General features: G+C 67.4%; 44 protein-coding genes and 1 pseudogene. 14 read left to right on the forward strand and 31 right to left on the reverse strand.

All coding sequences use genetic code 11. The features are described 5' to 3' along the window. Positions 1-243: 243 nt before the first annotated feature. Together EON91_RS07485 and EON91_RS07490 are read right to left on the reverse strand one after the other, a co-directional pair. Positions 244-1422: a VWA domain-containing protein gene (locus EON91_RS07485; RefSeq protein WP_292093028.1), complete on the reverse strand. Its 1179-nt coding sequence runs from the start codon at positions 1420-1422 to the stop codon at positions 244-246. Between the two features lie 20 nt (positions 1423-1442). Then, on the reverse strand, positions 1443-1970 hold the full coding sequence (locus EON91_RS07490; protein ID WP_292093029.1) for a GNAT family N-acetyltransferase: 528 nt from the start codon (positions 1968-1970) through the stop codon (positions 1443-1445). Between the two features lie 211 nt (positions 1971-2181). Between EON91_RS07490 and EON91_RS07495 the strand changes: the two genes are divergently transcribed. From EON91_RS07495 to EON91_RS07515, 5 genes are all read left to right on the forward strand, one after another. Further along, positions 2182-2838 carry a histidine phosphatase family protein gene (locus EON91_RS07495; protein WP_292093032.1) on the forward strand — a complete coding sequence of 219 codons (657 nt, stop codon included), beginning with the start codon at positions 2182-2184 and terminating at the stop codon, positions 2836-2838. 72 nt (positions 2839-2910) lie between these two features. Then, complete coding sequence (locus EON91_RS07500; RefSeq protein WP_292093035.1) at positions 2911-3162, forward strand: exodeoxyribonuclease VII small subunit; 252 nt, start codon at positions 2911-2913, stop codon at positions 3160-3162. A 62-nt stretch (positions 3163-3224) separates the two neighbouring features. After that, complete coding sequence (locus EON91_RS07505; RefSeq protein WP_292093113.1) at positions 3225-4100, forward strand: polyprenyl synthetase family protein; 876 nt, start codon at positions 3225-3227, stop codon at positions 4098-4100. A 60-nt stretch (positions 4101-4160) separates the two neighbouring features. After that, positions 4161-6071, forward strand: coding sequence for a 1-deoxy-D-xylulose-5-phosphate synthase (gene dxs / locus EON91_RS07510; RefSeq protein WP_292093037.1), 1911 nt, complete (start codon positions 4161-4163; stop codon positions 6069-6071). Between the two features lie 379 nt (positions 6072-6450). Then, positions 6451-7671: a cation:proton antiporter gene (locus EON91_RS07515; RefSeq protein WP_292093038.1), complete on the forward strand. Its 1221-nt coding sequence runs from the start codon at positions 6451-6453 to the stop codon at positions 7669-7671. 67 nt (positions 7672-7738) lie between these two features. Here EON91_RS07515 and EON91_RS07520 read toward each other — a convergent pair whose 3' ends face one another. Further along, positions 7739-8515 carry a PhoH family protein gene (locus tag EON91_RS07520; protein WP_292093115.1) on the reverse strand — a complete coding sequence of 259 codons (777 nt, stop codon included), beginning with the start codon at positions 8513-8515 and terminating at the stop codon, positions 7739-7741. Positions 8516-8818: 303 nt separating this feature from the next. On the opposite strand from EON91_RS07520, the gene EON91_RS07525 reads away from it, so the two are divergent. Then, positions 8819-9349 (forward strand): gamma carbonic anhydrase family protein, encoded by a 531-nt coding sequence (locus tag EON91_RS07525; protein WP_292093041.1) that lies wholly within the window; start codon positions 8819-8821, stop codon positions 9347-9349. A gap of 63 nt (positions 9350-9412) precedes the next feature. Here the strand turns inward: EON91_RS07525 and EON91_RS07530 are convergent, their stop codons facing one another. From EON91_RS07530 to EON91_RS07605, 16 genes are all read right to left on the reverse strand, one after another. After that, positions 9413-9595 (reverse strand): CsbD family protein, encoded by a 183-nt coding sequence (locus tag EON91_RS07530; RefSeq protein WP_292093043.1) that lies wholly within the window; start codon positions 9593-9595, stop codon positions 9413-9415. A gap of 76 nt (positions 9596-9671) precedes the next feature. Beyond that, positions 9672-10112 (reverse strand): NUDIX domain-containing protein, encoded by a 441-nt coding sequence (locus tag EON91_RS07535; protein ID WP_292093045.1) that lies wholly within the window; start codon positions 10110-10112, stop codon positions 9672-9674. Positions 10113-10128: 16 nt separating this feature from the next. After that, positions 10129-11169 (reverse strand): histidine kinase dimerization/phosphoacceptor domain -containing protein, encoded by a 1041-nt coding sequence (locus EON91_RS07540; protein WP_292093046.1) that lies wholly within the window; start codon positions 11167-11169, stop codon positions 10129-10131. Then, complete coding sequence (locus tag EON91_RS07545; RefSeq protein WP_292093048.1) at positions 11166-11591, reverse strand: response regulator; 426 nt, start codon at positions 11589-11591, stop codon at positions 11166-11168. The genes EON91_RS07540 and EON91_RS07545 overlap by 4 nt, the downstream gene beginning before the upstream one ends. Further along, positions 11588-13120 (reverse strand): CHASE3 domain-containing protein, encoded by a 1533-nt coding sequence (locus EON91_RS07550; protein ID WP_292093049.1) that lies wholly within the window; start codon positions 13118-13120, stop codon positions 11588-11590. Before EON91_RS07550 ends, EON91_RS07545 begins: the two co-directional genes overlap by 4 nt. A gap of 59 nt (positions 13121-13179) precedes the next feature. Then, positions 13180-15267 (reverse strand): flagellar biosynthesis protein FlhA, encoded by a 2088-nt coding sequence (flhA, locus tag EON91_RS07555; protein ID WP_292093117.1) that lies wholly within the window; start codon positions 15265-15267, stop codon positions 13180-13182. Between the two features lie 68 nt (positions 15268-15335). Then, the gene (bla, locus tag EON91_RS07560) at positions 15336-16229 is read right to left on the reverse strand and encodes a class A beta-lactamase (RefSeq protein ID WP_292093052.1); all 894 of its coding nucleotides are present in this window, start codon (positions 16227-16229) and stop codon (positions 15336-15338) included. Positions 16230-16237: 8 nt separating this feature from the next. Further along, on the reverse strand, positions 16238-17641 hold the full coding sequence (locus tag EON91_RS07565) for a sigma-54 dependent transcriptional regulator (protein WP_292093054.1): 1404 nt from the start codon (positions 17639-17641) through the stop codon (positions 16238-16240). Positions 17642-17682: 41 nt separating this feature from the next. Then, a complete protein-coding gene (gene fliN, locus EON91_RS07570) occupies positions 17683-18015 on the reverse strand; it encodes a flagellar motor switch protein FliN (RefSeq protein ID WP_292093055.1) in 333 nt (110 codons plus the stop codon). After that, positions 18015-18668 carry a flagellar assembly protein FlbE gene (locus EON91_RS07575; protein WP_292093057.1) on the reverse strand — a complete coding sequence of 218 codons (654 nt, stop codon included), beginning with the start codon at positions 18666-18668 and terminating at the stop codon, positions 18015-18017. Before EON91_RS07575 ends, fliN begins: the two co-directional genes overlap by 1 nt. A gap of 1 nt (position 18669) precedes the next feature. Beyond that, complete coding sequence (fliG, locus tag EON91_RS07580; RefSeq protein WP_292093059.1) at positions 18670-19707, reverse strand: flagellar motor switch protein FliG; 1038 nt, start codon at positions 19705-19707, stop codon at positions 18670-18672. Further along, positions 19707-21350 (reverse strand): flagellar basal-body MS-ring/collar protein FliF, encoded by a 1644-nt coding sequence (gene fliF, locus EON91_RS07585; RefSeq protein WP_292093062.1) that lies wholly within the window; start codon positions 21348-21350, stop codon positions 19707-19709. Before fliF ends, fliG begins: the two co-directional genes overlap by 1 nt. Before the next feature lie 273 nt (positions 21351-21623). Next, a complete protein-coding gene (locus tag EON91_RS07590) occupies positions 21624-22721 on the reverse strand; it encodes a Glu/Leu/Phe/Val dehydrogenase (protein WP_292093065.1) in 1098 nt (365 codons plus the stop codon). Positions 22722-22802: 81 nt separating this feature from the next. After that, complete coding sequence (locus EON91_RS07595; RefSeq protein WP_292093067.1) at positions 22803-23840, reverse strand: alpha/beta fold hydrolase; 1038 nt, start codon at positions 23838-23840, stop codon at positions 22803-22805. Continuing rightward, positions 23837-24433: a uracil-DNA glycosylase family protein gene (locus EON91_RS07600; protein ID WP_292093070.1), complete on the reverse strand. Its 597-nt coding sequence runs from the start codon at positions 24431-24433 to the stop codon at positions 23837-23839. The genes EON91_RS07595 and EON91_RS07600 overlap by 4 nt, the downstream gene beginning before the upstream one ends. Further along, positions 24417-24737 (reverse strand): DUF3253 domain-containing protein, encoded by a 321-nt coding sequence (locus tag EON91_RS07605; RefSeq protein WP_292093072.1) that lies wholly within the window; start codon positions 24735-24737, stop codon positions 24417-24419. Before EON91_RS07605 ends, EON91_RS07600 begins: the two co-directional genes overlap by 17 nt. A gap of 105 nt (positions 24738-24842) precedes the next feature. Between EON91_RS07605 and EON91_RS07610 the strand changes: the two genes are divergently transcribed. Continuing rightward, the gene (locus EON91_RS07610; protein WP_292093073.1) at positions 24843-25277 is read left to right on the forward strand and encodes a PaaI family thioesterase; all 435 of its coding nucleotides are present in this window, start codon (positions 24843-24845) and stop codon (positions 25275-25277) included. On the opposite strand, the gene EON91_RS07615 is transcribed toward EON91_RS07610, so the two are convergent. The 3 genes from EON91_RS07615 to EON91_RS07625 are packed head-to-tail and all read right to left on the reverse strand — an operon-like array spanning position 25261 to position 27831. After that, positions 25261-25902 (reverse strand): YoaK family protein, encoded by a 642-nt coding sequence (locus tag EON91_RS07615; RefSeq protein ID WP_292093074.1) that lies wholly within the window; start codon positions 25900-25902, stop codon positions 25261-25263. The two genes, EON91_RS07610 and EON91_RS07615, sit on opposite strands and share 17 nt — an antisense overlap. Before the next feature lie 7 nt (positions 25903-25909). Further along, on the reverse strand, positions 25910-26527 hold the full coding sequence (locus EON91_RS07620; protein WP_292093075.1) for a glutathione S-transferase: 618 nt from the start codon (positions 26525-26527) through the stop codon (positions 25910-25912). A gap of 29 nt (positions 26528-26556) precedes the next feature. Then, entirely contained in the window at positions 26557-27831 is a 1275-nt protein-coding gene (locus EON91_RS07625) for a nucleoside transporter C-terminal domain-containing protein (RefSeq protein WP_292093077.1), read from the reverse strand. Between the two features lie 174 nt (positions 27832-28005). Here EON91_RS07625 and EON91_RS07630 point away from each other — a divergent pair, with 174 nt between their 5' ends. Beyond that, a complete protein-coding gene (locus EON91_RS07630; protein WP_292093079.1) occupies positions 28006-28932 on the forward strand; it encodes a DUF4349 domain-containing protein in 927 nt (308 codons plus the stop codon). A 4-nt stretch (positions 28933-28936) separates the two neighbouring features. Here EON91_RS07630 and EON91_RS07635 read toward each other — a convergent pair whose 3' ends face one another. Further along, positions 28937-29815, reverse strand: coding sequence for a branched-chain amino acid aminotransferase (locus EON91_RS07635; protein WP_292093080.1), 879 nt, complete (start codon positions 29813-29815; stop codon positions 28937-28939). A 91-nt stretch (positions 29816-29906) separates the two neighbouring features. Between EON91_RS07635 and EON91_RS07640 the strand changes: the two genes are divergently transcribed. The 3 genes from EON91_RS07640 (at position 29907) to EON91_RS07650 (ending at position 32556) form a co-directional block, all read left to right on the forward strand. Then, the gene (locus EON91_RS07640) at positions 29907-30644 is read left to right on the forward strand and encodes a response regulator transcription factor (protein WP_292093082.1); all 738 of its coding nucleotides are present in this window, start codon (positions 29907-29909) and stop codon (positions 30642-30644) included. A 7-nt stretch (positions 30645-30651) separates the two neighbouring features. Continuing rightward, positions 30652-31992 carry an ATP-binding protein gene (locus tag EON91_RS07645; protein ID WP_292093083.1) on the forward strand — a complete coding sequence of 447 codons (1341 nt, stop codon included), beginning with the start codon at positions 30652-30654 and terminating at the stop codon, positions 31990-31992. A gap of 75 nt (positions 31993-32067) precedes the next feature. Further along, a complete protein-coding gene (locus EON91_RS07650) occupies positions 32068-32556 on the forward strand; it encodes a hypothetical protein (RefSeq protein ID WP_292093085.1) in 489 nt (162 codons plus the stop codon). Here the strand turns inward: EON91_RS07650 and EON91_RS07655 are convergent. The 3 genes from EON91_RS07655 to EON91_RS07665 all read right to left on the reverse strand — a co-directional run bounded on the left by EON91_RS07655 (position 32533) and on the right by EON91_RS07665 (position 34194). Then, positions 32533-33336 carry a pyrroline-5-carboxylate reductase dimerization domain-containing protein gene (locus EON91_RS07655; RefSeq protein ID WP_292093086.1) on the reverse strand — a complete coding sequence of 268 codons (804 nt, stop codon included), beginning with the start codon at positions 33334-33336 and terminating at the stop codon, positions 32533-32535. The genes EON91_RS07650 and EON91_RS07655 overlap by 24 nt on opposite strands. Further along, positions 33336-33839: a YbjN domain-containing protein gene (locus EON91_RS07660; RefSeq protein ID WP_292093089.1), complete on the reverse strand. Its 504-nt coding sequence runs from the start codon at positions 33837-33839 to the stop codon at positions 33336-33338. Before EON91_RS07660 ends, EON91_RS07655 begins: the two co-directional genes overlap by 1 nt. A gap of 67 nt (positions 33840-33906) precedes the next feature. Beyond that, complete coding sequence (locus tag EON91_RS07665) at positions 33907-34194, reverse strand: accessory factor UbiK family protein (protein WP_292093092.1); 288 nt, start codon at positions 34192-34194, stop codon at positions 33907-33909. Between the two features lie 318 nt (positions 34195-34512). Here EON91_RS07665 and lgt point away from each other — a divergent pair, with 318 nt between their 5' ends. The 3 genes from lgt to pgeF are packed head-to-tail and all read left to right on the forward strand — an operon-like array spanning position 34513 to position 37234. Then, complete coding sequence (lgt, locus tag EON91_RS07670; protein ID WP_292093096.1) at positions 34513-35382, forward strand: prolipoprotein diacylglyceryl transferase; 870 nt, start codon at positions 34513-34515, stop codon at positions 35380-35382. Positions 35383-35441: 59 nt separating this feature from the next. Next, a complete protein-coding gene (locus EON91_RS07675) occupies positions 35442-36467 on the forward strand; it encodes an SAM-dependent methyltransferase (protein WP_292093118.1) in 1026 nt (341 codons plus the stop codon). Then, positions 36464-37234, forward strand: a complete 771-nt coding sequence (gene pgeF, locus EON91_RS07680; RefSeq protein ID WP_292093101.1) for a peptidoglycan editing factor PgeF — start codon at positions 36464-36466, stop codon at positions 37232-37234. Before EON91_RS07675 ends, pgeF begins: the two co-directional genes overlap by 4 nt. A gap of 155 nt (positions 37235-37389) precedes the next feature. On the opposite strand, the gene lpxC is transcribed toward pgeF, so the two are convergent. The 5 genes and pseudogenes from lpxC to EON91_RS07705 all read right to left on the reverse strand — a co-directional run. After that, positions 37390-38289: a UDP-3-O-acyl-N-acetylglucosamine deacetylase gene (gene lpxC / locus EON91_RS07685; protein WP_292093103.1), complete on the reverse strand. Its 900-nt coding sequence runs from the start codon at positions 38287-38289 to the stop codon at positions 37390-37392. A 153-nt stretch (positions 38290-38442) separates the two neighbouring features. Beyond that, positions 38443-39213 (reverse strand): type I methionyl aminopeptidase, encoded by a 771-nt coding sequence (gene map, locus EON91_RS07690; protein WP_292093104.1) that lies wholly within the window; start codon positions 39211-39213, stop codon positions 38443-38445. Beyond that, positions 39210-39422: a ParD-like family protein gene (locus tag EON91_RS07695; RefSeq protein ID WP_292093107.1), complete on the reverse strand. Its 213-nt coding sequence runs from the start codon at positions 39420-39422 to the stop codon at positions 39210-39212. The genes map and EON91_RS07695 overlap by 4 nt, the downstream gene beginning before the upstream one ends. Before the next feature lie 506 nt (positions 39423-39928). Beyond that, positions 39929-40204 (reverse strand): hypothetical protein, encoded by a 276-nt coding sequence (locus EON91_RS07700; protein ID WP_292093110.1) that lies wholly within the window; start codon positions 40202-40204, stop codon positions 39929-39931. 165 nt (positions 40205-40369) lie between these two features. Beyond that, positions 40370-40675, reverse strand: a pseudogene (locus EON91_RS07705) (hypothetical protein); the annotation flags it as partial.

A 40675-nucleotide genomic window follows, 5' to 3' on the forward strand; every position in this document is an offset into this window, starting at 1 on the left:
GATGTGGCGGCGGCAGGCAGCACGGCGGGGGCGGAGGCTCACAGCATTGCGCCGCCGCCACATCGGCGACCGCCGACAAGGCCAGGAAGCCCATCAGGGCCGGCAGCCATTTCATGATCCGCAACCGCATCGGTCGGGCTCCCCCGCGTTATTTCACGCGCGTCCCAGCAAGAACCGGGCCGCGTCAAATCGGGACAATGACGCCAAAGCCTTGCATTTCCGTTTGCATCGGACGGACGGATTTTACCGCGTCAGCGCCCGCATCGCCTTGTCCAGCCCCTCCAGCGTCAGGGGGAACATCCGCTGGTCCATCACCTCGCGCAGCAAGCCGACCGAGGCAGTGTAGCTCCAGTGCCGTTCCGGGACGGGGTTCAGCCAGACCGACTTGTCCCATTGCTGGCGCGCGCGCTTCATCCAGACGGCGCCCGCCTCTTCGTTCCAGTGCTCGACCGAGCCGCCGGGCATGGTCACTTCATACGGGCTCATCGTCGCGTCGCCGACGAAGATGGCGCGCCAGTCGCCGGGGTATTTGTTCAGCACGTCCCAGGTCGGCGTCTTCTCGCCATGACGCCGCCGGTTGTCCTTCCACACCCCTTCGTACAGGCAGTTGTGGAAGTAGAAGAACTCCATGTTCTTGAACTCGGTCCGCGCGGCCGAGAACAGCTCCTCACACAGCTTCACATGGGCGTCCATCGATCCGCCGATGTCCAGGAACAGCAGCACCTTGATCGTATTGCGCCGCTCGGGCCGCATACGGATGTCCAGCCAGCCCTGACGGGCCGTGCCGTCGATGGTGCCCTCCATGTCCAGCTCGTTCGCCGCACCTTCCCGCGCGAAACGGCGCAGGCGGCGCAGCGCCACCTTGATGTTGCGGGTGCCCAGTTCGACCGTGTCGTCCAGATTGCGGTATTCCCGCTTTTCCCAGACCTTGACCGCCCGGCCCTGCCGTCCCGGCCCGCCGATGCGCACGCCCTCGGGGTTATAGCCGCCGTGGCCGAACGGGCTGGTCCCGCCGGTGCCGACCCACTTGTTCCCGCCCTCGTGCCGGCCCTTCTGCTCCTCCAGACGCTGCTTCAGCGTCTCCATCAGCTTGTCAAAGCCGCCCAGCGCCTCGATCTGCGCCTTCTCCTCGTCCGTCAGGAATTTCTCGGTCAGCAGACGCAGCCAGTCCTCGGGAATGTCGGTCGTCAGGTCCTCGCCCGCCCCGACCGTCTCCAGCCCCTGGAACACCTTGCCGAACACCTGATCGAACCGGTCGTAGTGCTTCTCGTCCTTGACCAGCACCGCCCGCGACAGGTGATAGAAGTCCTCGACCTTCCGTCCGGCCACGTCCTTGTCCATGGCCTCCATCAGATGGAGCCATTCCTTCAGCGACACAGGCACCCGGGCCTCGCGCAGGGCGGTGAAGAAGGGCAGGAGCATGGCTTCAGAGTGGGCCGCGATCAGCCCCGCCGCAAGATGAACTCGTCATCCAGCCAGCGGCCGACCGGGTACTGGTATTCGCCCGCCTTTTCGAAACCATAGGCGGCGTACAGCTTCTGCGCCTTGTCGTTGCCGCTCCAGACGCCGATCCACAGCGGCCCGTCCGTGTGGGCCTCCATCCATTCCAGCGCGATCTTCAGCAGTTGAGTGCCCAGACCCAGTCCCTGCGCCTGCTTGCCGACGTACAGCCGTCGCAGTTCCGCGTGGCTGGCCCGGCCGTCCGGGTGCGGCAGGGTGTTGGGCCCGGCGTTGGAGAAGGCCAGCAGTTCGCCGTCGCGATCCGCCACCCACCAGGCGGCGCCCGGCTCGCTCAGCTTGGTGGCGATGGTCTCAGGGCTGAAGCCGGCGTCCAGAAACGCGCTCAGGTCCCCGGCCGGATAGGGAATACCGAACCCGGCCACGAAGGTGTCGATGAAGGTCTGGCGGCCCAGCACCCCCAGGGCGGCGGCGTCCTCGGGTCGGGCGGGGCGGATCACGGCGTCGGTCATGGCCCGCGCATACACCCCGCCCCGACGCCCGCTCAAGCGCCTCGCTCAGGTCTTCGTCATCACGGCGAGGTTGCGGCCACGCCCCGGCGGGGCTACCACCGGGCGACCGGGGTCGAACGCCCCTTTGAGTCGAAGTCGGATCGGGAGGACCCAGGGACGTTAGGCCGCGCGCGAGCCTCCTTGCTCTCCGGACCGACGCCATTCCCCCGCCATGACCTCGCAATCCCTTCCCCTTCACGCCCATGACGACGCCGCCGGGACTTCGGCCGCGCCGAATCGCGCCGTCGTCGCGCTGCGTCCCGGCGCCATCATCCTGGCCCGTCACGGCGAGCCGGCCCTGTCGCGCAAGGTCATGATCTCCGCCCGCCAGTACGGCGACTGGTGGGGCCAGTATGAGGTCGGCGGCCTGCGCGCCGGACAGACGCCTCCCGCCACCCTTCTGGCCGCGGCCGAGGGCGCCGGCGCCATCTACGCCTCGACCCGCCCCAGGGCCCAGGAAACCGCCGCCGCCGTCGCCGTCGGGCGAGAGGTCATGGCCGACGCCCTGTTCATCGAGGCGCCCCTGCCGCCGCCGTCCCTGCCCGACTGGATCAAGCTGTCGCCGCGCTGGTGGGGCGTGGTGTCGCGCGCCTGGTGGCACCTGTCGGACCGTCACCACCAGCAGGAAACCCGCGCCCAGGCCGAGGTCCGCGCCGGTCAGGCCGCCCGCGTCCTGATCGAGCGCGCCGAGTCCGGTCAGGACGTGCTGGTCCTCGCCCACGGCTATTTCAACCACATGGTCGGCGCCCAGCTGAAGAGCCACGGCTGGCGGCTGGTCCATAACCAGGGCTTCAAATACTGGTCCCAGCGCCGCTACGAGAAGCGCTGACCCCCACAAGGTTGGGGTTTCGCAACCATTCGCCGTTGAAGCGAACGCCCCGCCTCTCTAGGGTTCCGCGCCATGACCGACGCCGCCGCGCCCATCCCCGCCGATCTCAGCTTCGAAGACGCCCTGTCGCGCCTGGAGACCATCGTCCAGCGGCTGGAATCCGGCCAGGCCCCGCTCGAGGAATCCATCGCCCTGTACGAGGAGGGCGCCCGGCTCAAGGGCCACTGCGAATCCCGGCTAAAGGCCGCCCAGCTTCGCGTCGAAAAGATTGTCGTCAGCCCCGACGGCGCCCCGCGCGGCGCCGAACCGGCCGAGTTCGGTTGACGGAGGCCCGGCTGACCGTCCCTCCCGCCCCGCTCCACGCCGCCAACTCGCCCGAACAGGCGGTGATCGACCGCATCGCCGAGATCGCCGATCTGGTCACCGTGGCGCTGGACGAGCTGCTGCCCCGCGCGGACGGTCCAGAGGCCCGCCTGACCGAGGCTATGCGCTACGCCGCACTGGGCCCGGGCAAGCGGCTACGCCCCTTCTTCGCCATCGAGGCCGCGCGCCTGTTCGACATCGACGAGCGCGCGGTGCTGCGCGCCGCCTGCGCGCTGGAATGCGTCCACGCCTATTCGCTGGTCCACGACGACCTGCCCTGCATGGATGACGACGACGTGCGCCGGGGCCGCCCGACCCTGCACCGCGCCTATGACGAGGCGACCGCCGTTCTGGCCGGCGACGCGCTGCAAACCGCCGCCTTCGACATCCTGCTGGACGAGGACACGCACGAGGACGCGGCCGTCCGTTGCGAGCTGGCCCGGCGCCTGTCCTACGCCTCGGGCGCGCGCGGCATGGCCGGCGGCCAGATGATCGACCTGCTGGGCGTCCGCGACGATCTGGGCGGCGTCGCCCGCATGCAGCGGCTCAAGACCGGCGCCCTGTTCACCTACGCTTTCGAGATTCCGCTGATCATCGCCGACGCGGACGAAGCTCAGGGCAACGCCCTGATCAGCTTCGCCCACGACATCGGACTGGCCTATCAGATCGTCGACGACCTGCTGGACGTCGAGGGCGACGCCGGCGAACTGGGCAAGGCGGCGGGCGGCAAGGATGCGGCGCGCGGAAAAACCAATTTCGTCACCCTGCTGGGCGTCGACGCGGCGCGGCACAGGGTCGCGCACCTCGCCGATCAGGCCCGCGCCCACCTGGATCCGTTCGGCCACGACGCTGAAATCCTCAAGGCCAGCGTGGACTTTGTGCTAAGGCGCAGGTCCTAGAAGGAACGCCGGTTCGTCCGGCGGCTTACCAAGACATATTCCGACAAGGCTTCCGCCTCGATGCCCGACACGCCCCTCCTCGACACGGTCAAGTTTCCCGCCGACACGCGCGCCTTCGACGTCGCCCGGCTGAAACAGCTGGCGCAGGAGGTTCGGGCCGAGACCATTGATGCGGTGTCCGTCACCGGTGGCCATCTGGGTTCGGCCCTGGGCGTGGTCGAGCTGACCGTGGCCCTGCACCACGTCTTCGAAACACCGAAAGACATCCTGATCTGGGACGTCGGCCATCAGTGCTATCCGCACAAGATCCTGACCGGCCGCCGCGACCGCATCCGCACCCTGCGCCAGGGCGGCGGCCTGTCCGGTTTCACCAAGCGGACCGAGAGCGAATACGACCCCTTCGGCGCCGCCCACGCCTCGACCTCCATCTCGGCCGCCCTGGGCTATGCCGTCGCGCGGGATCAGAAGGGCGCGGACAACCGCGTCGTGGCCGTCATCGGCGACGGCTCCATGTCGGCGGGCATGGCCTATGAGGCGATGAACAACGCCGCCGAGGCGACCAACGGCCAGATGATGGTCATCCTGAACGACAACGACATGTCGATCGCCCCGCCCGTCGGCGGCATGAGCGCCTATCTGGCCAAGCTGGTGTCGGGCGGCGCCTATCAGAACGTCCGCCGCCTGGGCAAATCTGTCGCCCAGCACCTGCCCCGCCCGTTCCGCGACGCCGCGAAAAAGGCCGAGGAATACGCCCGCGGCATGGTCACCGGCGGCACCTTCTTCGAGGAGCTGGGCTTCTACTACATCGGCCCGATCGACGGCCATGACATGGAGGCCCTGGTCCCGGTGCTGCGCAACGCCGCCGCCATCAAGGACCGCCCCGTCCTGGTCCATGTCGTCACCCAAAAGGGCAAGGGCTACGCCCCGGCCGAGGACAGCGCCGACAAATACCATGGCGTGGTCAAGTTCGACGTCGTCTCGGGCAAGCAGGCCAAGGCCGTCTCCAACGCCCCCAGCTACACCAAGGTGTTCGGGACCGAGCTGATCAAGCACGCGCGGACCGACCCCTCGATCGTCGCCATCACCGCCGCCATGCCGTCGGGCACCGGGCTGGACCTGTTCGGTCAGGCCTTCCCCGACCGCACCTATGACGTCGGCATCGCCGAGCAGCACGCCGTCACCTTCGCCGCCGGTCTGGCCGCCGACGGGATGAAGCCGGTCTGCGCCATCTATTCGACCTTCCTGCAACGTGGTTACGATCAGGTCGTCCACGATGTGGCGATCCAGTCCCTGCCCGTGCGCTTCGCCATGGACCGCGCCGGTCTGGTCGGCGCCGACGGCGCGACCCATGCCGGCAGCTTCGACATCGGGTTCATGGGCGCCCTGCCCGGCATGGTGTTGATGGCCGCTGCGGACGAGGCGGACCTGGCCGCCATGATCTCGACCTCGCTGGCCATCGACGACCGCCCCAGCGCCTTCCGCTATCCGCGCGGCGACGGCGTGGGCGTCGAAATCCCCGAGTTGGCCGCCCCGCTGGAGATCGGCAAGGGCCGCATCGTGCGCGAGGGAACCTCCGTCGCCATCCTGTCGCTGGGCACCCGCTTGCAGGAAAGCCTGCGCGCCGCCGACCTGCTGGCCGCGCGCGGCGTGTCGGCCACCGTGGCCGACGCCCGCTTCGCCAAGCCGCTGGACGCCGACCTTATCCTGCGCCTGGCGCGCGAGCACGAGGCCCTGATCACGGTGGAAGAAGGCGCCATGGGCGGCTTCGGCGCCTTCGTCCTGCAATTGCTGGCCGAGAAGGGCGCGCTGGATTCGGGACTCAAGATCCGCACCCTGTGCCTGCCCGACATCTTCCAGGACCACGATAAGCCCGAGGTCATGTACGCCCAGGCCGGTCTGGACGCCGAACACATCGCCGCCTCGGCCCTGTCCGCCATGGGCGTCACCGACACCCGCGCCGTCCGGGCCTGACCCCGCACAGGACGCAGAAAAAAGCACGCCATTTCAACTATTTGACCGCTTATCGACCGCCCCAACCTGGCGCCTGTTTGAGCCGTGCCATAGTCGGGCCGACATCGACCGGCTGGGCTGATTTCAGACTAATCAGACTATTCAGACACTCTTTTTTCCGACTGGGGTCTGCAGCCCTCTCCCTCCCCGCCCCGGGGAGGGTGGCTGGGGTCGTCAGGCCGAAGCCGGGTAGGGGCGACTCGGCGCGCCGGCATCGTCCGCTCCATGCGGCGCCGCATCCCGGAAAAACCACGGAAAAGCCTTGCCGTATGGGGCCTCGACCCCCATTTTGGCGGCTCATCATCCCCAAGGATTCTCCGCCCGCCGCACAGGAGCGCCGATGCCGCACGCCGACAGCCTGATTCTCACCCTGGTCGGGGGCTTCGTCTTGGCCTTCGTGTTTGGCATGATCGCCAACCGCCTGAAGCTGTCGCCGCTGGTGGGGTATCTGGTGGCGGGGGTCGTCGTGGGCCCTCACACGGCAGGTTTCGTCGCCGACACCGAACTGGCGCCGCAACTGGCCGAGGTCGGCGTGATCCTGCTGATGTTCGGCGTCGGACTACATTTCTCGCTCGCCGACCTGATGAAGGTCCGGAAAATCGCCATCCCCGGCGCCCTGGTGCAGATCACGGCCGCGACCGTTCTGGGCTGGGGCCTGGGCCGCCTGATGGGCATGTCGGATCTTGAAGCGACCCTGATGGGTTTCGCCCTGTCCGTCGCTTCCACCGTGGTTCTGCTGCGCGCGCTTGAAGAACGCAAACAGGTCAAGGGTCAGGTTGGTCGCATCGCCATGGGCTGGCTGATCGTCGAGGATCTGGTGATCGTCATCGCCCTGGTCATTCTGCCGCTGCTGGTCATCCAGCCGGGCCATGACCTGAACGGGGCCGAGTTGGCCTCATCGATCGGCTGGACCCTGTTCAAGGTCGCCGGCTTTACCGCCATCATGCTGGTGGTCGGCGCCAAGGTCCTGCCGTGGGTGCTGGTGCGGATCGCCCATACCAAGTCGCGCGAACTGTTCACCTTGGGCGTTCTGGCCATCGCCCTGGGCATCGCCTGGGTCGCCTACGCCCTGTTCCATTCGTTCGCCCTGGGCGCCTTCCTGGCCGGTCTGGTGCTGAACAGTTCGCCGCTGGGCCACAATGCGGCTGAGCGGTCCCTGCCGTTGCGCGACGCCTTCGCCGTGCTGTTCTTCGTCTCGGTCGGCATGCTGTTCGATCCGATGATCCTGATGCGCGAGCCGCTGGCCGTGATCGGCGTCCTGGGCATCGTCATCATCGGCAAGTCGGTGGCGGCCTTGGCCATCACGACCCTGTTCAAACTGGACAAGGCGACCAGCCTGACCGTCGCCGCCTCGCTGGCCCAGATCGGCGAATTCTCCTTCATCCTGGCCGCGCTCAGCGTCCAGCTGGGCGGGATGCGTCAGGAAACCCACGACCTGATCCTGGCCGCGGCCCTGCTGTCGATCTCGCTGAACCCGTTCGTCTTCGCCCTGATCGACCGCATGGGCGCCAAGCCGAAACCGCCGCTCAAGGAGCCTGTGCCCGTCACGGCGCTGATCTAAGTCTGGACAAGAAAAGAGGGGCGTCGGTCATCCGGCGCCCCTCCCTCGTGTCAGAAGCGACAGCCGCCTAAAGCACGCCGATCATGCTGGCCACCAGCGGGTGACGCACGATGTCCTGCTCGGCCAGCCGCACCACCGCGATGTCCGGCACCGCCTCCAGCCGCGCGGCGATGTCAGACAGGCCCGACACCCCCGGCAGAAGGTCTGACTGATGCGGGTCGCCCGTCACCACCATCGTCGAATGCCAGCCCAGCCGGGTCAGCAACATCTTCAGCTGCACATAGGTGCAGTTCTGGGCCTCGTCGACGACGATGAAGGCGTTGTTCAGGGTGCGGCCCCGCATATAACCGATGGGCGCGATCTCGATCAGGCCCTCCGCCATCAACGCCTTGACCCGCTTCATGCTGAGGCGATCCGACAAGGCGTCGTAGAGCGGCCGCAGATAGGGGGCCAGCTTGTCCTCCATGTCGCCGGGCAGGAATCCGATCGATTCCCCTGCCTCGACCGCCGGACGGCTCAGCACGATCCGGCCCACGCTGCCCGCTTCCAGCGCCTCGACCGCCTTGGCCACCGCCAGATAGGTCTTGCCCGTGCCCGCCGGCCCCAGCGCCACCACCAGATTGGAATGATCGATGGCCGTCATCAGCTCGGCCTGTCCCTCGGACTTCGGCTTCAGCGTCTTGAGATAGCCCTGCTCGCGGTCGTCATTGGATGGATAGGGCGACCAGCCCGCCTGATTGGGCAACCGTCTTACCTTGGCGTCCTCGCTGAACTGTCGCGAGTCCAGAACGCCTTCGCGGTTCTGACGCTTGAGAGCGGCACGTTTGGTCATCGACGCCTCCAGGGCATGAAAAAAGGCGAGCCCGTCAGGGACTCGCCTCGCACGAGGTTGGGGAGGAAGAGGGCCGGGCTTGCGGCGCGTCCACGATCCGGCGAAGGGTCGTCACCACGGGACGAAACCCGTATCCGACACAACCGACCTGGACCCCAACACGACACGCGCGTCACCCAGCATCTGACCGGACCGGGCTTGATCCGGCTTCGGACCCGGGCCTGAATCAGACCTCGAATCACATCAACGATTTGATGCTATCGTAGTTTACGAACGCTTAAAGCGTTCATTTTGCTTAGATAAGGCGGTGTTCTGATGAATGTTTTAGCGCTCGGCGACAAGCAACCCCAGCTTCCTCCCGAGGGTGAATACTGGATCGCACCGAATGCGACCGTTCTAGGAGACGTGATTCTGCATCCCGGCGCCAGTATCTGGTTCGGCGCCGTGCTGCGCGGCGACAACGACCCCATCACCATCGGCCCCGACAGTAATATCCAGGACGGCAGCGTCCTGCACACCGATGCGGGCGAACCCCTGACCATCGGACGCGGCGTCACCGTGGGTCACATGGCCATGCTTCATGGCTGCGAGATCGGCGACAACAGCCTGATCGGCATCGGCGCTGTGGTGCTGGGCCGGGCGAAAATCGGAAAAAACTGCCTGATCGGCGCCAACGCCCTGATCACCGAGGGCAAGGTCATCCCCGATAACTCCCTGGTCATGGGCCAGCCGGGCAAGGTGGTGCGCGAACTGGAACCCGGCCAGATCGAGGCCCTGCGGGCCTCGGCCGCCCACTATGTCCAGAACTGGAAGCGCTACGCCCGCGACTTGAGGCCCGCGACTTGAAGTCTACATAGAAAAACGCCGCCCCCGTGCGCGGGCGGCGTCTTCAAAACGGATAGGCGGGTCTTAGTGGCGATTATCCCGCAGCGCGTCCTTCACGCCGCCGACGGCATTCTGGACCTTGCCCTTGACCTGATCGGCCTGGCCCTCGGCCTTCAGCTTCTCGTCGCCGGTGACCTTGCCGGCCGCTTCCTTGATCTTGCCGCCCATGTTGGTCGCGGCGCCTTCGATGCGGTCATGATCAGCCATCTGATACTCCTGTCGGGCCCGCTCACGACGACCGGGCTTCAACAGAACTAACCACCAGCCTGCATAGCCGGTTCCGTTATCGCCGCATCCAGGCCCCGACCGCCCAGGCATGGGCGTCGTGGCGCAACCGGGCGATGGCCACATGCGGCGCCAACCAGACCAGGGTGTGATCGGCTTCGCATTTCGCCTCAGCGTCGAAGCCGATCCGCCGCGCGGTCCAGAAACCGCCGACGTTATTGACCGGGGTCCCGTCGCTCTTCTGGAAGAACTGCCCCGCCTCGGCGATCCGGTCGTCGGGGGCGATCTGCAGCCCCGTCTCCTCAAGGAACTCCCGCACCAGCGCCTCGGCCTCGGTTTCGATACCATCGACCGCCCCGCCGGGCAGATCGAAATAGCCGCCGCCTTCGCGTTCAACCCGGACGCAGGCCAGCAGGCCATCCGACTCGACCAGCCCGAACACCGCCGCGCGATGACGATAGTCCAGCCCTGGTCGGGCGGTCCCGAATTGCAGCTTCACTGGCGCGTTCATCGGCCTACAGGTCGAACGCCAGTCGGGCGCGGACACCCGTATGGGCAGGGTCAAACTCCAGCGCCGATCGCAGACCGCCCGCCATCGCCGAAATGATCTTGCTGCCCAGGCCCGTGCCCTTGGGTGCGCCGTCGCCCAGGCCGGGACCGTCGTCCTCGACCGTCAGTATGGCGCGCTTGTTCTCGTGATCGGCTTCCAGCAGGACACGGATCTCGCCGCCGCTGCCGGGGGCATAGGCGTATTTGATGGCGTTGGTCACCAGTTCGGTCACCACCACGCCCAGCGACACGGCCTGATCCGTCGATACCGACAGAGGCTCCGCCTTTAGCGTCAACCGGGGCGCCATCTCGCCGTTGGTCAGCGATTTGCCCAGTTCGTCCACCAGGCCGCGCAAATACTCATCCATCGCCACCGTGGCCATGTCGCCCGAGGTGTAGAGACGCCGGTGCACATGGGCGACCGCCTCGATCCGCGCCTGGGCCTCGCGCAGCGCCGCGCGCGCGCCCTCGTCCGCCAGCTGGCGCAGTTGCAACGACATGAAGGACGACACCAGTTGCAGCGAATTACCGACCCGGTGATTGACCTCGCGCAGCATGGCCTCGGCGCGATCCCGAGCCAGGCGGACCTCTTCCTCGACCCGCTGGTTCTCACGTTCCAGACGCCGCCTCAGCAAGGCGTCCTCCAGCGCGGATCGCAGCAGGGCGGTGAAGTCTTCGGACACGTCCTTGATGACATAGTCGGCGGCGCCGGCGCGCAGGGCGGCGACCGCGATCCGGCCTTCCTGGGCCCCCGTGACATAGACCACCGGCGGCGGCGCATTCAGCGCAAGGATGTCGGGCAACACTTCCAGCCCGTCACGACCGGGCATGTAGTGATCCAGCGCACAGATATCGAACGTCCCGGCCTTCAACGCCTCGACCCCGGCGTCGCCATCGGGCGCGCACGTCACGACATAGCCGTGACGGCTCAGTTCCTTCTCGACCAGCCGCGACAGGCCGCGGTCATCGTCGATGTACAGGAGTTTGATGACGCCGGTCTCGCTCACTCGATCTCCGGCGCCTGCATGACCGACAGGAAGAGGCCCAGCTGACGGATCGCGCCCGCAAAGGCTTCATAATCGACCGGCTTGGTGATGTAGACGTTACAGCCCAGGTCGTAGCAGCGCTGGATCTCGACCTTGTCGTCCGTGGTCGTCAGCACGACGACCGGCGCGCGGCGCAAACGCTCGTCGGCCTTCACCTGCGCCAGGATGTCGGTGCCCGACATGTCCGGCAGGTTCAGGTCCAGCAGGATCAGCAGCGGCCCATTGGCCCGCACCTCGCTGCTGAACAGATAATCCAGCGCCGAACCGCCGTCCGCAAAGTGGGCGATCTCGTTGGCGATGTTCGCCCGCCGGATATTCTTCTCGATCAGCTTGGCGTGGCCATGGTCGTCCTCGACCATGACGATTTTCACCGGTGCGCTCATACTAGGTCTCCAGCCTCGGCAAGGATGAGGCGTTTGGGGAATTTAACGTGGAAAGTCGAGCCCTTTCCAGGCTCGGATTCCACATCGATGGAGCCGCCGAGGCGGCGTACGCTGTTGCGGACAAAGGCCAGCCCCAGGCCTTCGCCGGGCCGGTCCTGCTTGCCCGAGCGGCGGAACAGCTCAAAGATCCGCTCATGATCCTTGGCCGGCACACCGCGTCCGTTGTCGGTCACGCGATAGACGATCCAGCCCCCGGCGATCTCCTCACCGTCGATCTCGATCAGACCCGGGCGGCCCACTTCCAGATACTTCACCGCGTTGTCGATCAGGTTGCCGAAAATCTGTTCGACCGACAGGCGGTCGCTGTCCAGTTCGGGCAGGTCATGCACGACGATCTGACCGCCGGTCTCGACCACCTGGTGCTGCACGCTGTCGGCGATGCCCTGGGCCAGACGGGTCATGTCCATCGACTCTGGTGTCAGGTGACGCCGGCCTTCGCGCGACAGTTTCAGGATGGCGTTGATCAGCCGGTCCATCTTGGCGGTCGAGGCGCGGATGAATCCGATAGCCTCGGGAATCTCCTCGCGCACGGCATAGGTCGCCTCGGCATCAATCAGTTCGGGCGCCTTATCCTCGAACACAGTCAGTTGCCGATCCAGAAGCTTGCCCGCCTGCTCGAGTTCGGCGGTGTAACCCATCACATTGACCAGCGGCGACCGCAGATCATGGCTGACGATATAGGCGAAACGCTGAATCTCTTCGTTGGCGCGGGTCAGTTCGCCCGTACGGGCCCGCACCTTGTCTTCCAGCGAGGCGTTGGCCTGGTCCAGCGCCGTACGCGCCCGCTCGATCTCGCGGACATAGTTCCGGACCAGCCACAGGCTGACCACCGCCAGCATCAGGATCAGCAGGCCGCCCACGCTGTTGGCCACCACCGTCATGGTCCCGGCCCATTCGGTTCGCCGGGTGCGGAAGGTCTGGCGCGTCGCCTCGATCTCGTCGATGGCGGCGATTTCCGCGCGCATGTCATCCATCAGGGCCTTGCCCTGACCGCTGCGCGCCAGTTGCACAGCTTCACCGATCCGCCCCATCCGGGCCAGATCGATGGTCCGCTCCATCACGCTCAGACGCTCGCGCGACAGGGCTCCGACATGCTCTACCCGCCCGCTCAGGTCCGGGTCATCTTTCGTGAGTTCTTCCAGCCGCGCGAACAACCCCGGCAATTCCACGATCGCCTCATCGTGGACATCCAGATAGTCGGCCCGTCCCGTCAGCAGGAAACCGCGCTGGCCCGTCTCGGCATCCACCAGGCGCGTCAGCAGATCCTGCCCGACCAGCCGCACAGCCTGCCCCTGCTCGACCCGGCGATTGAAGCGCGCGGTCTCGCGGATCATCAGGAAGGTCAGCAGATTGACGATCAGCAGCAGGACAATGGCGCCGGACAATAGGCCCACCACCGAACGCGCCAGCGTCGGCGTCCGCATAAAGCGGGCCAGCGCCGCCAGATTGTCCTTAATCGCCAATGCCATGCGCGCAAACCATTAGCGACGCAAACGTCTGTGTCCAGCCTTGGCTTTGGGCAGCGCCCCTAAACCTGCCCGATGGTCCGCAGGCGTGCGCGAGGGTGGACCTCGTTCTGGCTCATCACCACAGTCTGCCCCCGGAACCGCTCGATGATAGAACGGACATAGGGCCGCACCTGCGGGCCGGTTAGCAGCACCGCCGTTTCACCCGCCATGGCCGCGCGCTCGAACACGTCGCGGACCGCCCGGATAAAGTCCTGGAGCCGTGACGGCGCCATGGCCAGTTGCTTCTCCTCGCCCTGGCCGACCAGTGCGTCAGAAAACGCCTGTTCCCATTCCGGCGAGAGGGTGACGATGGGCAGCGCCCCGTCGTCACCGCGATGCTGCCAGCACAGCTGCCGCCCCAGTCGCGACCGGACGTGCTCGACCAGATAGGTCACGCTGGTCGTGTGCGGCGCGGCCTCGGCCAGGCCTTCCAGAATGGCCGCCAGGTCGCGGATCGACACCTTCTCGCGCAACAGCGACTGCAGCACGCGCTGCAAGGTCGTGACCGTCACCACCGAGGGGATCAGTTCGTCGACCAGTTTCTTCTCCTCACCGTCCAGTTCCTTCAGCAGCTTCTGGACCTCGGCATAGGACAGCAGGTCGGCCATGTTCTCCTTCAGCACCTCGGTCAGGTGCGTCGTCAGGACGGTCGAGGGATCCACGATCGTATAGCCGCGGAATGTCGCCTCTTCCCGCAGCGCCTCATCGATCCAGGTCGCCGGCAGGCCGAACGCCGGCTCCTTGGTGTGTTCGCCCGCCAGTTCGACCTGACGCCCCGCCGGGTCCATCGCCATCAGGCAGCCCAGCCGGACCTCGCCTTGCCCGGCCTCCATCTCCTTGATGCGCAGCGAATAGCCCTGGGTCGGCAGGCGCATGTTATCCAGGATACGCACCGCCGGCATGACGAAGCCGTACTCCTGCGCCAGCGAACGGCGCAGCGCCTTGACCTGATCGGTCAGGCGCCGCCCCTCAAGGTCATTGATCAGCGACAGCAGGCTATAGCCCAGCTCGATTTTGACCTCATCGATGTTCAGCGCCGTGCCGATGGGCTCCTCGATCTCCTCACGCGGACCGCTGGCCGCCGACAGGTCCACGTCAGTCACGGCGGGCCTCAGCTTCTCCCGACCCAGCTTCCACGCCATGAAGCCGGCGCCCAGCGACAGGGCCGCGAACGGGATCAGCGGCATGCCGGGGATCAGGCCGATGACGCCGGACATGGCCGACACCACGCCCAGGCTGACCGGATTGGTCGCCAGCTGCTTGACCAGCGCCTTGTCCGCCGAACCCTCGACCCCGGCCTTCGACACCAGGAAGCCCGCGGCGATCGACACGATCAGCGCCGGCACCTGCGTCACCAGCCCGTCGCCGACGGTCAGCAGCACATAGGTGTTGGCCGCCTCGCCCGCCGGCATCTGGTGCTGCAGCACCCCGATCAGAATGCCGCCGATGACGTTGATGAAGGTGATGATCAGGCCCGCAACGGCGTCGCCGCGCACGAATTTCGAGGCGCCGTCCATGGCGCCGAAGAAGGTGGATTCCTGCTCCAACTCCTTGCGGCGCAGCTTGGCCGCGTCCTCGTCGATCAGGCCGGACGACAGGTCGGCGTCGATGGCCATCTGCTTGCCCGGCATGGAATCCAGGGTGAAGCGGGCCGACACTTCGGCGATGCGGGTCGAACCCTTGGTGATGACCACGAAATTCACCACCAGCAGGATGGCGAAGATGATGATGCCGATGACGAAATTGCCGCCCATCATCAGGTTGCCGAACGCCTGGATCACCTGACCGGCGGCGTCGTGCCCCTCGTGGCCGTGGCTCAGGATCAGTCGCGTCGACGCCAGATTCAGGCCCAGGCGATACAGCGTCGCCACCAGCAGGACCGTCGGGAAGATGGCGAAATCCAGCGGCCGCTTCATCAGCAGCGCCGTCATCAGGATCAGCACGCTGCTGGTGATCGATATGGCCAGCAGGAAGTCCAGCAGCATCTGCGGGACCGGCACGATCAGCAGCATGACGATGCCGATGACGCCCAGCGCCAGCAGCACTTCGCCGCGCCCCATCCAGCCCATGACGTCACGGCCCGTGGGGCGGGCCATCCCGTCCTTCATCAGGTGGACGTCAGCCATGGCGGGGGCATCCGGTGCTCATGGCCCCTGATGACAGGATTCGCGTCCGCTCAGCCATGGCCCAGCGCCCGCAGCGCCTCGCGCACGCCCTGGGCCAGCACGGCCTCGCGTTGCGCCGTCGTGGCGTCGGGCGCTTCGGTGAAATAGGCGGCGACCAGAACCGGCTGGCCCGACGGCGGGCGCAGCAGTCCGATGTCGTTGGTCGCGCCGTTCGCGCCGGTGCCTGTCTTGTGGGCGACGGTCCAGCCCGTCGGCGCCGCCGCCTTGATCCGGTTCGGCCCCGTGGGCGACGCCAGCATCCAGTCTTCCAGCAGGCGGCGATGCCCGGCCGTCAGCCGCTCGTCCAACAGCACCTCGCGAAGATTGCCGACCGTCTGGTCCGGCAGGCAGGTATCGCGCGGATCGTCGGCCATGGCGCTGTTCAGGTCGGGTTCCCACCGGTTCACCGTGGTCGAGGTGTCACCCAGTGTTCTCAGCCAGTCGCGCCAGGCGTTCAGTCCGCCCATCTCGCGGATCATGATGTTGGCGGCGGGATTGTCGCTGACCTCGACCATGGCCTGGCACAGCGCCTGAACCGTCAGGCCGCGGCCCACGGCGGGGCCGGTCACCGGGGCGTGGCTGATCATGTCGGCGCGGGTGATGCGGATGGACCGATCCAGCCGTTCCTCGCCGCGCTCGACGCGTTCCAGCGCGGCGGCCGCCAGGAACAGCTTGAAGGTCGAGCAATAGGCGAACCGTTCCTGTCCGCGCCAGCTGACGCTGCGGTTGAAGGCGATGTCCAGCGCCGAGACGCCCAGCCGGCCGCCGTGACGGGCTTCGAGCGCCGACAGATCCAGCGCCGGTCGCGGCGGCTCGGGCTGTTCCGGCGCGCTGCAAGCGGACAGTGTCGTCCCCAGCCCCAGCGCGCCGAGACCGGTCAGGACCGTTCTGCGATCGGCGCGCATCGTCATCGTCAGGCGACGGCGTAGCCGCTGGCGCCGGCCACGCCCGACTGAGGCGCGGGGATGCTCGTCCCCTCGTCGGCGTATTCGTTCAGCTTGTTGCGCAGGGTGCGGATCGAGATGCCCAGGATGTTCGCCGCATGGGTGCGGTTGCCCAGGCAATGGTTCAGCGTGTCCAGGATCAGTGTCTTCTCCATCTGGGCCACGGTCTGACCGACGAAGCTGCGCGTGACCGCGTCCGCGACCTGCGCCGCCCGTCCGGCCAGACCCGCATCCGAATAGCCGGCAGGGGCTGCTGCGCCGCCGCTCAACGGCTGGCCGTCCGGCAGGCGGATCGCCTCGACGTCGATTTCCGGGCCGGTCGCCAGCAGCACCGCGCGGTGCATGGCGTTCTCCAGCTCACGCACGTTGCCGGGCCAGCGATGCGCCACCAGCGCGCGACGCGCATCGACGCCGATCGCCCGAACCGGCACGCCGTTCGCAGCGGCGTATTTCTTGACGAAGTGATCGGCCAGCACGGCGATGTCGCCCGGCCGTTCGCGCAGCGACGGCAGGCGCAGGTTCACGACGTTCAGGCGATACAACAGATCCTCTCGGAACGTGCCTTCGCTGACCGCGCGGGCCAGATCCCGGTTTGAGGTGGCGATGATGCGGATGTCGACCTTGACCGGCTTGGTCCCGCCGACGCGGTCGATGACCCGCTCCTGGATGGCGCGCAGCAGCTTGGCCTGCAGGCGGGCGTCCATCTCGCTGATTTCATCCAGCAGCAGGGTGCCGCCGTCGGCCTCCTCGAACTTGCCGATGCGGCGCGCCACGGCGCCGGTGAAGGCGCCCTTCTCGTGGCCGAACAGTTCGGATTCCAGCAGGTTGTCCGGAATGGCCGCGCAGTTGACGCTGATGAACGGCTTGTCCGCCCGGCGCGAGCCCTGGTGCAGATAGCGCGCCATGACTTCCTTACCCACGCCGCTTTCGCCGGTGATCAGGATGGACGCTTCCGAGCGCGCCACCTGGTCGGCCAGGCCCAGCACCGCCGTCATCGACGGATCGGCCGAGATCAGCGGCCGGTCGTCATCGGCCACCGCCGACAGCACCGCCGCGATCAGGTCCGCCTCGGGCGGCAGGGGGATGAACTCCTTGGCTCCGGCCTTGATCGCCGCCGCCGCTTCCGACGCGCCCGCATCGACGCCGCAGGCGACGACCGGCACGAAGATCCGCTCGACCTCGTTGGCGGCGATCAGGGCGGCGATGTCGATGCGATAGTCGACCATCAGCAGGTCCGCGCCCTGACCCCGGCGCAGTTGCTCCGTCGCCTGATCCGCGCGCTCGACATGATGCACCTTGGCGCCGTGCGCCATGGCCATCTTCACCGCCGTCGCCAGCTGTCCGCTGACCCGTCCGACCACCAGGAGCCGCATCTTTCTTCTCCTCTAATCCTGTTTCGAAAACCGGTCGCCGATCAGGCGCCCGAGTCCTCGGTCTTGATGATTTCCGTCATGGTCACGCCCAGCCGGTCCTCGACCACCACGACCTCGCCGCGCGCGATAAGACGGTTGTTGACGAAGATATCGATGGCCTCGCCGACCTTGCGGTCCAGCTCCAGCACCGATCCCCGGTTCAGCTTCAGCAGCTGGGCGACCGACATGTGCGACTTGCCCAGCACGGCCGAGATGTTGACCGGTACCTCGAACACAGGAGCCAGGTCCGAGGCGGTCTTGTCCCCGCCCTCGTCGATGGTGGCCAAGGCGGTGGAGTCCGGAAACTCTTCAAGCGACAGATCGTCAGCGGCCATCAGTAGGCGCTCCCGTGCGGCAGGGGTTCAGCATGCCCGGCTTCAGCAGCCAGGGCCGAGGCGACGGCCTCGGTGATGCGGTTGGCGGCGCCGACCGGGTCGAAGTCCGCCCGGCCATCGGCCCATTCCAGCTGGAAGGCGGCGACCGGCATGGCCGGCGCCTCGCGGAAGGCGACGACGCCGGAAAAACCGGCATCCGCGCACAGGCGCTCGATCCGGCTGCGGCTTTCTTCGGTCAGGCCGGCGACATGGATGGTCAGTCGGGGCGAGGCGTCGATTTCCTGCGCCAGCGCTTCCAGCGCCGACTGGATCGGCCCCTGCGGGAACCGGTCCAGCGCCGCCGACGCCAGGCTGCGCCCGGCGGCCAGGGCCAGCTCGGCCGACTGCTCGCGATGGCTCTGGACAATCTGCGCCAACGCCGGGGCCGAGGCGGCCAGCGCCTGACCGATCGCGGCCACGGCCATGGCCTGGATGCTCTCGACCTCGGCCAGGGCGGCTTCGCGCGCCTCCAGCCGGGCCTGGGCGACCATCACCTCGACTTCGGCGGGCAGATAGGACCGCTTGGTCGGGCGGAAGGCGGACGGACGCACCACGGCGCCGTCGTTGTCGAACTCGGTGTCAAAGGCGTAGGGGCGGGTGGCGGGCTGGGTCATGTCAGTAAATCAACTCGTCGTCGCCGCCCTGGCCGGCCAGAACGATCTCGCCCTTGGCGGCCAGATCCTTGGCGACCTGCACCATGGCCATCTGGGCCGTGTCGACATCCTTCAGACGCACCGGCCCCATGCCCTCCATGTCCTCGCGCATGATCTTGGACGCGCGCTCGGACATGTTGGAGAAGAACATCTCGCGCAGGGCCTCGGACGACCCCTTCAGCGCCAGCGCCAGCGAGTCCTTCTCGACTGCGCGCAGCAGGGTCTGGATGCCGCCGGGGTCCAGCTTGTTCAGGTCCTCGAACACGAACATCAGGGCGCGGATACGTTCGGCCGCCTCGCGGTTGCGCTCTTCCAGCGCGCCGATGAAGCGGGCCTCGGTCTGGCGGTCGAAGCTGTTGAAGATCTCGGCCATCAGCTCATGGCTGTCGCGCTTGGACGTGCGGGCCAGGTTCGACATGAATTCGGTGCGCAGCGTCTGTTCGATCTTGTCCAGGATGTCGCGCTGCACCGGCTCCATCCGCAGCATCCGCTGCACGCACTCCAGCGCAAAATCCTCAGGCAGCGACGTCAGCACACGCGCCGCGTGGTCCGAACGGATACGCGACAGCACCACCGCCACCGTCTGCGGGTATTCGTTCTTCAGATAGTTGGCCAGAACGGCTTCGTTCACATTGCCCAGCTTGTCCCACATGGTCCGACCGGCGGGCCCGCGGATTTCCTCCATCAGGGCGTCGACGCGTTCGCCCGGCATGAACGAGGCCAGCAGCTTCTGGGTCTGTTCCAGGCTGCCCATGACCGTGCCTGAACCGCTCATCCCCGAGACGAACTCGACCAGCAGTTCCTCGACGACCTGGGCGCTGACGGTGCCCAGTCCGGCCATGGCCTGCGAGATTTCCTTGATCTCGTCGTCGTCCATCGACTGCCACAGCTTGGTGTGCTCTTCGCCCAGCGTCAGCAGCACGACGGCGGCCTTCTCGGGCCCCGACAGCTTTCTGACGTCGTCGACGGTCGGCTTCTTGTTGACCATGCGCGCGGCCATCAGCCTTCCTGCACCCAGTTACGCAGGATCGCGGACGACTCTTCCGGGTGCTTGTCCACGAACTCGGCGACCTTCTTGATCGACGAGGCCTTCACCTGCCCCTCGATGCGGGCCAGGTCGATGCGCTGGTCCATGGCCGAGCCGTCCGGCAGCAGGGCCATCTGCCCCGGCAGGGCCGCCACGGCGCCGACGGGCGAGGTCTCCAGCGCCGTCACCGGCACGCCGCCCGCGCCGGCCAGCATCGGCAAACCGCCCGAACCGCCGGCCGTCTTCAGCAGCGGCCGCAGGACGAAGAAGATCAGCAACAGGCCCGTCACCATCAGCACCAGCAGCTCCACGCCGCGCATGATGTCGTTCTTGTTGAAGTTGAACAGCGGATCGCCGCCCTCTGTGCCGCCGATCGGCGCGGCGTCGCGGTTGAAGCGGACGTTGATGACCTCGATCTGATCTCCACGATCGGCGCTGATGCCTACGGCCGAGCTGACCAGGCGCTTGATCTGTTCGATCTCTTCAGCGGTGCGCGGAGCATAGGTCGGCTCGCCCTTGCCGTCGGCGGCCGGGGTCCATTTGCCATCCACGGCGACCGCGACCGACAGCTTGCGGACCTCGCCCGGCTCCTTGACCGTCGTCGTGGTGGTGTTCGAGATTTCGTAGTTGGTCGTCTCGTTGTTCTGCGAGTTGGTCGAGCCCAGCGGCGTCGTGGCCGGCGCCTCGCCGCCCGGGATATTGTTCGCCGCCGTCGCCCCGCCATCCGACGCGCCGGTCGTGTCCTGCGAGGTCGAGCCGTTGGACGAGGTCGAGCGCACCACCTGGCCATCCGGATCGAACTTCTGCTCCTGGGTGGTCGAGCGGCTGTGATCGATGTCTGCCGTCACCTGGACGCGCGCGGCGCCGGCGCCGACGACGCCCTCGACCAGATCCTTGATCCGCGACTGCAACTGCGCCTCGGCGTTGCCCTTGGCCTGTTCAGCGGACGCCGAGGTGAAGCCCTGGTCTTCCGAACCGGCGGCCAGGGTGCGGTTGGTCTCGTCGGCGACGGTGACGCGATCCGGTTTCAGGTTTGGCACGGACGACGCGACGACGTTGCGGATGGCCCGGACCTGATCGTTCGTCAGATCCCGACCGCCCAGACCGACGACCACGGCCGCCGTGGGATCGACCGCCGCCGACTGGAACATCTCGCGGCGCGGCATGGTGATGTGGACGCGGGCGGCAGTGATGCCGCGCATCGACATGATGGTGCGCGACAGCTCGCCTTGCAGGGCGCGCTGTTCGTTCAGGTTCTGCTGGAACTCGGTCTGTCCCAGCACCGACTGGTTGTCGAAGATCTCGTAGCCGACCGAGCCCGAGGTCACGAGACCCTTGCCCGCCAGCATCAGGCGCGCGGTCCCGACCTGATCGCGATCGACCATGATCGTCGAGCCGTCGCCCTTGGTGGAGTATTTGATGCCCGACTGGTCCAGGGCGGCGGTGATCTCACCGGCTTCGCGCAGGTCCAGGTTGGAATACAGCAGCGCGTCCGGCGCCTGGCCGATGCGCAGCATGACGGCGACCAGCACGGCCGCGACGCCCGCGGCCACGCCCAGAACCGCCGCCAGACGGCCGATCCCAAATCTTTGCAACGCCGCCGTGAAGCCGCCCACGCGTCCCGCCCCAAACACACACGCGAAGCAACAGCCGCCCGCTAGGCAGAAAGTGCCGCCTGCGTGGTAAACGACGCGTTAAGAAGCCCTAACGATCCCTTCTCCCCTTGCGGGAGAAGGTGGCTTGCGGAGCAAGACGGATGAGGGGTGGCGGCGCGCCATCCCTTAGCCTGCGGACAAGAAAAAGCGCCGCGACCTTTCGATCGCGACGCTCACACCCCTCATCTGCGCCTGCAGCGCCCACCTTCTCCCGCAAGGGGAGAAGGAATGACGTTACGCCGCCTTCAGCAGCTCCGCCTTCTTCGCCGCCGCCGCCGCGATGCGAGCTTCGGCGATGGCGTCGGCGATCTCGTGCGTCGGGCGCTTCTCGCTTTCCGACCGCTCCAGGATCTCCTCCAGCGTCTCCATCAGGCGCGACAGCTTGCCCTCGACCCAGGCCGGGTCATAGGCGCCGCCGGTCTGACGGGCGTTCATTTCCGAGGCCACGTTGATGATCCCGCCGCCGTTGACGACATAGTCGGGCGCATACAGCACGCCGCGTTCGAACAGGATCTGGCCGATGTCGGGCGTGGCCAGCTGGTTGTTGGCGGCGCCGACCACCGCCTTGACCGTCAGCCGCTCCAGCGTCTGCGGGTTCAGCGTCGCGCCCAGGGCGCAGGGCGCATAGATGTCGGCCTTGACGTCATAGATGGCGTCCGGCGCCACGATCTCGGCGTTGGTGCGAGCAGCGACCTCGGCCAGGACGGCGGTGTTGACGTCGGTCATGACCAGCCTGGCGCCGGCCTTGTGCAGCTTGTCGGCCAGATAGCCGCCGACATGGCCGACGCCCTGCATGGCGATGGTCAGGCCGGTCAGGTCATCCTGTTTCCACAGGCGGCGCGCCACGGTCAGGGTCGAGCGGAACACGCCCTCGGCGGTGACCGGCGACGGATCGCCCGACGCTTCAGGCCCGTCACTCAGACCCAGAACCCGGGTCGTGACCTTGCGGGCCTCGGCGATGTCGGCGACCGACACGCCCACGTCCTCGGCGGCGTAATAGGTCCCGCCCAGCTGATCGACGAAGCGGCCAAAGGCGCGGAACAGTTCAGGGGTCTTTTGCGTGCGGCTGTCGCCGATGATGACCGACTTGCCGCCGCCCATCTCCAGATCGGCGATGGCGTTCTTGTAGCTCATGCCCTTCGACAGGCGCAGCACGTCCTCCAGCGCCTCTTCGGCCGAGGCGTAGTTCCACATGCGGGTGCCGCCCACGGCCGGGCCGCGCGCAGTCGAGTGCACGGCGACGATAGCCTTCAGACCAGTCTTTTCATCATGAAAGGCGTGCACGCCCTCATGGTTCGCAAAGGAAGGAGAATCGAACAGCGTCTTGCCCATGACAGGCCTTTCCCGGGGTGTTTTTTTGTTGCGCGCCAGATACGCCTCGATGGCCTAGACGGCAAGCATGACCATTTCGCGTCAGTGCGCTTCGCGATCCGCCCTCAGCGTCGGCAGCACCTCAGGCGCGCCTGACGGCAACGCCGCCGCCGGATCACGCAGCCAGGCCTCGACGTCGAGATAGACCACCTCGGCCGCCAGATCGCGGTTCAGGATGTGCCAGCCGTCGGAATAATACGCCGTGCGCAGGTCGGGCCGCTCGCCCGCCCGCTCCAGCGCCAGTCGCATCGGTCGCTTCTCGATAATCTGGTCGTGCGCGCCGTACAGCAGCAGCGTCGGCGCCTTGACCGCGCCCAGCCGGTCAGTCGCCGTCTCCATCAGATCGACCAGACCCGACAGGGTGTCGAACCGGGTGGCCAGGATGCTCTGCGGATCGCGCCCGTTGCGGATCAACTCCAGCGTATTGTCCGAGGCCCTGATCTTGCGCACGGCAAAGGACGGCGGCTCGACCGCCAGATCGCCCAGCGCCCGCGCCGCGACCCACAACCCCGCGCGATTGACCGGGCTCTGGCTGGACCATCCCCACACGCCGGGCGCCAGCAGGATCACGCGGTCCGCGTCCGGCGGTCGGTTCGACCCAAAGGCGGCGATGGCCGACGATCCGCCCATGCTCTCGCCTACGACCACGATCAGGGCGTTCGGCTGCCGCGCCCGGATCAGCGCCACGACGGTCCTCAGGTCTTCGCTCGTCAGACTCTCGGACGCCCATTCGCCCTTGTTCGGCGCCAGGCCAAAGCCGCGCTGGTCATAGGCCCAGGTCTCTATGCCCCGCTGCGCCCACCACGGTCCGGCCAGCCGGAAGGAGGCATAGTGGTCGTTGAACCCGTGCAGGGCCACGATCACAGCCCACGCCTCCTGCTCCGTCGGGCTCCATCGCAGATACGGCAGCCGCGCCCCGTCCTGCACGACAAAGGCGCCGCGCCCCAGCGTCCCCTCCTCGATCACCGGCCCGGCGAACCCGACGACCGGCCTCTGCGCCGGCTGGACATAGGGGGTGGCGCAGGCGGCGGTCATCAGACCCAGAGCCGTCAACGCCGCCGCCATCCACCTGTGGGTCACGCCAAAATCTCCGCTGTCCTCTCCCGAAGATAAGGCAGCACCTCAGTCTCGAACCACGGATTTCTGCGCAGCCATGCGGTGTTGCGCCACGACGGATGCGGCAGCGGCAGGATGGTGGGCGCAAACTCGCGCCACGCCCGCACCGCCTCGGTCATGTTGGCCTTCGCCCGCTCGCCCAGCGCCCACGCCTGCGCATAGCCGCCGACCAGCAGGGTCAGCTCGACGTTCGGCAGTTCCGCCAGCAGCCGGGGCCGCCACAGCTCGGCGCATCGCCTCGGCGGCGGATAGTCCCCGCCTTTCGGCGCCGTGCCCGGATAGCAGAACGCCTGCGCCGCCACGCCCAGGCGCGGGTCGGCGTAAAAGGTCTCGTAGTCCACGCCCAGCCAGTCGCGCAGCCGGTCGCCCGACGGATCGGTGAAGGGCCGCCCGCTTTCATGCACCCGCCGCCCCGGCGCCTGGCCGCAGATCAGCAGCCGCGTTTCCGGACGCACCATGACCACCGGCCGCGGCGTGTGCGGCAACTGTCCCAGACACGCGCGGCAGGCGCGGATGTCCGACAGGACAGCGTCCAGGCCCTCAGTCGAAATCGTCATCCGACGCTTCGACCGGCGACAGAGCCGCCAGGGCCGCCGCCGTCTCGGCCTCGGTCGGCAGGCGCAGGCGGATCACGCCACGAAACGCGTTCGGATCGACCGGCTTGCCCTTCTTGGTGATGGTCAGCTTGCCCTGACGCATCAGGCCCAGCGCCACGGCCTTCACCTTGGGCAGCATGCGCTGCCACTGCTCGGGCTGCAGCTCCTTGGCCACCTCGGCCGGTTCAATGCTCTTGCCGCCGACGTTCTTGGGGTCGGCCTTGGCCAGTTTTTCGAAAATGGCCGCTTCGATTGGGTCGCTCATTGCGCCTATATGCTGCATTGCGAGAGCAAGATGAAGGCGCCGCGCTCAAGTCGTAGCCAACTCGGCTCAAGCAGCGCAAAGCGCGGTAGCCACTAAGAGGATCTCATGGTCGCGAAAATCACCGTCACCGAGGGCGAATTCGCCGGCTGGCAGACATATGACCTGCACGACACCTTCGACAGCGTCGTCGGCCCCTTCTACTTCAAGCCCGACCCCGACGGTCACATGCGCTGCGCCTTCCGTGCCGAGCAAAAGCACATGAACGCCGGCGACCGCATGCACGGCGGCTGCCTGATGACCTTCGCCGACATCGCCATGTTCCAGATCGCCTATCAGGAGATGGAGGGCGCCTCGGGCGTCACGGTCCAGCTGGACTCCACCTTCATCGACGGCGCCTATGTCGGCGAACTGATCGAGGCCACCGGCCAGGTCATCAAGGCGGGCAAGAGCCTGATCTTCGTCCGCGGCCAGATCACCACCGGCGAGCGCCCCCTGTTGACCTTCTCGGGCGTCATCCGGAAATTCACGCCGCGCGGCTGAGCCGCGTCAGGACCGCCAGCAGGCCCGCGAACAGCGCCGCCGGCCACAGCGCCGCCAGCCCCAGAGCGCCATAGGCCAGGGCGCCGATCAGGGCGCCGCCCGTCAGGCCCGCCCACAGGGCCAGATAGGGTCGGAACGCCCACGGATCGCCGCGTCCGCGAAGGGCCGCCGCCAGCGCCTGGCCCAGCTTGACCAGGGTGCCGGTCATGTAGGTCAGGCTGACCCCCACCTCGCCGTCACGCAGGAAGACGGAATTCTCGATCGCCATGGCCATGACCATCAGGCCCACGGCCAGCGGCGCCATCCCCACACCGGCCGCGAGCGCGGCGCCCGCCAGCAGCAGGGCCTCGACCGCCAGAACCCGGCTGCGCGACCGCGCCCCTTCGCCGCCCGCCGCCAGGGCGCCAATCATGGCGCCCAGCACGAACAGGGTCAGGATCCCCGCGACCTCCGCCGCAGCGGCCCAACGACCCTCGGCCAGCCCCACCGCCATGCGGGTCGTGTTGCCGCTCATGAAGGAGACAAAGACGCCGCCCAGATGCAGAAAGCCCAGGCTGTCGACATAGCCCGCCAGCGCGGCCAGCAGGATGGCCAGCCACCGATCCGGCGGCGTCAGGGCGCGCATCGACGGCTCAAGCCCCCGCCTTCGCCGCCTCCCGCGCCTTACACACCCCCTGCCAGCGCGCCAGGTGTTCCAGCCCTTCCGGCGGGCGGTATTTGATCAGGCGGGCGAAATCCAGGCCGACCACGGCGACGATGTCGGCGATGGTGAAGCGGTCGGCGGCGATGAATTCGTGGTCGGCCAGGCGGCGGTCCAGCGTCTTCATGAATTTCTCGGCGCCGACGCGGCTGTATTCGGCGACCTGAGGCTGCGGGGCCTCCAGCGCGGCCAGGGCCGGGTGGCTGAAGCGCACGTTCAGCATCATCGGATTGGCCAGATAGATCTCGCACCGGCGCGTCCACATCTCGATCACCGCCTGTTCCTGCGGGTCGCGCCCGAACAGGTTCGGCTCGGGGTGCAGCGCCTCCAGATAGCGGCAGATAGCGATGGATTCCGAGATGCAGGTCCCGTCGTCTAGCTCCAGCGCCGGCACGTGCGGCACGCCCACCCTGGCCCGGTATTCCGGCGTCCTGTGCTCGCCCGACAGCAGGTCGATCTCCGCGACCTCGACGTCCGTCACGCCCTTCTCGGCCATGACCCAGCGGACCCGGCGGGGATTGGGCGCGCGATGCGAGGTGTAGAGCTTCATGAACGAACCCTCCGTTGCTTATCGCAACGCTACTGCCCGAACACCGCCCCCGGCAAGGCCCCGACGACGCAGGCGGTCATCAGCGTGGCCAGGAAGCCGCCGAACAGCGCCTTCCACACCAGACCCAGCACCTCCTCGCGCCGCTCGGGCATCAGCACGCTCAAGCCCGTCACGGTGATCCCGACCGAGCCGATGTTGGCGAAGCCGCACAGCGCATAGGTCATCAACATCCGCGTCCGCTCGCTCATCTCGCCGGCCGGAACCTTGCCCAGTTCGATGAAGGCGACGAACTCGGTCAGGGTCAGCTTGACGCCCAGCAGCCAGCCCGCCTTGGACGCCTCGGCCCATTCGACCCCGGTCAGCCAGGCCACCGGCGCGAACAGCACCCCCAGGATCCGCTCGACCGTCAGCGCCTCGCCCCCGATCACGAACCCGCCCAGCATCACGTTCACCAGCGCCACCAGCGCCACGAACACGATCAGCACGGCCGAGATGTTCAGCACCACCATCAGGCCGTCGGCCGTACCCTTGACGATAGCGTCGATGGCGCTGTCGTATTTCAGCGCCGAATTATAGTCGGCGACCGCTCCGCCCTGCCCCGGCTTTTCCGGGATCAGGATGCGCGCCAGCAGCACCCCCGCCGGCGCCGAAACGATGGACGCGACCAGCACATGGCCCGCCGCATTCGTCAGCACCGGCGACAGGATGGCGGCATAGGCCACCATGGTCGAACCGGCCACGGTCGCCAGCCCGACCACCATCATCAGGAACAGCTCGGACCGGGTCAGCTTGTCCAGATAGGCGCGGATGACGATCGGGCTCTCGATCATGCCCAGAAAGATGTTGGCCGCCACCGCCAGCGCCGACGCGCCGCCCAGCCCCATGGTCCGCTGGAACAGAAAGCCGAAGCCGTGGGTGATCCACTTCAGCACCTTCCAGTGCCACAGCAGCGCCGACAGCGCCGAAATCACCAGGATCAACGGCAGCACCTGAAACGCGAAGGTGAACAGCGCCCCGTCGTTGGTGACCGCATAGGGCTGGTCCCCGCCCGCCAGATAGCCGAACACGAACCGCGTCCCCTCGTTCGTGGCCCGCGCCAACCCGTCCACCGCCCCTGTGATCGCGGCCAGCACCACCTGCGAGCCCGGAATGCCGAACAGCGCCAGCACCAGCGCCGCCTGAACCCCGACGGCGCCCAGCGTCAGCCGCCACGGAAACGCGCGCCGGTTCTCGGACACCGCCCAGCAGACGGCGACGATGACGACCAGACCCAGCAAGCTCTGGAGGTTCAGAAAGCTGAACATTCAAACGGCTCCGCCACCGGCGGACGCCGGTGTTCAATCATCGCTTGAACGCCACGACGCGTCGGCTGGCAAGAGAGCGATGAAATGCGCGCCGTATCGCGGTCGCACCGCCGCCCAACCTTCGCCGTTATGCCATCGCCAGATCGTCGTTATGGCGGGAATGGGGAGATGGTGATGCACAAGGGATTGCTTTTGATCGCGGCCAGCGGAGCGGTTCTGGGCGGGTGCAGTCAACCGGCCTCACACCCGCATGCGGAGAAGGCGGGGGTCAATATGGAGATGGTCTCGCCCGCCGCGCCCGTCGCGGCGCCGTCCGTCCCGGCCGCGGGCGCCGCGACTAACGTTGCAGCCATCACGACGCCGAGCATGGCCTACGCCTACCATTTCGCGCTGGAACTGCCTGCGGACCAGACCACGACCTTGATGGCGCGGCATGACCGGGCCTGCGTCATCGCCGGGGTCGCGACCTGTCAGGTGATCGGCTCCAGCGCCAATCGACAGGGCCGGGACGAAGTACGCGCGCGTCTGGAAATGCGGGCCACGCCGGCATTTGTGACCCGTTTCCGGGCCGGGCTGGATGGCGAGGCGCGATCCGCCGGCGGTCGCGTGGCCGAAGCCGCCACCGAAAGCGAAGATCTGACCCGCCAACTGGTTGACACCGAGGCGCGGATGCGCGCGCTCGAAACCCTGCGCGATCGCCTGCAGCAACTGCTGGCCACACGCAGCGGCACGCTTGAGCAACTGCTTCAGGTCGAACGGGAACTGGCGCGTGTTCAGGGAGAGCTGGACGCCACCCGTTCGGCCCTGACAGTGATGCGGACCCGGGTCCAGACGTCCCGACTGGATATCGACTATCTCGCCGCCGGCCAGTTGGCCCCGGACAGCGCCATGCGACCTGTCCAGGGCGCGCTGGAAAGCGCCGCCTATGTCTTCATGAGCACGCTGGGCGGCCTGATTCTGTTCCTGGCCGGCGCCCTGCCCCTGCTGATCGTATTCGGGCCGCTGGGCTGGCTGGGATGGCGTTGGCGGCGGCGGGTCAAGGCCGGGCGTCTGGCTCGCAAGGCGGCGCGGACGGAAGCGGAGACAGACCCCGCTCCCTGAGCCATCACAGCTCGCGCCGCACCAGCTTGCCGTAGTCGTCCATTAGCGACAGCGACAGTTCGCCGGGAACGAACCGGTACTCGCCAATCTCGCTGACCGGCGTCACCTCGGCGGCCGATCCGGTCAGGAAGCATTCGCTGAAGTCCGACAGCTCTTCCGGCAGGATGTCGCGCACGATCACTTCGACGCCGCGCGCCTGGGCCATTTCGATCACAGTCTGGCGGGTAATGCCGTCCAGGATGTGGTCCACGCGCGGGGTGTGCAGGACGCCGTCCTTGACGAAAAAGACGTTGGCGCCCGTCGCCTCGGCGACATAGCCGCGCCAGTCCAGCATCATGGCGTCTGCAAAGCCGCGCTTCTCGGCCGCCGTCTTGGACATGGTGCAGATCATGTACAGACCGGCCGCCTTGGCCGTGGACGGCGCCGTGGCCGGGTCGGGGCGGCGCCATTTGGCCCACTCCAGGCGGATACCCTTCTTCTTGACCTCAGGGTCAAAATAGCTGGGCCATTCCCATGCCGCGATGGCCAGGTGGACCTTGCTGTTCTTGGCCGTGACGCTCAGTTGCTCCGAACCCAGATAGGCCACCGGGCGCACATAGCAGTCGATCAGGCCGTTCTTTTCGCACGTTTCCTTGCAGGCGGCGTCGATCTCGGCCACGCTGTACGGGACTTCGAAATCGAGCAGTTCGGCGGATCGCTTCAGCCGCTCGCTATGCGCCGTCAGCTTGAAGATTTCGCCACCATACATACGCTCACCCTCGAACACCGACGAGCCATAGTGAAGGCCATGGGTCAGAACGTGCGTTTTCGCTTCCCGCCAGGGCACGAACTCGCCGTCAAACCAGATCCAGCCGTCACGATCGTCGAAAGGAACGAAGGCCATTGAATAACGTCTCCCGCGAAGGTCACGCGTTTAGACGCCGACTGACCCCTCAGGTCAACGCCCGGATCACGGTCATGGCGGGAGATTCGCTGTGAGCGCCGTTGATCCGCGTTCCAGCAGTCGCTCCGGCCCCGTCGCCGCGCCGGGCAGCGGGCGGCATCTGCTGATCGTCGATGACGACGACCGGATCCGCGAACTGCTCAAGGAATTCCTGGCGCGCGAGGGCTATCGCGTCACCGGCGCGGCCCACGCGGGCGCCGCCCGGCGGCTGGTCGAGCTGATCGAGTTCGACCTGATCGTGCTGGACGTGATGATGCCGGGTGAAAGCGGGTTTGACCTGACGACCTGGATCCGCAGCCAGGCGGCCCTGTCGCGCACGCCGGTCCTGCTGCTGACCGCGCGCGGCGATCCCGACGACCGGATCGAAGGGCTGTCGCGCGGGGCCGACGACTATATGTCCAAGCCGTTCGACCCGCGCGAACTGGCGCTGCGCATCGACGCCATCCTGCGCCGCACCGGCGGCAAGCCGATGACCCCGCGCGAGATCAAGCTGGGCGCCGCCGTCTTCGACATGGAGCGGCTGGAGCTATCGCGCGACGGGCAGCCGATGCGCCTGACCGAGGCGGAGGCCCAGTTGCTCAAGACCCTGGCCATCCACGCCCACGCCCCGGTCGAGCGCATGACCCTGTCGCCCGACACCGCCGACATCACCGGCCGCGCCGTGGACGTCCAGGTGACCCGCCTGCGCCGCAAGCTGGAGGCGGACCCCAAGAACCCGCGCTACCTCCAGACCGTGCGCGGCGTCGGCTATATGCTGGCGCCCGACTGAGCCGCTGATGCGCCTGTCCCCGGCCCTGTGGACGCGGTTCCTGAAGCGACGCCTGCCGACGTCGCTCTGGGGCCGTTCGCTGCTGATCATTGTGCTGCCGGTGCTGGTCATGCAGGTGGCGGTGACCTGGGCCTTCTTCGACGCCCACTGGCAGACCGTCACCTCGCGCCTGTCCGAAGGTCTGGCCGGCGACATCGCCTGGGCGGTCGAGAGCTATCGCGACGAACCCACACCCCGGAATCTGGAGGTTATCGCCGACCGCGCCGAGCGCTCGATGCAACTGTCGATCGCGCTTCAGGACGACCGCAGCCTGCCGACCGAGCAGCGGCGCGGGGCCCTTGGCGTCGTCGACCGGGCGCTGGATCACGCCTTGGCCTCGCGCCTGGACGATCCCTACTGGTTCGACACCACCCGCTACCCCGCCTATGTCGACATTCAGGTGCAGCAGCCGCAGGGGGTGCTGCGCTTCATCGCCCCGCGCGAGCGCGCGGTGGCGACCCAGGCCCATATCTTCGTCCTGTGGCTGTTCGTGGCGACCGTGCTGCTGATGGGCGTGGCCATCCTGTTCATCCGCAATCAGGTGCGCGCCATCGAGCGGCTGGCCGACGCCGCCGAATCCTTTGGCCGGGGCGAGAACGAACCCCGCTTCAAGCCGCACGGCGCGCGCGAGGTTCGGGCGGCGGCCAAGGCCTTCATGGACATGCGCGACCGCATCCAGCGCCATATCGACCAGCGCACGGCCCTGCTGGCCTCGGTCAGTCACGACCTGCGCACGCCCCTGACCCGTCTGCGGCTTGAACTGGCCTTGGCCCCACCGTTCAAGCGCGCCGACGCCATGCGCTCCGACCTGGACGAGATGGAGCATATGATCGACGAATATCTGGCCTTCGCCCGGGGCGAGGCGGGTGAGGCGCCCCAGACCATTCGCGTCCGCGACCTGCTGACCGTCGCGGGCGATGACGCCCGCCGCGCCGGGGCCGAGGTCGATCTGTCCGCGCCCGACGACCTGTCCGCCTCGGTTCGGCCGTTGGCCTTCAAGCGCGCCCTGGCCAACCTGGCCGGCAACGCCGCCGCCCATGGCGAGCATGTTCGCCTATCGGCCCGCGCCCTCCCCTCGGGCGGGCTCGAGATCGTGGTCGAGGACGACGGGCCCGGCATCCCGGACGAGATGCACGAGGAAGCCTTCCGCCCCTTCTCGCGACTGGATCCCGCGCGCAACCAGAACCGCAAGGGCGTCGGTTTGGGCCTGGCCATCGCCCGAGACGTGGCGCGCGGCCACGGTGGCGACATCACTCTGGACCGCAGTGACCTGGGTGGTTTGCGCGCCCTGATCCGCCTGCCGGGCTAGCGCCCAGCTTCACCGTTCATCCACCGTTCAGACGAGCGCGCGGCATGATGGCGACTTCAGGATCAGGAGGCTTCCATGCGCCGTTTCGCTCTTCTCGCCCCGCTCGCCGCGCTCATCGTAGCCGGCGCCGTCCAGGCCCAGCCCGCGGGCGTCTCGGTCGATATCGGTCCCCGCCTTCGAGAGGATGTCTCCAAGCTGGGCGAACGCGAGGTCGGGGAACAGGTGTTCCAGCTGACGGCGGCGATCCGTCAGGCCCTGGCCGACAACGAGGAGCTTAAGGACGCCCAGATCCATCTGGTCCTGACTGACCTCAAGCCGAACCGCCCCACCTTCCAGCAGATGTCCGACAAACCCGGCCTGGACCCGATCCACAGCCGCAGCATCGGCGGCCTGGCCGTCGAAGGCGAGATCATCAAGGCGGACGGTCAGCGCATCCCCGTGCGCTACTCGCGCTTCAACAGCAACATTCAGGACGTGCGCGCCTTCACCACCTGGCAGGAAGCGTCAATCGGTTATGACCGGTTCGCTCGCAACCTGGCCTCAGGCCGGTACGTCTCGCGATAGTTCGATCGAGCGGTCGGTGGCGGCGCGGATCGCGTCCGTCACCGTCGCCGTCAGCCCATTGTCCGCCAGCACCGCCAGCCCGGCCTGGGTCACGCCGCCGGGCGAGGCGACCCGCGCCACGGCGTCCGACAGGCTCATCTCATCCGGCAAACCACCCGCCGCCGATTTCAGCGTCGCCCGGGCCAGTTGCTGCGCAGCCTCGGGGTCCAGCCCCGCCGCCTGCCCCGCCTGCGCCAGCGCCTGGGTGAAGGCGTAGAAATAGGCCGGACCGGCGCCGACCACGGCGGTCGCCACGTCCATCAGACCTTCCTCGGCCAGATCCACCGTCTCGGCCACCGGTATGAACAGGGCGTGGGCCGCTTCACGCCCTGCCGCGCTGTCGGCCCAAACGGTAGCCAAGCCCTGCGCCCGCGCGACGCCCGTGGTCGGCATGACCCGGCCGATGATCCGGTCCCCGAATACCGACGACAGCGCGCCCCCCCTGACCGCCGCCATGACGGACACGATGACGGCGTCATCCGCCAACACGCCGACCAGCGGCGCCGACGCCTCGCGCCATTTCGCCGGCTTAACCGCCAGCACGATGGCGCGTGCGTCTTTCAGACTGTCGACGGGAGGATTGATCCGCGCGCCCGCCGCCCGCGCCGCGTCCATGACCGGCTTCACCGACGGATTCAGGATAATCAGGTCTGCGGCCGCCACCGCGCCGCTGGCCAGCCAGCCCTCGGCGATGGCCGAGCCCAGGCGGCCACAGCCCACCAGGACGACCGGTCGCGCCATCAGGCGGTGCCGACGGTCTCGAACAGGCAGGCGTCGATGGCGTCCTGCGGCTTGCGCGCGCCGCGGATCAGGAAGTCGAACGCCGGATAGTAACGGTCCGCCGCCTCGACCGCCGCGTCGATCATGGATGCGGCCTGGGCCAAGGTCGGCCGCTCGCCGTGCGGCAACGCCAGCGAGTGACGGAAGACGATCTCGCCGTCCTCCGGCCAGACCTCGAAATGGCCCAGCCAGGTGCGCTGATTGATCAGGGCCGCCAGTTCATAGGCCGCGCTGCGCCGCGCCTTGTTGGTCTTGATGTCCAGCGCACAGCACAGTTGCAGGCAATCGCCCTCGGGACGCCAGGCGAACCACAACTCATAGTCCTTCCAGTCGCCGGCCAGAGCAAAGGCCAGATCACCGTCGTCGGTGCGGTCGAAGGGCAGGTTCTCGGCCGTCAGCACGTGCTCCACCACATCCAGCGGGTCGAACGGCAGGTCGATCTCTTCGGGCCGGGCGGCGTCCATGAAGCTTACTTTCTCGCCCGCGACTCACGGGTCCTGACGGGACGGTAGGCGTGTTCGCAGATTCGGCTCAACCGGCTGCGTCCGCAGCGGGAGTTCCACCTGTGGACGTTCCCTTGCGAGGCGTCTTTGCGGGCGTCGGCGCGGCTTTCAGCGTCGCGATCTCGGCCCGCAGGGCTGCGATCTCGGCCTTCAGCGCATCGAATTCATCGCGCCGCACCAGATCCATCTCGGCCACGAAACGGTCGGTCTGCGCGCGCCAGGCGGTCTTGGCCTCCTCGCCCGCCGCCTGGGCCAGACCCATGGCGCCGGTGGTCAGCTTGGCGAATTCATCAAGGATGGGGTTACGGGTCTGCATGGCGAACTCTCCGACTCGGCGCGGCCGAGCCTCGTTAACGGATGGTTGCTCCATATGGTGAACGAAATCCTAAGAATCTCCCTCCCCGTCCCGGGGAGGGTGGTCGCAGCGAAGCGGAGACCGGGTGGGGAGGGCTTGGCGATTCCGGGCGCTGTGGATGCTCAGCCTCGCCGTCCCCACCCCACTTCGGCCTGACGGCCTCAGCCACCCTCCCCGGGACGGGGAGGGAGAGTGTCGCACCGCTTCCCGATAACTCACCCGCGACGCCACGCGCGACGCTTGCTAAAGACACACCGTTGAACCGCTTGCGGAGGCTTCGTGCCCTTTCCCGAATTCGATCCGGTCCTGATCCATCTGGGCCCGCTTCCCCTTCGTTGGTACGCCTTGGCCTATGTCGCGGGCATCGTTCTGGGCTGGTGGTACGCCGCCCGCCTGGCCAAAACCGAGGCGCTGTGGGCGCCGCGCAAGTCGCCGGTCACGACGCTGCAGCTGGACGATCTGGTCCTCTGGATCACCCTGGGCATCATACTGGGCGGGCGCTTCGGCTATGCCCTGTTCTACCAGCCGGCCATGTACGCCCAGCTGTTCACCGGCCAGAACTGGGGCGAGCGGCTGGAGCTGTTCCAGCTGTGGACCGGCGGCATGTCCTTCCACGGCGGCCTGATCGGCGTTTCGCTAGCCATCATCCTGTTCGCCCGTCGCCAGAAACTCAGCCTGCTGGGCGTCGGCGACCTGATCGCGCCCGTGGCGCCGATCGGTCTGGCCTTTGGTCGACTGGCGAACTTCATCAACGGCGAGCTGTGGGGCCGTGTCACCGACGTGCCGTGGGCGATCCGCTTCTGCAACCAGCGTATCCTTGAAATGCACGGCTTCTGCCCCGCCGGGAACGAGCCGCGCCATCCCAGCCAGCTGTACGAGGCCGGGCTTGAGGGCGTCCTGCTGTTCGGCGTCCTGTCCTTCGCCATCTGGCGGCTGAAGCTGCTGTCCAAGCCGGGCTATGTCACCGGCCTGTTCCTGATCGGCTACGGCGTGATCCGCGCCCTGCTGGAAGGTGTGCGCGAGCCTGACGTCGGCATGCCCGACTTCCCGCTGGGCCTGACCATGGGGATGATGCTGTCGATCCCGATGATCCTGATCGGCGCCTGGCTGGTCTGGCGGGCGTGGAAGCGGCCGCCCGCCACGGCGTGATCGCTCCGGTGTCCACCCTGAAATCCCGGCTGGCGCGCGAGATCGCCCTGACCGGGCCGATGACGGTCGCCGACTATGTCACCCGCTGCCTGCACGACCCGCAGGACGGCTACTACGCCACGCGCCCCGCGCTGGGCGAAGGCGGCGACTTCATCACCGCCCCCCTGATCAGCCAGATGTTTGGCGAGCTGCTGGGCCTGTGGGTGATCGAGGTCTGGCAAAGGCTGGGCGCGCCCGAGCGGGTGCGGCTGGTCGAGGTCGGCCCCGGCGACGGCACGTTGATATCGGACGCCCTGCGCGCCGCCCGGCTGGTCCCCGACTTCCTCCAGGCCGTCGACCTGATCCTGATCGAACCCAGCGCCCCGCTGCGCGCCGAACAGGCCCGGCGTCTGGCCGACAGCGACGTGCATCCTCGCTGGGTGCGCGACCTGACCCGGGTCGAGACCGACGCTCCCGTCATCCTGATCGCCAACGAGGTGCTGGACTGCCTGCCCGCGCGCCAGTTCGTGAAGACCGAGGGCGGCTGGACCGAGCGGCGCGTCGGCGTCACCGACGACAACGATCTGATCTTCGGCCTGACCGCCATCTCCGGCGGGTTCCAGCGTCCGGCCTTCGACGTCGAGCCGGGTCAGGTGATCGAGGTGTCGGAACAGCAGGCCGCCTTCGGTCGCGACCTGGGCGCCCTGATCCACGCCGCCTCGGGCGCAGCCCTGCTGATCGACTATGGCCGCGCCCGACCCGAGGCAGGCGACACCCTTCAGGCCCTGCGCCGTCACCAGAAAGTCGATCCCCTGACCACGCCGGGCGAGGCCGACCTGACCCAATGGGCCGACTTCCCGCTGGTGCTGGAGGCCGCCCTGCGTTCCGGCGCCGACGTCACCGGCTGCGTCGGCCAGGGCGACTTCCTGAAGCGCCTGGGGATCGAAGCTCGCGCCCAGCGGTTGATCCAGAGTCGGCCCGACGCCGCGCCGGTCATCGGCCGCCAGCTGGACCGGCTGACCGCGCCCGATCAGATGGGCGACCTGTTCAAGGCGGCGGCGATCTTTTCGCCCCGCTCGCTGGCCCTTCCGGGGTTCGAGACATGACGCTGCAACCGATCACCCACCCCCTGCTCGACGCCGCCGGCGTCCGCCATGGCTTTTTCACCCGTCAGGGCGGCGTGTCCGAGGGGATCTATGCGGGGCTGAACACCGGCGTGGGCTCAAAGGACGACCCGAACGCCGTGACCGAGAACCGGCGTCGCGTCGCCGACGCAATGGGCGGCGGGCTGGATGATCTGTGCGGCTGCTACCAGATCCACTCCGCCGTCGCCCGCGTTGCGGAAACCGGCTGGGCGGGCGACCGGCCCGAAGGGGACGCCGTGGTGGCCGCCGTCCCCGGCCCGATCTGTTCGATCCTGACCGCCGACTGCGCCCCGGTCCTGTTCGCCGACGCCGAGGCCCGCGTGGTGGGCGCGGCCCATGCGGGCTGGAAGGGGGCCCTGGGTGGCGTGATCCACTCCACCGTCGCCGCCATGCAGGCGCTGGGCGCCCGGCCGGACCGCATGGTCGCCGTCGTCGGCCCCTGTATCGCCCAGTCCAGCTATGAGGTCGGCGCCGATTTCCAGGACCGGTTCGAGCATCACGACACCGGCTCGGGTCGCTTCTTCGCACCCGGCGGCGTCGCAGACAAACGCCTGTTCGACCTGCCCGGCTATGTGTTGTGGCGCATCGAACAGGCTGGCGTCAGCCAGTCCGCCTGGACCGGTCACGACACCCGCGCGGACGAAACCCGCTTCTTCTCCAACCGCCGCGCGTTCCTGAACGGCGAACCGGACTTCGGGCGGCTGATAAGCGCGATCACGCTGGTCTGACCCTTCTCCCCTTGGGGGAGAAGGTGGGCGGCGAAGCCGCTCGGATGAGGGGTAGGTTTCGACAAACGCCGGGGGTCGAGGGATGAGGCGGATCGCCCCCTCATCCGTCATGCTCCGCATGACACCTTCTCCCGCGAGGGGAGAAGGAAAGACGGTCAGCCCGCCATCGCCATGTCGGGCACGCGCACCGTCTCGCGCCAGGCCTGCGGGTTGGCCAGCAGGGCGCGGACCAGCTGGTTGTTGATCGCGTGGCCCGCCTTGACGCCTTCGTAGCGGCCCAGGAGGGGCGCGCCCAGAACGTACAGGTCGCCGATGGCGTCCAGCGCCTTGTGCTTCACGAACTCGCGTTCCATCCGCAGGCCGCCGGGGTTCAGGATCTCGTCGCCGTCGATGACCACGGCGTTCTCCAGCGACCCGCCGCGCGCCAGACCGGCCTTGCGCAGGGCCTCGACCTCGTGGGCGAAGCCGAAGGTGCGGGCGGCCATGATGTCGGCGCGGAACGTCGCCTCGTCGACCACGAAGTCGACGACCTGATTGCCGATGACCGGCGTCGGGAAATCGATCTCGAACCGCATTTCGTAACGGTCGCAGGGCAACAGGGCGGCCGACTTGTCGCCGTCCTCGACCCGGATCGGCTCCAGAATCTCGATATAGCGGACCGGCGCTTCCTGACGACGGAAACCGGCGCGATCCAGCAGTTGCACGAACTGCAACGCCGACCCGTCCAGGATCGGCAGTTCCGGCCCGTCCACCTCGATCACCGCGTTTGACACGCCCAGCGCGCACAGGGCGGCCATCAGGTGCTCGATCGTCGACAGGCGCACGCCCGCCGCATTCTCGATCATGGTGTTCAGGCGCGCGTCCACGACCGCCTCGCCCGTCACGGGGATGCGGTTGTCGCGGTCGGTCACGTCGGTGCGCACGAAGACCACGCCCGTGCCCGGCGCGGCCGGACGCACGACCAGCTTGACCCGCTGGCCGGTGTGGACGCCCACGCCGGCGCAGATCGCCGGCGCGATGATCGTCTGTTCGTGATGGTCGTTGCGGACCGACAAAACGCTTGCTCGCTTCTACGGACTCCAGGAACGCGGAGTTCGCCTCGCCTCCCCTCTACCGGGGCGGCCGCAACCGGAAAATGAAAGTCGGGTTTCGGATTGTTTCGTTAACGCAGGAACCAAACGGCCCGTCGGCGGTCGTCGCTCTCGGCCTCACGCCGCCGCCCGCGCCTCGTCCGGGCGCAGGGTCAGCACCCGCACCCCGTCGCGCGTCACCGCCACCGTATGCTCGAACTGGGCCGACAGCTTTCCGTCCTCGGTGACGACGGTCCAGCCATCCTCCAGCTCCCGGACCGTCCGGCGGCCTTGATTCAGCATCGGCTCGATGGTGAAGACCATGCCCTCGCGCAGGGTCAGCCCCTTTCCCGGCTTGCCGAAATGCAGCACCTGCGGCGCCTCGTGCATTTCGCGGCCGATGCCGTGGCCGCAATAGTCGCGCACGACCGAATAGCCGGCGCGCGTCGCATGGCGTTCGATGGCGTGGCCGATGTCGCCCAGGGTCGCGCCGGGCCGCACCGCGCGAATGCCCTTCCACAGCGCCTCATAGGTGGTGCGCACCAGCCGCCGCGCCGGGGCCGCCACCTCGCCGACCAGATAGGTCTTGCTGGAGTCGGCGATAAAGCCGTTCTTCTCCAGCGTGATATCCAGATTGACGATGTCCCCGTCCTTCAGGATCTCGTCCTTCGACGGCACGCCGTGACAGACGACGGCGTTGCGCGAGCTGTTCAGCACAAAGCCATAGCCATACTGGCCCTTGCTGGCCGGTCGCGCCTTCAGATCATCGACGATAAAGGCCTCGACCCGGTCGTTGATCTCCAGCGTGCTCATCCCCGCCAGCGTCAACCCGTCCAGATAGGTGAACACCGAGGCCAGCAGGCGTCCCGACTGCGCCATCAGCTCGACCTCGGCCGGCGTCTTGGTCATGCCGCCGCAGCCGCCGGATCATGCGCATCGACGCCCGCCGCCCTCAGCTCTCGCGCCACCAGCTCCTGAAAGGTCAGGCCCGGATTCAGCTCGCACAGCATGCCCAGCCTGATCCAGAACGCCGCCTGCCCATTGATCGACCGGCACGACGCCCGACTGGCCCGCCGCAACTGCTCGTGCAGTTCGTCCTCGATGTTCACGATGCCCATGGACTCTTTCTAATATGCGATACAGATATGTTTCATATATTTCGAAGTTATCGTTCAAACAAGGTCACTCGGCCGCCCAGCCTCTGCGGCTCACAGTTGACCGTAAACCACCGGGATGTTCACCTTTCCGTCTTGGGAGGTGCGGGGTGATAGGGCCAAGGAAATCCTGGCTGGCTCTAAAGGGATGCGTCGTGCTCTACGCCGCGCTAGTCATCTCAGGCTAAGGTGTCTTGATCTGGATGAGCGACACTTCACGCCCGCCGACGGCTCGCGACGCCGAGAAAGGCGGGATCATGATTCCGACCTTCAGATGCCATTACTTTGCGGGCACTGCCTTTTTCAGCCTTGAAACGTCAAACGGCTTCGGGGCTAAGGCTTGTCCTATATTCAAGCATCGGTGGAGGACGAACTAGACGGAGCGGATGTGTCGTTAATGACGGCGAGGAGGCGGTTAGGTCTCAGGCTCATGCCGCAACCAACACAATGGGCTTCAGCTAGACCTCGCTTCATTGCAGGTGGGCGGCATCGACAACGTCACCGCCCATGTGTTCGATAAACGCCGCCCTAATCGCGTCCTTATGGCCCTGCCATTTCTCAGGCTCTGAGTTCGGATTCATATTGTCCGCAAGGAACACCCATTCAACGAACTGGTCCGCTGTTACAGGACCCGAAGAAGGGATGAGGTCATCAACGTGCAGGGGTCGGTCGTTCTTCACGCACCCACAGAAACCCCATGTGACACAGAGCAGATCCAGAAGCGCCTCATAGCCCGTCTTGGTCATCTCAAAATTCCAGCTGCGGCCGTGTCGTATGAACATAGATGACGACATGCCGGTTTCACTCACCGCCCACCGCTCCTCCGTCTTCCGGACAATCGCGGCCCTCTCTCACAACGAAAACCGCCCCGGAGCGGGGCTCCGGGGCGGCGGTTCAGTCTTTACGGTCGATCAGTTGGCCAGGCGGCGCAGGAAAGAGGGGATCTCCAGGTCGTCGTCGGCCTGGCCCATTTCCGGCTCGCTGGTCGCCGGCTGGGCCGAAGTGGTCGGGCGCATCTGCATCGAGCCGCTGTTGCGCGAGGGCGGCGGCGCATAGCTGGGCTGCTGCTGGCGCTTCTTGCCGAACAGGCTCCAGCCGCTGCGGCGGTGGTCGCGCTCGTCATAGTGATCTTCGGCGACCAGCGAGCCGGAAATGGGCCAGGCCGACGACGACCTGGAGATCCCCTCTTTCCTGCGCCGCCTGGCCAACTGATCGAC

The organism is Brevundimonas sp. (assembly GCF_004210735.1).
Classification (GTDB): domain Bacteria; phylum Pseudomonadota; class Alphaproteobacteria; order Caulobacterales; family Caulobacteraceae; genus Brevundimonas.

Coding starts and splice junctions, on each gene's coding strand:
- EON91_RS07485 (WP_292093028.1), bottom strand. CDS start 1,422: ATGCTCCTGCCCTTCTTCACCGCCCTGCGCGAGGCCCGGGTGCCTGTG.
- EON91_RS07490 (WP_292093029.1), bottom strand. CDS start 1,970: ATGACCGACGCCGTGATCCGCCCCGCCCGACCCGAGGACGCCGCCGCC.
- EON91_RS07495 (WP_292093032.1), top strand. CDS start 2,182: ATGACCTCGCAATCCCTTCCCCTTCACGCCCATGACGACGCCGCCGGG.
- EON91_RS07500 (WP_292093035.1), top strand. CDS start 2,911: ATGACCGACGCCGCCGCGCCCATCCCCGCCGATCTCAGCTTCGAAGAC.
- dxs (WP_292093037.1), top strand. CDS start 4,161: ATGCCCGACACGCCCCTCCTCGACACGGTCAAGTTTCCCGCCGACACG.
- EON91_RS07515 (WP_292093038.1), top strand. CDS start 6,451: ATGCCGCACGCCGACAGCCTGATTCTCACCCTGGTCGGGGGCTTCGTC.
- EON91_RS07525 (WP_292093041.1), top strand. CDS start 8,819: ATGAATGTTTTAGCGCTCGGCGACAAGCAACCCCAGCTTCCTCCCGAG.
- EON91_RS07530 (WP_292093043.1), bottom strand. CDS start 9,595: ATGGCTGATCATGACCGCATCGAAGGCGCCGCGACCAACATGGGCGGC.
- EON91_RS07545 (WP_292093048.1), bottom strand. CDS start 11,591: ATGAGCGCACCGGTGAAAATCGTCATGGTCGAGGACGACCATGGCCAC.
- EON91_RS07550 (WP_292093049.1), bottom strand. CDS start 13,120: ATGGCATTGGCGATTAAGGACAATCTGGCGGCGCTGGCCCGCTTTATG.
- flhA (WP_292093117.1), bottom strand. CDS start 15,267: ATGAAGGACGGGATGGCCCGCCCCACGGGCCGTGACGTCATGGGCTGG.
- bla (WP_292093052.1), bottom strand. CDS start 16,229: ATGCGCGCCGATCGCAGAACGGTCCTGACCGGTCTCGGCGCGCTGGGG.
- EON91_RS07565 (WP_292093054.1), bottom strand. CDS start 17,641: ATGCGGCTCCTGGTGGTCGGACGGGTCAGCGGACAGCTGGCGACGGCG.
- fliN (WP_292093055.1), bottom strand. CDS start 18,015: ATGGCCGCTGACGATCTGTCGCTTGAAGAGTTTCCGGACTCCACCGCC.
- EON91_RS07575 (WP_292093057.1), bottom strand. CDS start 18,668: ATGACCCAGCCCGCCACCCGCCCCTACGCCTTTGACACCGAGTTCGAC.
- fliG (WP_292093059.1), bottom strand. CDS start 19,707: ATGGCCGCGCGCATGGTCAACAAGAAGCCGACCGTCGACGACGTCAGA.
- EON91_RS07590 (WP_292093065.1), bottom strand. CDS start 22,721: ATGGGCAAGACGCTGTTCGATTCTCCTTCCTTTGCGAACCATGAGGGC.
- EON91_RS07600 (WP_292093070.1), bottom strand. CDS start 24,433: ATGACGATTTCGACTGAGGGCCTGGACGCTGTCCTGTCGGACATCCGC.
- EON91_RS07605 (WP_292093072.1), bottom strand. CDS start 24,737: ATGAGCGACCCAATCGAAGCGGCCATTTTCGAAAAACTGGCCAAGGCC.
- EON91_RS07610 (WP_292093073.1), top strand. CDS start 24,843: ATGGTCGCGAAAATCACCGTCACCGAGGGCGAATTCGCCGGCTGGCAG.
- EON91_RS07615 (WP_292093074.1), bottom strand. CDS start 25,902: ATGCGCGCCCTGACGCCGCCGGATCGGTGGCTGGCCATCCTGCTGGCC.
- EON91_RS07620 (WP_292093075.1), bottom strand. CDS start 26,527: ATGAAGCTCTACACCTCGCATCGCGCGCCCAATCCCCGCCGGGTCCGC.
- EON91_RS07625 (WP_292093077.1), bottom strand. CDS start 27,831: ATGTTCAGCTTTCTGAACCTCCAGAGCTTGCTGGGTCTGGTCGTCATC.
- EON91_RS07630 (WP_292093079.1), top strand. CDS start 28,006: ATGCACAAGGGATTGCTTTTGATCGCGGCCAGCGGAGCGGTTCTGGGC.
- EON91_RS07635 (WP_292093080.1), bottom strand. CDS start 29,815: ATGGCCTTCGTTCCTTTCGACGATCGTGACGGCTGGATCTGGTTTGAC.
- EON91_RS07645 (WP_292093083.1), top strand. CDS start 30,652: ATGCGCCTGTCCCCGGCCCTGTGGACGCGGTTCCTGAAGCGACGCCTG.
- EON91_RS07650 (WP_292093085.1), top strand. CDS start 32,068: ATGCGCCGTTTCGCTCTTCTCGCCCCGCTCGCCGCGCTCATCGTAGCC.
- EON91_RS07655 (WP_292093086.1), bottom strand. CDS start 33,336: ATGGCGCGACCGGTCGTCCTGGTGGGCTGTGGCCGCCTGGGCTCGGCC.
- EON91_RS07660 (WP_292093089.1), bottom strand. CDS start 33,839: ATGGACGCCGCCCGGCCCGAAGAGATCGACCTGCCGTTCGACCCGCTG.
- EON91_RS07665 (WP_292093092.1), bottom strand. CDS start 34,194: ATGCAGACCCGTAACCCCATCCTTGATGAATTCGCCAAGCTGACCACC.
- EON91_RS07675 (WP_292093118.1), top strand. CDS start 35,442: ATGACGGTCGCCGACTATGTCACCCGCTGCCTGCACGACCCGCAGGAC.
- pgeF (WP_292093101.1), top strand. CDS start 36,464: ATGACGCTGCAACCGATCACCCACCCCCTGCTCGACGCCGCCGGCGTC.
- map (WP_292093104.1), bottom strand. CDS start 39,213: ATGACCAAGACGCCGGCCGAGGTCGAGCTGATGGCGCAGTCGGGACGC.
- EON91_RS07695 (WP_292093107.1), bottom strand. CDS start 39,422: ATGGGCATCGTGAACATCGAGGACGAACTGCACGAGCAGTTGCGGCGG.
- EON91_RS07700 (WP_292093110.1), bottom strand. CDS start 40,204: ATGACCAAGACGGGCTATGAGGCGCTTCTGGATCTGCTCTGTGTCACA.